The organism is Levilinea saccharolytica (genome assembly GCF_001306035.1).
Taxonomy (GTDB): domain Bacteria; phylum Chloroflexota; class Anaerolineae; order Anaerolineales; family Anaerolineaceae; genus Levilinea; species Levilinea saccharolytica.
Map to the genome: position 1 here is coordinate 1 of NZ_LGCM01000020.1, position 41,564 is coordinate 41,564.

General features: G+C 62.7%; 38 protein-coding genes. 12 read left to right on the forward strand and 26 right to left on the reverse strand.

Annotation, left to right across the window (positions count from 1 at the left end):
* Positions 1-1,574: hypothetical protein (locus ADN01_RS19605; RefSeq protein ID WP_075070980.1), on the forward strand; the 1,574-nt coding region annotated here is incomplete at its 5' end.
* Between the two features lie 102 nt (positions 1,575-1,676).
* Here ADN01_RS19605 and ADN01_RS05140 read toward each other — a convergent pair.
* From ADN01_RS05140 to ADN01_RS05190, 11 genes are all read right to left on the reverse strand, one after another.
* Complete coding sequence (locus ADN01_RS05140) at positions 1,677-3,482, reverse strand: heme o synthase (RefSeq protein ID WP_160318377.1); 1,806 nt, start codon at positions 3,480-3,482, stop codon at positions 1,677-1,679.
* Complete coding sequence (locus ADN01_RS05145; protein WP_062417933.1) at positions 3,479-4,297, reverse strand: SURF1 family protein; 819 nt, start codon at positions 4,295-4,297, stop codon at positions 3,479-3,481. The genes ADN01_RS05140 and ADN01_RS05145 overlap by 4 nt, the downstream gene beginning before the upstream one ends.
* On the reverse strand, positions 4,272-4,793 hold the full coding sequence (locus tag ADN01_RS05150; protein ID WP_062417932.1) for a cupredoxin domain-containing protein: 522 nt from the start codon (positions 4,791-4,793) through the stop codon (positions 4,272-4,274). The genes ADN01_RS05145 and ADN01_RS05150 overlap by 26 nt, the downstream gene beginning before the upstream one ends.
* Entirely contained in the window at positions 4,790-5,398 is a 609-nt protein-coding gene (locus ADN01_RS05155) for an SCO family protein (protein ID WP_062417931.1), read from the reverse strand. The genes ADN01_RS05150 and ADN01_RS05155 overlap by 4 nt, the downstream gene beginning before the upstream one ends.
* A gap of 6 nt (positions 5,399-5,404) precedes the next feature.
* Positions 5,405-5,986 carry a cytochrome c oxidase subunit 3 gene (locus ADN01_RS05160; RefSeq protein WP_062417930.1) on the reverse strand — a complete coding sequence of 194 codons (582 nt, stop codon included), beginning with the start codon at positions 5,984-5,986 and terminating at the stop codon, positions 5,405-5,407.
* Positions 5,983-6,192 carry a cytochrome C oxidase subunit IV family protein gene (locus ADN01_RS05165; RefSeq protein ID WP_160318378.1) on the reverse strand — a complete coding sequence of 70 codons (210 nt, stop codon included), beginning with the start codon at positions 6,190-6,192 and terminating at the stop codon, positions 5,983-5,985. Before ADN01_RS05165 ends, ADN01_RS05160 begins: the two co-directional genes overlap by 4 nt.
* Before the next feature lie 25 nt (positions 6,193-6,217).
* Positions 6,218-8,062 (reverse strand): cytochrome c oxidase subunit I, encoded by a 1,845-nt coding sequence (locus ADN01_RS05170; RefSeq protein ID WP_062417928.1) that lies wholly within the window; start codon positions 8,060-8,062, stop codon positions 6,218-6,220.
* A 16-nt stretch (positions 8,063-8,078) separates the two neighbouring features.
* Positions 8,079-9,500: a cytochrome c oxidase subunit II gene (gene coxB, locus ADN01_RS18725; protein WP_160318379.1), complete on the reverse strand. Its 1,422-nt coding sequence runs from the start codon at positions 9,498-9,500 to the stop codon at positions 8,079-8,081.
* A 286-nt stretch (positions 9,501-9,786) separates the two neighbouring features.
* On the reverse strand, positions 9,787-10,437 hold the full coding sequence (locus ADN01_RS05180; RefSeq protein WP_062417926.1) for a response regulator: 651 nt from the start codon (positions 10,435-10,437) through the stop codon (positions 9,787-9,789).
* Positions 10,434-12,224 carry a GAF domain-containing sensor histidine kinase gene (locus ADN01_RS05185; protein WP_147239018.1) on the reverse strand — a complete coding sequence of 597 codons (1,791 nt, stop codon included), beginning with the start codon at positions 12,222-12,224 and terminating at the stop codon, positions 10,434-10,436. Before ADN01_RS05185 ends, ADN01_RS05180 begins: the two co-directional genes overlap by 4 nt.
* 115 nt (positions 12,225-12,339) lie before the next feature.
* Complete coding sequence (locus tag ADN01_RS05190; protein ID WP_062417924.1) at positions 12,340-12,774, reverse strand: c-type cytochrome; 435 nt, start codon at positions 12,772-12,774, stop codon at positions 12,340-12,342.
* A 273-nt stretch (positions 12,775-13,047) separates the two neighbouring features.
* On the opposite strand from ADN01_RS05190, the gene ADN01_RS05195 reads away from it, so the two are divergent.
* Positions 13,048-13,491, forward strand: a complete 444-nt coding sequence (locus ADN01_RS05195) for an RrF2 family transcriptional regulator (RefSeq protein WP_075070981.1) — start codon at positions 13,048-13,050, stop codon at positions 13,489-13,491.
* A gap of 78 nt (positions 13,492-13,569) precedes the next feature.
* Here the strand turns inward: ADN01_RS05195 and ADN01_RS05200 are convergent, their stop codons facing one another.
* From ADN01_RS05200 to ADN01_RS05210, 3 genes are read right to left on the reverse strand one after another with little or no spacing between them, the layout of a single operon-like run.
* Entirely contained in the window at positions 13,570-14,049 is a 480-nt protein-coding gene (locus ADN01_RS05200) for a DUF3592 domain-containing protein (protein ID WP_075070982.1), read from the reverse strand.
* A 24-nt stretch (positions 14,050-14,073) separates the two neighbouring features.
* Positions 14,074-15,402, reverse strand: coding sequence for a hypothetical protein (locus tag ADN01_RS05205; RefSeq protein ID WP_147239017.1), 1,329 nt, complete (start codon positions 15,400-15,402; stop codon positions 14,074-14,076).
* A gap of 10 nt (positions 15,403-15,412) precedes the next feature.
* Positions 15,413-16,588 carry a hypothetical protein gene (locus tag ADN01_RS05210; protein ID WP_062417919.1) on the reverse strand — a complete coding sequence of 392 codons (1,176 nt, stop codon included), beginning with the start codon at positions 16,586-16,588 and terminating at the stop codon, positions 15,413-15,415.
* Between the two features lie 175 nt (positions 16,589-16,763).
* Between ADN01_RS05210 and ADN01_RS05215 the strand changes: the two genes are divergently transcribed.
* Together ADN01_RS05215 and ADN01_RS05220 are read left to right on the forward strand one after the other, a co-directional pair.
* Positions 16,764-18,260, forward strand: coding sequence for a hypothetical protein (locus ADN01_RS05215; RefSeq protein ID WP_062417918.1), 1,497 nt, complete (start codon positions 16,764-16,766; stop codon positions 18,258-18,260).
* Between the two features lie 49 nt (positions 18,261-18,309).
* Complete coding sequence (locus tag ADN01_RS05220; protein WP_062417917.1) at positions 18,310-19,245, forward strand: nucleoside hydrolase; 936 nt, start codon at positions 18,310-18,312, stop codon at positions 19,243-19,245.
* A gap of 89 nt (positions 19,246-19,334) precedes the next feature.
* Here the strand turns inward: ADN01_RS05220 and bcp are convergent, their stop codons facing one another.
* From bcp to ADN01_RS05260, 8 genes are read right to left on the reverse strand one after another with little or no spacing between them, the layout of a single operon-like run.
* On the reverse strand, positions 19,335-19,796 hold the full coding sequence (gene bcp / locus ADN01_RS05225; RefSeq protein ID WP_062417916.1) for a thioredoxin-dependent thiol peroxidase: 462 nt from the start codon (positions 19,794-19,796) through the stop codon (positions 19,335-19,337).
* Between the two features lie 44 nt (positions 19,797-19,840).
* Positions 19,841-21,841: a molybdopterin biosynthesis protein gene (locus tag ADN01_RS05230; protein ID WP_062417922.1), complete on the reverse strand. Its 2,001-nt coding sequence runs from the start codon at positions 21,839-21,841 to the stop codon at positions 19,841-19,843.
* Positions 21,842-21,858: 17 nt separating this feature from the next.
* The gene (locus ADN01_RS05235) at positions 21,859-22,797 is read right to left on the reverse strand and encodes a polysaccharide deacetylase family protein (RefSeq protein ID WP_147239016.1); all 939 of its coding nucleotides are present in this window, start codon (positions 22,795-22,797) and stop codon (positions 21,859-21,861) included.
* Between the two features lie 16 nt (positions 22,798-22,813).
* The gene (locus ADN01_RS05240) at positions 22,814-23,779 is read right to left on the reverse strand and encodes a polysaccharide deacetylase family protein (RefSeq protein WP_075070983.1); all 966 of its coding nucleotides are present in this window, start codon (positions 23,777-23,779) and stop codon (positions 22,814-22,816) included.
* The gene (locus ADN01_RS05245) at positions 23,776-25,011 is read right to left on the reverse strand and encodes a molybdopterin-binding protein (protein ID WP_062417913.1); all 1,236 of its coding nucleotides are present in this window, start codon (positions 25,009-25,011) and stop codon (positions 23,776-23,778) included. The genes ADN01_RS05240 and ADN01_RS05245 overlap by 4 nt, the downstream gene beginning before the upstream one ends.
* A 6-nt stretch (positions 25,012-25,017) precedes the next feature.
* Positions 25,018-25,920: a prenyltransferase gene (locus ADN01_RS05250; protein ID WP_062417912.1), complete on the reverse strand. Its 903-nt coding sequence runs from the start codon at positions 25,918-25,920 to the stop codon at positions 25,018-25,020.
* Between the two features lie 10 nt (positions 25,921-25,930).
* Positions 25,931-26,644, reverse strand: coding sequence for an SDR family NAD(P)-dependent oxidoreductase (locus ADN01_RS05255; RefSeq protein ID WP_160318380.1), 714 nt, complete (start codon positions 26,642-26,644; stop codon positions 25,931-25,933).
* Positions 26,645-26,673: 29 nt separating this feature from the next.
* Complete coding sequence (locus ADN01_RS05260; RefSeq protein WP_075070984.1) at positions 26,674-27,630, reverse strand: proline dehydrogenase family protein; 957 nt, start codon at positions 27,628-27,630, stop codon at positions 26,674-26,676.
* 298 nt (positions 27,631-27,928) lie between these two features.
* On the opposite strand from ADN01_RS05260, the gene ADN01_RS05265 reads away from it, so the two are divergent.
* The 4 genes from ADN01_RS05265 (at position 27,929) to ADN01_RS05280 (ending at position 31,387) form a co-directional block, all read left to right on the forward strand.
* Positions 27,929-28,675, forward strand: coding sequence for a basic amino acid ABC transporter substrate-binding protein (locus tag ADN01_RS05265; RefSeq protein WP_062417909.1), 747 nt, complete (start codon positions 27,929-27,931; stop codon positions 28,673-28,675).
* A 63-nt stretch (positions 28,676-28,738) separates the two neighbouring features.
* Complete coding sequence (locus ADN01_RS05270) at positions 28,739-29,560, forward strand: amino acid ABC transporter permease (protein ID WP_062417908.1); 822 nt, start codon at positions 28,739-28,741, stop codon at positions 29,558-29,560.
* Positions 29,561-29,564: 4 nt separating this feature from the next.
* Entirely contained in the window at positions 29,565-30,293 is a 729-nt protein-coding gene (locus ADN01_RS05275; protein WP_062417907.1) for an amino acid ABC transporter ATP-binding protein, read from the forward strand.
* A gap of 197 nt (positions 30,294-30,490) precedes the next feature.
* The gene (locus ADN01_RS05280; protein WP_062417906.1) at positions 30,491-31,387 is read left to right on the forward strand and encodes an MBL fold metallo-hydrolase; all 897 of its coding nucleotides are present in this window, start codon (positions 30,491-30,493) and stop codon (positions 31,385-31,387) included.
* A 96-nt stretch (positions 31,388-31,483) separates the two neighbouring features.
* On the opposite strand, the gene ADN01_RS05285 is transcribed toward ADN01_RS05280, so the two are convergent.
* The 3 genes from ADN01_RS05285 to ADN01_RS05295 are packed head-to-tail and all read right to left on the reverse strand — an operon-like array spanning position 31,484 to position 33,480.
* Positions 31,484-32,155 carry a glycerol-3-phosphate acyltransferase gene (locus ADN01_RS05285; RefSeq protein WP_062417905.1) on the reverse strand — a complete coding sequence of 224 codons (672 nt, stop codon included), beginning with the start codon at positions 32,153-32,155 and terminating at the stop codon, positions 31,484-31,486.
* 27 nt (positions 32,156-32,182) lie between these two features.
* Complete coding sequence (locus tag ADN01_RS05290) at positions 32,183-32,653, reverse strand: M67 family metallopeptidase (protein ID WP_147239014.1); 471 nt, start codon at positions 32,651-32,653, stop codon at positions 32,183-32,185.
* Positions 32,626-33,480 carry a DUF5656 family protein gene (locus ADN01_RS05295; protein WP_062417903.1) on the reverse strand — a complete coding sequence of 285 codons (855 nt, stop codon included), beginning with the start codon at positions 33,478-33,480 and terminating at the stop codon, positions 32,626-32,628. The genes ADN01_RS05290 and ADN01_RS05295 overlap by 28 nt, the downstream gene beginning before the upstream one ends.
* A gap of 102 nt (positions 33,481-33,582) precedes the next feature.
* On the opposite strand from ADN01_RS05295, the gene ADN01_RS05300 reads away from it, so the two are divergent.
* The 3 genes from ADN01_RS05300 to ADN01_RS05310 all read left to right on the forward strand — a co-directional run bounded on the left by ADN01_RS05300 (position 33,583) and on the right by ADN01_RS05310 (position 37,900).
* A complete protein-coding gene (locus ADN01_RS05300; RefSeq protein WP_062417902.1) occupies positions 33,583-34,587 on the forward strand; it encodes a hypothetical protein in 1,005 nt (334 codons plus the stop codon).
* A gap of 37 nt (positions 34,588-34,624) precedes the next feature.
* Entirely contained in the window at positions 34,625-36,550 is a 1,926-nt protein-coding gene (gene gyrB, locus ADN01_RS05305) for a DNA topoisomerase (ATP-hydrolyzing) subunit B (protein ID WP_062417901.1), read from the forward strand.
* 246 nt (positions 36,551-36,796) lie between these two features.
* Positions 36,797-37,900 carry an Ldh family oxidoreductase gene (locus tag ADN01_RS05310; RefSeq protein ID WP_062417900.1) on the forward strand — a complete coding sequence of 368 codons (1,104 nt, stop codon included), beginning with the start codon at positions 36,797-36,799 and terminating at the stop codon, positions 37,898-37,900.
* Here the strand turns inward: ADN01_RS05310 and ADN01_RS05315 are convergent.
* Positions 37,897-39,501 (reverse strand): glycoside hydrolase family 13 protein, encoded by a 1,605-nt coding sequence (locus tag ADN01_RS05315; RefSeq protein WP_062417899.1) that lies wholly within the window; start codon positions 39,499-39,501, stop codon positions 37,897-37,899. The genes ADN01_RS05310 and ADN01_RS05315 overlap by 4 nt on opposite strands.
* A 222-nt stretch (positions 39,502-39,723) precedes the next feature.
* Here ADN01_RS05315 and nusA point away from each other — a divergent pair.
* Positions 39,724-41,564 (forward strand): transcription termination factor NusA (nusA, locus tag ADN01_RS05320; RefSeq protein WP_075070985.1); only part of this gene is annotated, 1,841 nt, incomplete at its 3' end.

The following is a 41,564-nucleotide window of genomic DNA, read 5'->3' on the forward strand; positions in this document are numbered from 1 at the left end:
CCCCCACCCCTCCCCCCGCCGCCCGCCAGCTTCTGCTGGCCCGCGGGGATTTGTTTTCCGCCTCCGGCGAATGCGCCGGCTGCCACACCGGCCTCAAAGATGAATCCGGTGCGGATGTGTCCATTGACGCCCACTGGCGCGCCACCATGATGGCCAACGCCGCCCGCGACCCCTATTACCGCGCCTCCGTGCGCAGCGAGGTCGTGCGCCTGCCAGAGCTGCGCCCCGCCATCGAAAAGAAATGCGCCACCTGTCACCTGGGCATGGCCTACACCACCGCCCTGGCCGTGGAAGAAAGCACCGCCATGCTGGACGACGGTTTCCTCAGCCCCCAGCATCCCCTCTTCCCCCTGGCTCAAGACGGCGTCTCCTGCACCCTCTGTCACCAGGTTCAGCCGGACGGCCTGGGCACGCCCGCCTCCTTCAGCGGCGAATACATCATTGACAAGACCACCCCCCAGGGTCAGCGCGCCATCTTTGGCCGCTTCCCCGTCAACGAAGGCACCGCCGCCATCATGCGCGGCGCATCGGGCTTTGTCCCCAAGCAATCCGAACACCTCTCCGGCCCCAACCTGTGCGCCTCCTGCCACACCCTCTTCACCACCACCGTCCAGGCCGACGGCACGCTGGCAGCCGACCCCTTCCCAGAGCAGACCCCCTACCTGGAATGGGCGCAAAGCCAGTACGCTGGTCAAACCGTCTGCCAGGACTGCCACATGCCCACCGCTCAGGGGGCTGTGCGCATCGCCAACACCGGTTCGCAGCCGCAGTCTCCCTTCTTCCAACACAATTTCACCGGCGCCAACGCCTTCATGATCGGTCTGCTGCAGGCCAACGCTGAGGCCCTGCAGGCTACCGCCGAGGACGAGCATTTTAACACCCTTCAGCAGCGCACCCAGCAGCTCCTTCAGCAGCAGACTGCCCAGTTGGAGCTGAGCGCCCAGCGCAGCGGCAGCACCCTGAATGTAACCGTCAACATCACCAGTCAGGTGGGTCACAAGTTCCCCTCCGGCTTCCCCTCCCGCCGCGCCTGGCTGCACCTCACCGTGCGCGATGCCGCGGGGACCGTCCTGTTTGAATCCGGCCAGGTGCAGCCCAACGGCTCCATCCCCGCTAACGATAACGATCAGGACCCGACCCGTTTTGAGCCGCACTACGATCAGATCACTGCCCCCGATCAGGTGCAGATTTACGAAGCGATTATGGTAGACAGCCAGGGGGCCGTCACTACCACCTTGCTGCAGGCTGCCGCCTACCAAAAAGATAACCGCCTGCTGCCCCTCGGTTTTGACCCCGCCCAGGCCCCCCCAGAGATCGCCGTGCAAGGGCAGGCCGCCCAGGACGATAACTTCACCGGCGGCGGCGATCAGGTGCAGTATCAGATCACGCTTGCCGACTCCAATGCCCCCCTCACCGTAGAAGTGGAGCTGCTCTACCAACCCCTCAGCTACCGCTGGATTGAAAAAATCCGTGCCCAAGACACCCCCGAAAGCCAAAATTTCAGCGTGTACTTGCAAAATGCCCCCGCGCCGACTTTTTCAAAGGTGGCAGCCGCCCAATTGCAGGTTCCCTGACCGTCAATATCTCCTGTCCGCGGCGCACGCCGCGCCGGGACAGAATCAAAGACGCGCACGGCCTGGGATGGCCGTGCGCGTCCTGTTTGGCTGGTGTTCACCTTAGACCAAAACGTCTAACACCAGCGCCACAAAAATAAACATGAGATACATGCTGGAATAACGGTACATCTTCCAGGCCACCTTATTGCCGCCCACGCGCAGCACCCGCCAGGCCGCGCCAATCAGCCACAACCCCAGCACCGCCGCGGAGATCAGGAACACCGACCCCGTCAAATTGAGCAGCGGCATCAGCAGCGTCACCGCCACCAGTTCCAGAGTGTAGATAAAAATTTGGATACGCGTGCTTTTTTCGCCGCGGATCACCGGCATCATCGGCACGCCCGCTCGCGCATAGTCGTTGCGCCGCACCAGCGCCAGCGCCCAGAAATGCGGCGGGGTCCATAGGAAGATAATGGCAAACAGGAACAGCGCCGGAAAGGTCAGCGAACCCGTCACGGCCGCCCAGCCCACCAGCGGAGGGATGGCCCCGGCCCCGCCGCCGATGACGATATTCTGCACCGTCAGGCGCTTCAGCCACAGCGAATAAATCAGCACGTAATACACCATGCCTGCCAGCGAAAGCAGAGCCGCCGTCAGGTTCACGAAACCCGCCAGCAGGAAGAACGAGATCAGGTTGGCCGCCACACCGTAGGCCAGCCCCTCACCCGGGGTCAGCCGCTGCGCGGGCAAAGGCCGCTTGGCCGTGCGCTGCATGCTGCCGTCAATATCCCGGTCAATGTACTGGTTGATGGCGCTGGAACCAGCCGCTGCTAAAGCCCCGCCCAGCAAGGTCCACAAGGTCACTTCCCAGCCCGGGATAGCCCGCGCCCCCATGACCATGCCCGCGTAGGTGGTCACCAGCAGCAGCGCCACGATCAGGGGCTTGCTGAGGGTGAAGAAGTCGCGCAGCCGCGCGCGGAACTGCAGCGGTTCGCTGGCCTCGCTGCGCTCGTCCTCGCTGCGGCGGCCGGCCAAACCTGCCGCGGCCGCGGTCAACGCCAGGGCCGCCCACACCCCCGCCGCCGAAGCTGCATGCAGCCCCACCAGATCTGGCGAAAAGCCGCGGCTCACCTTCACCGCCCCAATCAGCACCTGCCCGGCAAAGAGGGTAAAAGCCGCCGTCGCCGCGGTCAGGGTCACCTGCTGGCTGCGCTGCCCGCGCCAGGCGCGCACCACCAGCGCCGACACGCCCACCCCACTCACCAGGGTCAGCGCGCGGTGCGCCAACGCCAGCCATCCTAACCCGTTCGTAGGCAGCCCGCCGGCGCACAGCGGCCAGCCTGTGCAGGAAGCGCCCGCGTCCAGGCTCACCACCCAGGCCCCGCTGACCATCAAAACCCCCACCAGCGCCAGAACCGCCAGCGTCAGCCGCGCAAACGGGGAGGCAAAGCGCAGGCCGTCGGCCTGCTGCGGGTCGTGATGAAAGCGGTACGCCGCCAGCGCCGCCGCGCTCAAAGCGCCCAACGCCGTCAGAGCCAGCCCCAGATGCACCCCGGCCAGAAACTCAGTTTCCGGGCGCAGGGCCACCCACGCGCCCCAGCCCGCCTGCACCAGCATCACCCCCGCGCCTGCCGCCGCCAACCCGCGCACCACGCGTGCCGCCCCGCGCCGCACGGCCAACACCGCCGCCGCCAGGGCCAGCAGCGCCCCCGCGCCGCTCACCAGGCGGTGTACCATGTGCAGCTGCGCCGCCGTATCCTGCGGCCAGGCGGCCTGCCCATAGCAAGTCGGCCAATCGGCACACACCGCCCCGCTGGCGCTCACCCGCACCACGTTGCCCATCACCACCGCGAAAAAGGTCACCAGGGCTGCCGCCAAAAGCCACCCGCGCAGACTGCCCGCTGCCGTTCGTTCATTTGCCATCATCCTATCCTCCCCGGTTCTTCCAACCATCTTTGCTCTACATCCGCTTGCACATCCGCGCCGCGATCTGGCTTCTGGCGCAGCTGCTGGCGCACAAAAAATGGATACCCCGCCAAGAGCAGCCCCGCAAAAGCAAACCACTGCATGGCATAGCTCTGATGCGACCCCTCGGTCAGCTCCACCTCGGCCAGCCCTCGGTAGGGCAAAGCTGTCCAGCCGGGGTCGGGAGCCTGCTGAATGTACACCGGCAGCAGTTCATACGGCACTTGCTGCTGAATACGCTCCAAATTGATAATATTCCAGGCCGCCAATCGCGTCTCCCCCGGCGCCAGGGTGGGGTCGGGCACACCCCCAAAATCGGGCCGGGTCTGCGGCCGCCGGATCTGCCCGCGCACCGTCACCACCCCCGGCTCATCGTACACGCTCAAATCCTGCGCCTCTTCCAAAGGGATCCAGCCGCGGTCCACCAGCACCGCCGCCTCACCGCCCGCCGTCCGCAGCGGGGTCAGCAAACGGTAGCCGCTGCGCTCCTCCCAGGCCTGATTGCGCAGCAGCACCTGCTGGGAAAAGTCATATTCTCCCTGCACTGTCACCGCGCGGTATTCCATATCGAATAAATCGTCTGCCTTCCAGCGGTGCTGGTTCAAATCCAGCTCCGGCGCGTTGATCTGCGCGCTCACCCTTGCGTTAAAGGCCCGCCGCCATTCCAGCCGGTCCAACTGCCAGATGCCCAGGCGGGCCATCACCCCGGCCGCCGCCAGCACCAGCAGGCTGGTCAGCAGCCAGCGCAAGCTAAGCAAGCGGCGCAGCGTACTCATCTTGCTCCTCCTCTTTGCGCGGCCCCACCGGCCGGATCACCAGGCTGTACAGCCAGAACAGCACCCCGCTGGGCAGTCCCACCGAGATAACCCCCTGCACGCGGATCCAGCTCGTCAGCCGCGGCTGCACATCCACCCCCAGCGTCTCCTGCGGCTGAAAACTGCAATCGTAACTGTAGGAGTTCGGCTCGCCCATCGTCAGGCTGCCGCTGCCCCCCGCTGGAACCCACACCGGCCCCAATTGGTGGCTGACATCATCCTGATTGACCACCACCAGCACATCTCCCTGAATGAAGGTCATGCTCTCCGGCAGGCGCGGGTCGCCTTCACCCTGCGCCACTCGCTGCGCCGTGCCCGCCGGGATGACCAGTTCCAGCCGCTGCGGGGTGTTGCGCACGTTGCGGTTCACCAGGCGAAAAGACACCTCGCTCACCAGCCACCCAAACAGCATGCTGGCCGCCATGACCCACAAGAAGCGTTTCAGGTGCGCATTCATGAGCTTTTCTCTTTCAGCAGATAGCGCACATCTTCCACGATGTCGTCCACCGCCGTGCCAAAGGGGTAGGTCAGGCGCAGCTTGCCCGCTCGATCCACCACATACACGCGCGAGCTGTGCGTCACCAAATACCCCGCGGCGGTCGTCTCGGTCTGAAACTCCACCGTGACCCCATAAGCGCGGTAGACCGCCTCCAGCGCTTCCGGCGAACCCGTCAGACCCAGAATGGCCGGGTCAAACAGGCTCACATACATGCCCATGCGTTCCAGGCTGTCCCGCGCCGGGTCCACGGTGATAAAGAGCATGTCCACGTCCGCCGCGCGCTCGCCCAGGGCCTTGCGCACCTCACGCATCTCGCTCAGCGTGGCCGGGCACACATCCGGGCAGCTGGTGTAGCCAAAGAAGATCAGCGCCACCCGCCCCTGTCGTTCGTGCAGGGAATAGGTGGAGCCGTCCGTGGCCGCAAGGACGATTTCTGGCGCCGGCGCGCTCGAATCGATCACCGAGCCGCGCAGTTGGTAGGGGCGCAGGCTGGCCAGGCCCATCATCACCACCCAGCCCAAAAGCGCGCCCACCGCCAGCCAGAAACCGTATTTGCGCACCATCTGTCCTTACCCTCCCACCGTGCCAATCAAATACAGCGCCGGGTAGAAGAAGATCCACACCAGATCCACAAAGTGCCAATAGTTGGCCGCCGCTTCCACCGCCCAATGGTTCTCCGCCGAGTAATGCCCGCGCATTCCGTTGCGCAGGATGAACCCCAGGAAGATCACCCCCGTCAGCACATGGAAAGCGTGCATGCCGGTCATCATGTAGAACACCGCGCCTTCCGTGCCGTCCGCCGGGCCAAAGGGGGCCAACTGCCATTCAAAGCCCACCACGCCCACCAGGAAGACGATCCCCAGCAGCATGGTGATGACCGTGTTGCGCACAAAGCTCTTGCGGTCGTTGTGGGCGATGCTGACCTCGGCACGGTTCATGAAGAAACTACTCACCAGCAGCACTGCCGTCACAATCAGCCCCAAAAACTGCTCCAGATGCGGGCGCGCCTGCCCCAGCAGGTAAAAGCGCGTCACCAGCAGCCCGCCAAACACAAACCCATCCGAGAGGAAGAACAGCCACAGCCCCAAACGGCGGGTGGTCATTTTCCGCGCCGCCTCTTTGGCCGTCAATACCGCGGTATGCGTGCTCATGCGTGTCCTCCTTCTTCCGGGTTGGTCAGGCGGCGGATGTGCATGAAGAACCACACCACCAGGGCCGCCTTCAAAATCGCGATCGCCCACAGCGTGAACGCCGGCCATTCACTCACCCCGGCCCAATATTCCAAACCCGTCAGCGCCGCCAGCCCCAAAAATACCTGCACACCGGTGCGCCACTCTTTCTTTTTTGAAGTTTCCATCGCATCCATTCTCGGCCTCTTTCCGTCAGTCGCCCGCGGGTTGGCGCACCGTTTCCACGTAGCGTGAATTCGGCAGGCCATAATCGTAGGGTTCGCCCACCACCCGGATTGGCTCCGCAAAGTTGTGCAGCGGCGCCGGCGAAGGGATCTGCCATTCCGGCGAGCGCGATTCCCACAAATTGCCTTCCACCACCTCACCCTTGCGCGCGCTGATCCACAAATTGATGAAGAAGATCAGCACAGAGAAGGCCACCAAAAAACCGGCGATGGTGATCAGTTGGTTGGAGAAGGTGAAGCCCATCTCCGGGTCGTAATCGGCGATGCGGCGGCGCATGCCCAGCAAGCCGATGCGCATTTGCCCAAAGGTTTGCAGCAGGAAAGCCGGCAGCAGCAGCCAGAAGTGCGCCTTGCCCAGTTTTTCGCTCATGCGCCGCCCCGTGATCTTGGGGAACCAGTAATAGATGGCGGCGAACAGCGGGAAGATATATCCGCCAAACATGGTGTTGTGAAAGTGCCCCACGATGTAATAGGTATCGTGCAGGTGCAGGTCGGTCGAAACCGTGCCGCTCGGCGGGCCGGTAAGACCCCCCATCAGGAATACAATCACGCCGCCCAGCACAAACAGCATCGGCGTCGGAAACCGCAGCCGCCCCTGCCACATGGTGGCCACCCAGCTGAAGAACTTGATCCCCGTGGGAACCGCCACCAGCAGGGTGCTGTACATGAAGGGAACCCGCAGGTATTCCTCCATGCCGGAGGTGAACATGTGGTGTCCCCACACCAAAAAGCCGGTCAACGCGATGCCCATCGAAGACAGCGCCACCCAGCGGTAGCCAAACAGCGGCTTGCGTGCAAACACCGGCAGCAGCTCGCTGATCACCCCCAGGCCGGGCAGCACGAAGATGTACACCGCCGGATGGGAATAGAACCAGAACAGGTGCTGGAACAAAATCGGGTTGCCGCCCGAAGCCGGGTCAAAGAAACCCATCCCCAGCAGGCGCTCAAACATCACCATCTGGAACGACAGACCGATCAGCTGTGTGGCCGTAGTGGAAATGATCGAGGTCGCCAGCATAGCCCAGGCGAAAATGGGCATACGGAAGAGGGTCATCCCAGGCGCGCGCATCATCAGGATGGTGGCGATCAGGTTCAGAGATCCCAGAATGGAAGACCAGCCCACGATGTACACACCCAGGAAGAACATCTGAATGCCCATCGGACCGCGCACGCTCAGCGGCGGGTAAGCCGTCCAGCCCGTCTCAAACCCGCCTACGAACATAGCGCTCACCAGCAGCACCGTTCCCGGAACCGCCATCCAGAACGAGAACGCGTTCAGGCGCGGAAAAGCCATGTCCTTGGCCCCGATCATCAGCGGGATGATGAAATTGGCCATCGCCGCGATGCCCATCAAAATCGAGGCGATCAGCACCATGCCGTGCATCCCAATCAGGGTGTTAAATTGCAGATAATTGAGAAAATCCAGCCCCGCCTGAGCCAGCTCGGTGCGGAAGATCAGGGCAAAGGTGCCGCCCAAGGCCAGGGTGATCATGGAAAGGAAGCCGTACTGCACCCCAATCACCTTATGATCCAGGCTCACGCCAAAATAGCGCGCCCCTCCCGGGGTCTCGTGCACTTCCTCAGCCTCCGGCACCGGTTTGCCCAGCGCCATATGCCACCAATCGCGCATCGTGCCGATGCCCGCCAGGAAGGTGATGGCCCCCACCACCCCGCCAAAAACCATGGCCGGCTCCGTCTTCCAGGGCAGGCCCATCAGCGCGCGGATGGCCCCCAACAGGCCCATGCCCGCGGCTGTGCCGATCGCCTGCCAAATTAGCCCGCGTACCAACCCAAGTGAAAAGAATTTTTTCATAGGGAGCGCTCCTGCCTTACTTCAAAGATTGCATGTAAGCCACCAGATCGGCGATTTGCTGCTCGCTGAACTGGTCTGCATAGGTGGCCGGCATGACCCCCGGCGGAAAGCCTTTTACCACCGCCGCGTTGGGTTCCAGAATGGCCTGGATCAGGTAAGCCTCGTCCACCGTCACGCTGCTGCCGTCCGCCAGCTCATGTGTGCTGCCCGCCATACCTTTCCAGGTCGGCCCCACCAGCGGGCTGCCGTCCAGCGAGTGACACCCCAGGCAGCCGTTGTTTTTGGCCAGCCGTTCGCCGCGCGCCGCCGGGTCGCTGCTCACCGCCGCCATCTCGCCCGCTTCCCAGGCAGCAAAGTCGGCCTTATCCATCACGATCACCGGAGCGTTCATGTTGGCGTGCGCCCCGCCGCACAGCTCCGCGCACAGCACCTTGTATTCACCCGTCAGCGTGGGCGTAAAGCGCAGTTCCTTCACCAGGTTCTCTCCCGGCAAAATGTCCTGCTTCACGCGAAATTCCGGCACCCAGAAGGAGTGGATCACATCCGCCGAGGTCATCTTCAACAGCACCTGCTCGCCCACCGGCAAAACCAGGCTGCCTGAGGTGATGCCCGTCTCTGGGTACTCAAAGCGCCAGTACCACTGCCCGGCGGTCACGTTCACCACCAGGGCCTGCGGTTCCACCCGCCGGATGTCGGCCAGGGAGAGCGACCCCAGGTAAGAGAAGTACAGCACCGTCCCCAGGGGGATAATCGTCCAGAAGATTTCCAGCTTGGTCGAGCCTTTAAAGAATTTGCCCTGCTGGGTATCGTTCTCCCCTCGCCGCCGGAAAACGACGATGCTGTACACCATGAACACCCCGATCAGGGAGAACAGGAAGGAGATCACCCAGTAATGCGCGTTAAACAATTGGTCAATGAGGGTCGCCTGCGCGCTGGCCTGCACAGGCAGCAATCCGGCGCTCTGCAAACCGAAATTGGTCAATACGGTAAAAATGACCACCAAGACACCGACAATCACAAAATGTTTCATACCATCCTGCCTCCTGGGTTGTTCTTGCGAAGGGGGTTGCGTGGGCCAGGGCTGCTCCAGCCAATCCCCTGCCCGTTCACCGCGAAAAGTTTGCCGGTCGTACACCACCACCTCACCGCTGTCGCGCAAAGAAACCATCACTACCTGTAAGGCGCGGCCGCCGCCCTGAATCAAATGATCCAGAAAACGCGCGCGTTCAATGGTTTCGTCGTCATAGTCCACCAGCACCAAATCCGGCTGCCATTGGTCCAGCGCATTTAAGGCCGCGTGCATCTCCCCCGCCAGCCGCACCTGCTCCGGCGCAATCTTCCAGCGCTGGCGCAGCAGTTTCTCCAAACCCTTGCCGAACAATGGGTTTGCGGAAGCAATCAACACTCTTTGTGGGGCCTGCTCTGCATGTCCTGCCATCGCCTCGCTCCGCGTCTGATTAAGACTTTTTTGATCCACATTCAATATACTGAATCCCCCTTCCCAATTCCATCCACCGTACAGCCCCCCAGGGGTGAAATGTGACACCCAAAAGGATGATCCACCCTCACCCCCGCACGGCATGTGCCTTTTTACCTGACAAGGGGCATGTTTTGCGTACAGGCGATTAGGTTTATGTACTTATTGGCTACACGCATTTTAGCTTCCCCTAGAATCAAAAAACGCGCCTGCGCGCGCTTTTTCCTGCTGCCCTTCCGCCTTATCCTCAGCGTTTCTGGCGCAATATCCCCAACTGCATGGCCTTGCTCACTGCCTCGGTGCGGTTGGCAGCCCCCAGTTTTTCCAAAATATGCCGCACGTGGGTCTTAATCGTGTTCTCCGATAAAAACAATCCGCTCGCGATCTGCTGCGTGGTTTGCCCCAGCGCCAGCAAATCCAAAATCTCCATCTCCCGCTCGCTCAGCATCGACTGCGGGGCTTCATTCCCGCTCTGTATCAGCGCCCGCAGCACCGGCGCGGTCACCTCCGGCGAAAGCACGCTTTGCCCTTGCGCCACGCGCAGCAGCGCCCGCCGCAAATCCTCTGGCTCGGTATTTTTCAGCAAATACCCGTCTGCCCCCGCGCGGATGGCCGCCAGCAGATCGGCGTCATTCTGCGAAATGGTCAGCATCAAAATACGCGGCTTGTCCCCTGCCCGCCGCACCGCCTCCACCACGCCCAGGCCGTCCATCACCGGCATGTTCAGGTCCAGCAAAATGATGTCTGCCTGCACCTGTGCCAAAACCGCCAGGGCCTGTTCGCCGTTGCTGGCCTCGGCCGCCACCTCAAATTCCGGCATATCCCGCAGCAGACCCACCAGCCCGCGCCGGAACAAAGCATGATCATCCACCACCACCAGCCGCACCCGTTCGCTCATCCGTTGTGCTCCAATTGTGTGCGCGGCAGCCGCAGGCGCACCCGCGTGCCCTGACCCATCTGACTGGTGATTTGGAAATCTGCGCCAATCACCTCCGCCCGTTCGCGCATCCCGCGCAGCCCAAAACGCATCACCTCCGGCACGTCCTCCGGAGCAAATCCGCGCCCGTCGTCGGCCACCTCCAGGATCAAGTCCCCTTCCCAGGCCCCCAGCCGCACCCAAACGCGCTGCGCCCCGGCGTGTTTGCGCACGTTGCTCAGCGCCTCCTGGTAAATGCGCACCAGCTGGGCGCGCACCTCCGGAAGCACTTCGGGAACCTGCGCATCCACCTGGGTTTCCACACGCAGCCCGCTGGCGCTTTCAAAGGCAGCCCCCGCCGTGTGCAGCCAATCACCCAGAGACATATCCGCGTCCAGGCGCAGGTTTTCAATCACCTGGCGCGTTTCCAGATAGGCGGCGTTCAGCGCGCCCAGATGATCCTGCACCACTTCGTTCAGGCGGCCCGTCTCGCCGCGCTCCAGCAGCTTCTGCATTTGCGAAGTCTGCATCTTTAAAAACGCCAGAGTCTGGGCCAGGCCGTCGTGAATCTCGCGCGCCAGACGCGAACGCTCCTGCATCACCGCCTGGTACTCCAGCTCGAAGAAATCACGTTGGGTTTCCACAAAATGGGCCGCCTGGGCTGCCAGAGTGTTCACCGTTTCCAACTGGCGTGCGTCAAACCCCGCCCCGTGCGCATCCACCCGGCCGATCAGCAGCCCGCCCACGGCCTGCCCCCCGGCTGTGGTCACCGGCGCACCGGCCCACAGCCCGCCCCCCAGACGAAAGAGAGTGTCTCCCTCCCGCTGCGCATCCGCAAAGGCTGCCCGCGCCGTTTCTGCGTCCACCCCCGCCAGCCAACCCTGCTCCGCCTGCACCCCCACCAGGCGCTCGCCGTAAGGCTGAATCCACAGCAGGGCGTAATCGCCTTCCAGCGCCTTACGCGCGCCCATCACTAGCCGGTCGGCCATGGTTTGCAGGTCGCTGTGTCCGCCGTGGCTCTGTTGGATCTGCTGAATGGTGTTGATTTCCTGGTTGCGCAAACGGATGGTTTGGATGGCGTAGGCAATTTCGTTCAGCAGCCCGTCCAAAAACACGCGCTCTTCCGCCCCCAGGCCGCGTCCCGCGGGCAGGTACAGGCTGAACAGGCCCAACATGCGTCCCTGCCGCCGCAGCGGCAGGCAGTACACCCCCAGCACTTGTGTAAAGGGCGGCTCCAGCAGCGGGCAGGGCGTGCCCGCCTCGGCCTGCAATTCCTGACAGACCGAACAGCGCTCCTGCACCGCGTGGGAGGCCAAGTGTTCGGCCCAACCCTTGATCAAACCTTCAGGGATGACGCCCTGGGTGTAAGCCGTCAACGGCTGACCCCATTCGTCCAGGGGCACAAACGTGCTGGCGCGCGCGTCGGTCAATTGGCGCAGGATCTCTAAAGCCTGCTGGATGAAACCGTGTTCATCCCCGGCGTTCACCAGGCTGTGGTTGAGGCGCAGCACGCTTTCCATGCGCGCCGTCAACTGCCGCTGCTGGGTCTGCATCTCGGCCAGCTTCCGCCGCTGCGCTGCCCCATACAGCCACCAGCCCACCGCCGCCGCCGCCATCCCCGCCGCGGCCAGCACCAGCAGTACATACCCGCCCAGGGGCAAAGCCGCCCCCAACCGCGGGCGCAGGGCCAGCCCGGCCGCCCCCACCGCAGCGGCAGCCAAAAGGCTCATCCCCATCCTCGTCGTCCAGTGCATCCAGCCGGGTCTCATGCTCAAATTGTACCTGAAAGCGCCGCATCCTTCCAATACAACATCCAATAAGAAAAGCCCTCCTCACCACGCCGAGGAGGGCTGTGACCAGCGCAACAGGTGAAAATCTTGCGGTTTACTTGAAGGTCTGAATGTGGGTGATGACCTGCCAGATTTCATCTTCCGACAGAATGTCTTTCCAAGCGGGCATCGAGGATTTGTACGGATCCATCATGCCGCCTTCGGCAATGCGGTAATAGATATAGGCTTCATCCGTCTCCGCGACGGCTTTGGCCAGATTGTACGGCTTGGGCGATAGGGAAGCGCCCGCCGGGCCGTCCCCCGCACCCTTCTCACCGTGGCAGGAGGCGCAGTTGACATCGTACAGGGCTTTGCCCGCCGCGGCAGCATCCGCCGAACCCGCTACCGGGTTTTTCTTCCCAGCATATTCAGCCGGGGTCGCCCCGCGCTCTTTGCCGCTGTCCGCAGCCGGGGCACCGCCGCCGCAAGCTGAGAGCATCAACGCGCTCAAAACCAAAATCACTGCCACTAGATAAAATGACCGCTTCATTCTTTCCTCCTGTGTTCGAGTAATGTGACTGTCTTCACGAGGACATTATAACTCTCATTTATCAAAAATAAAAGTCTGACCCCCGCTTGTCACACCTTTGGCGCAGCATGCTTCCCTTTGGGGTGAGTAAATTTCATCCAATTGGTATTAATGACTAACATTTATCACATTTATCTGCGAACTCGTGATATCTGTCACTTCCGTTGATTTAAATCATCAATTATCTTATATACGGTCATTTTGACCCCATCTTACCCGTACGAGGTGTAACACATGTTTCGTATTAGTCGGCGTTTAGATTACGGTTTGAACTTGATGCTTGCCTTAGCCTCTGAGAACAGTGAACTGCCCCAATCCACGGCATCCCTGGCCGAAAAGCTCAATATGCCCCTGCCCTTCATGCACCAGATTGCGCATTCGCTCATGCAGTCTGGTTTGATCAAAGCCACTCCCGGCCCGCGCGGCGGCCTGCGTCTCAACCGCCCCACCACCGAAATCAGTGTGCTGCAAATCATCGAAGCTCTCGAAGGCCCCATCAACCTCAATCCCGAAGGGACCGAGAGCAATTTGAAGAGCGCCCTGGCCAGCACCCTCATTTGGGATGATCTTCAGCAAAAACTCCTGCTCCAATTAGGCGGCTTATACCTAGAAGATATGGTCACTCAGGCTGACCAGCTGCAGTTGTACTCGCAGGCGCTGCTGCCCTCGAATAACTAATCGAAGCGCACATCCCATAAACCCGACGATCCTCCTTGCCGCTGCGGCAAAGGGGATCGTCGGTTAAGGGTGAGCGGTTCAGCCAATGGTCATGCCCATCCACACCGCCGCCCCCACCAGCCCCGCCCCCACCAACATGAAAATCAGCCAGCTCCAGCCCACCCCCACTTCCAGGGCGGTCTCCTCCCGGTTAGCCGGGTTGTAATACACGGTCACCTTTTGGCCCACCGGATAGCGCTTGACCACCTTCTCCGCCAGCGGACGGGCATAGGTGCGCTGAGACAACCCCAACTGCTTACGGGTCAGGGTTTCCTCCCCCAGGGTGAAGCGGTATTCCACCACCGGTTCATACGAAACCTCCGTGCGCACGGTTTCATCCCGCGCGGTCACCTGACGGCGCTCCACCACCTCGCTGTAGGTCACCTCCCCTTCCACGCTGGCCCAGCGGCGGCTTTTGATCCCCTGCCGCAGCACCATGCCGCCCATGCCCACCAGGAACAGGCCAAACAGGCCCAAAATGCCCGTCACACACAACACCACCACGCTGCTGCTCGTCATACGCGCCTCTTCTCCCCGCGGGCCTCACGGCTGCAAGACCCACAACCCTTCGTCTTCACCACCCAAGGCCGCCGCAAAGAGCCGCCCCTTGCCGTCCACCGCCAGGCGCACAAAACCCGCCCGCAGTTCGCCCACTTCGCTCAAGGTGCGCTGCTTCCACAGCAGCACTTTACCGCCCGCGCTCAAATACCCCGCATCATCCGGCAGAATAGCCCAGCTCGTCGGTTCGGCTCCCGTGGTTTCATACACGCGCATCCAGCCGTAATTGCGCTCCATGTGGAATATCACCGTGGAGCCTTCCAGGCTGGCCCCACCCCGCCGCCAGGCCGCCATCCAGGGCCGGTCCTGCGGATCCACGGCCACACGGTGCACCAAATAGGTACGGTTGATGCCGTCCGGGAAGTACTCCTTACCCCAGTTGCCGCTGTTCGGGTTATAGCGCAGCAGCACATCGTAGGTTCCGGCGTAGGCCGTGCCCTGCCGGTCCACCGCCATATCCAGCACGCAGGCCCCCTCCGCAGCCAGAATGGGGTTCCATTCGCCGTTGGAGTAGCGCGCAATCCCTGCGCCTTCCAGCGCCTCACCCTTGCCCACGCAGCCCCCCACCCACACTTTACCCGCGCTCGATACGCTGACATCCGTCAGGAAATAGCCCTGATACCCGTTGGTATCCTGTTCGGGGAAGTTCAGCGCGCGGTGATCCAGCCCCGTCCAGCGGTTGTTGGCCCGCGAAAAACGCCGCACCTCATCCATGCCCGTCGCCAGCCACAGATCCCCCTCCGGCCCTTCCACAATCTCATCCGCCAGGCCGGGGCTCAGGTACTCCGGTTCCGGCAGCGGCAGCCAGCCTTCCGCCTCGCCGTAGAAGATCCATTCGCCGGGGGCCAGTGCCCCCATCACCGCGCCCCCCTCCAACACCACCCACACCCAGCCGCGGCTGTCTGCGCCTAAGATCGCGTCCGCGGGGGTGTCCAACTGTTCCACCCATTCTTGCTCACCCGCCACAAACACCCCGCTGGCCGCGCTGACCCACACCTCCCCATCCGGCGACACCCACAAATCGGTAATGCCCTTGAGAGGCTGCCCATCTTTCAGCACCGCTGTAAACGGCCCGGCGCTTTCCGCCGCGGATGCGGTAGGTGTGCCTTCCACGGGTGTTTGGGTGGGTTTGGCCGCCGTGGACTTGGGCAGAGCCGTGGGTTCGGGCTTCTTTGCGGTGGGTTCAGGCAGGGCCGTGGCCTGCGCCTCCGGCGCAGGCGGCTGCTCCGTGGGGCTTTGGCCGCCCCCCAGGCTGCACGCCAGCATCAGCCCCATCAGACCCAATACAGCCGACCAGCGCATCCACCTATACATGGCTCCCTCCCTACGGCTTGATCGGAATCTGGTTAAACACGCCCGAAACTGTCAAAAAGCTCCCCGGCTTATCCTTGTTTTCAGCCTCAAAGCTGAAATATCCGCTCAGTTTACCGCCCTCCACTTCGGTCAACACCAAAGAGCCGCTGGTCATGTAATAGAACCATGCCCCGGCAAAGATGGCAAAGGTCGGCCCTTTGGCTGCCAATTTGGCGTCGTAAGGTTTCAAGGCCACTTCCCCGGCCTTCACGTCGTAGGGCAGGAACATCGAAAGCGAATAGCGCTCAGTTTTGTTGATCAGGCCGATCACGGCCCCGTTGTCTGTGTTCTGATACTGCACCTTGCCCCCATCAGCGCGGTCGTTTTCCGCCCCGCTGAGTTCATACACAAAGCTGCCGGGCTTCAGGCTGGCCGGGTCAATGCCCAGCACGTTGCCGCTGGCCGCGCCGGTGCTGCCGCCAGAGCTGCCCCCCGTACTGGGCTGGCTGCCTCCGCTGGAGGCCGTGTTCTCCCCGCTCGCACCCACCGTGATCCCCACCAATTCCACCGCGTCAATTTCGTTCCAACCCAACCCCAACACGCTCTGATCCACCACCAGACGCAGCCCCATGATAGGGAATTCCACACCCTCTACGGTGATGGTCATCAAATCCGGGCAGATATCCAGGTACTGCGGATCGCGCACCAGGATCAAATGCTGCTCGCCTTTGAGGTCAATCACATACACCTCAGCCACCTGGGTGGGATTGTAACTTTGATAAATGTTGATCTCGGTAGCCACCACCGGTGTATCAAAATACACTTCCAGCCATTCCACGCCGGTGGCACTGGACGAAGCCCAGGCCGTACCGTAATCACCGCACTGATCCGTGTTGGCCGGGCCGGTAGCCTGTTCTGCCGACCAATCCGCCGAGCCAAATTCTGAGCTGGCGTTGGCGCCGCTGGCCCACTGGCGGATCAGCTTGCCGCCCATATCCACGGGTTCAGCCGTCGGCTCCACCGCCGATGCTGCCGGCGGCGGCTCCTCCGCCATTGGCGTTTTGGCGTTGTGCTGCCCCGATGCGGACGGAGCCGCGGGGGTTTCTGGTTTCTCATCCGCGTCTTTGCCCATAAAGGGCAGTCCGCAGGCCATCGTCAACAAGCACAGTATCACCATCACCGCCAACCACCGCGCGCGCTTGTGCATTTCAGCCTCCTTATTTGCGCATGTTCTGTCGTGTAAGATTAAAAAGCCCGCCCTATCGTTGATTGCTTAAGTATATTATAGAGAAAATTCCCTTTTTCACAAGCACGCCCCCGTCTGGTTGCGCTTCCCCGCGGTCTGTGTCATAATCCTCTCGCCGTCATTTGCAGGAGAACCCATGACCACCTGGCTGCGCCGCCTTCGCCAAAATTTTGACTCCCTTTCCCCCGCCTCTCGTCTGGTCAGCGTGTTGGTGCTGCTGCTCATCTTCCTTATGGCCGCGCGCACGCCCCTCGACCCCGACATGTGGTGGCATTTGCGCGCCGGGCAGGAAACCTGGGAAAACGCCGCCCCCTACACGGTGGACACGCTCTCTTACACCCGCGCTGGGGCGGTGTGGGTCAACCATTCCTGGCTGGGCCAGCTCAGCCTGTACCTCTCGTACCGTTGGGGCGGTTTTTTCGGCGTCAGCCTGTGGGTAGCCGCCCTGGCCGTGCTCAGCATGGCGGTGCTGCTGATGCAAATGGACGGCCCCTTTGGTTTGCGCGCCGCCCTGCTGGTGCTGGGCAGCCTCGTGGCCGCCACCACCTGGGCGCCCCGCCCGCAGATGTTTACCCTGCTCTTTCTGCCCATTCTGCAGGCCCTCATCACCCATGCCAAAACCACCGGCCGCGACCGGTTCTGGCTGCTGCCGCCATTCTTCTTGTTCTGGTCCAACCTGCACGGCGGCTATTCCGCCGGAATCCTCTTCCTGGCGGCAATTTTGGCCGGGGAAGTCCTCAACCACCTGCTCGACCCGTCCTCTCCGCTCACCCTTTCCTGGCCGCGTCTGGGGCGTCTGGCAGGCTGGAGCGGACTGTCGCTGCTGGCCGTGCTGGTGAACCCCAACGGCCTGAACACCTGGCTCATCCCCTTCCAGACTCTGGATGTCAGCGTGGCGGAAATTGACGAGTGGTTTTCTCCCAATTTTCACAACCTCAATGAACAGCCCATGCTGTGGCTGCTCATGCTGACCCTCTTCGCCCTGGCCCTGGCCAACCGCCGTGCCGACGGCGGCGACCTGCTGGCCGTCATCGGTTTTGGCGCGCTGGCGCTGATGGCCAAGCGCGGTTTCGGCCCCTTTGCCGTGGTGGCTTTGCCGCCCCTCTCCCGCGCCCTGTGGTCTGCCTGGCGCGCTGCCCCCCGGCTGAAAAGCCTGCTGGCTCGTTTTCAATCCCCACCCACCCCCCAGGCCCCCTGGCAGAAAGCCGTCAACCTTACCCTGGTGGGCCTCATCGCCGCCGCGGCCTGGGCCAAAGCGGGCGTGGTCAGCCACCCCACCGCCGTGCAGATCTACACCGCCCAGCAGTACCCCACCCGCGCCGTGGCCTGGCTGGCCGCCCAACCGCACAGCGGCCATCTGCTCAATTCCTACAATTGGGGCGGTTACCTCACCTGGGCCTATCCCCAGCAGCCCGTGTTCATTGACGGCCGCGCGGATCTGTTCGGCAACCAGATCATGGGCGAATGGCTCACCCTGGTGCGCACCCAGCCCGGCTGGGAAGACCTCCTGAAAAAATGGGACATCCGCTGGGTCTTGCTGGAAAACGGCACCCCCCTGGTCAACGCGCTGCAAACCCGCGGCTGGCCGATTCGTTACCATGACGCGCAGGCGGTGATTTTAGAACACCCCTGACCCACAGCTGCACCCCCGTATTCACCCTTAGACTGGCGGTAGGAAACCTATGAAACCTGTGATCATTGACACCGATATGGCTTTAGACGATTGGATGGCCATCCTCTACCTGCTGCGGCATCCCCAGGTCGCGGTTCAGGCCGTCACCGTGGCCGCCACAGGCGAGGCCCACGCCCGCCCCGGCGCCGTCAACGCCCTGCGCCTGCTGGCCCTGGCCGAACACGCCCCCTGCCCGGTGGGCGCGGGCAGCCCCGTGCCCCTGCGCGGCAGCGCGGCCTTCCCCTGGCTGATCCGCTTTATCATGGATCACCACTTCTTCATCCCTCTGGTGCGCGTGCCCGCCCCTGCCGCGATCCCCGAGGCCGTGCCCCTGCTGGCCGAGCAGCTTTCCGCCGCGCCGCAGCCGGTCACCATCCTGGCCGTCGGCCCGCTCACCAACTTGGGCGCCCTCCTCCAGTCTTCTCCCCATCTGGCCGCCAAGATCGAACGCGTGGTCATCATGGGCGGCGCGCTGGATGTCCCCGGTAATATTCAGGATATCCTCCCACGCTCCCCCAACGCCCACGCTGAATGGAATATCTATATTGACCCCAGCGCCGCCAACCTGGTGTTTGCCTCCGGCGTGCCCGTCACCCTGGTGCCCCTGGACGCCACCAACCAGACCCCGCTCACGCCGGATTTCCTTCAGCGCCTGGGGCAGCGCGCATCTCACCCCGCCGCCCGCTTTATCCACCGCGGCCTGCAAAACATGAGCCGTCTGAACAAGGGCCGCGGTTTCTATTTCTGGGACCCACTGGCGGCCGTCCTCGCGGTTCGTCCCGATTTGGGCCGTTACCAAACCCGCCCGGTGCGTGTGATCGAAGAAGAAGGCAGCCAGTACGGCCGCACCCTCAGCGAAGAGGGCGCTTATCCCATCCAGGTGTGCCTGGGCGTGGATCAGCCCGCCTTCGAGCAGGAATTTTTGGATACGCTCTGCGCCCCGTAGCCTGGCCTGCACTTAAATCAAAACCCGCCAGGTTCGCTCAAGCGCATCTGGCGGGTCTTTTTTCTACCGCTTATCTCAACCGTGTCTGCTTACCCCTTCAGGGCCGCCAACACCTCGGCGCTGTGACCCGCGGGTTTGACGTTTTCAAACACCTTCTTGATCTCGCCGTCCGCGCCGATCACAACGGTGCTGCGCAGCACGCCATCATATTCCCGGCCCATGAATTTCTTACGTCCCCAGGCTCCGTACAATTCGCACACCTGATGATCCTCATCCGCCAGCAGCGCAAAGGGCAGCTGATATTTTTCCTTGAATTTCTTGTGCGATTTGGGGCTGTCGGGGCTGACCCCCAAAATCACCACCCCCGAGCCTTCGTAATCGCTGTAATCGTCGCGAAAGGCGCACGCCTCGGTGGTGCAGCCGGGAGTGTCATCTTTTGGGTAAAAATACAGCACCACCGGCTTGCCGCGGTAATCCGAAAGGCGGTGAAGGGTTCCGTTTTCATCTTGCAGGCTAAAATCCGGTGCGGTCTGGTTGGCAGCAATCGTCATGGTCGTCTCTCCTCGTTTCTTAGGCATTCATTTTTCTGTTCTGATTATGCCCGTTCCGCCGGTTCAATGCTACCCAGGTGTATAACCCTGCCCATCACGCTGACGTCGTACCCCGGCATGGCCGACACCTCACGGCGGAAGGCTGCATCCTGCATCAGGTCAAACACGGGTTTCAGCAGCTCGTTCTGGGCGTATTCTTCTGGGATCACCAGATCATAGCGTTCGTGGAACAGGGGGATGAAATCCAGCTCCAGGGCCTGCGCCGCCGCCGTCACCCCCAGCCCGCAGTCCGCCCGGCCCGAAGCCACCGCCGCCGCCACCGCCAGATGGGTGTATTCTTCCTGCTCATACCCCTGAACCTGCTCCGCGCGGATGCCCAGGCGCTGCAAATGGTAATCCAGCAGCACGCGTGTGCCCGCCCCGCGCTGGCGGTTGATAAAGCGCATATCCTCGCGGGCCAGATCCGCCAACCCTTGCACGCCCTTGGGGTTGCCTTTGGGAACCAGCAGCCCCTGTTCGCGGTTGACCCACGCCACCAGGCGCACCTCCCGTCCCGCCAGGTACTGTCCCAAGTAGCGCAGGTTATATTCGCCGCTGTCGGGGTCGAGCAAATGCGACCCAGCCAGGTGCGCCTCACCCCGCCGCAGCGCCACCAGCCCGCCCTGACTGCCCACGTTGGCGCTCACCAGCCGCCGGCCGCGTTCCGCCAAATGCTGCGCCAGCAGATCCAACGTCAGATCATGCGAGCCAATCGCAAACACCGTGCGTTCCAGTTCTTCCGGCGCACGGTACAGCCGCACGCGGACATTGGAGCCGGCCTCCAACCCCTGCACGCCGCGCGGCAGCACAGCGATGCCGTCTGCCCGCACCAGCGAGGTGATCACCCCCGCCCCACGCGACAGCGGCGCCGCCAGCAGCCGGGTTCCCACACGGCCCACCACCACGCGCATAAAGTCGTCATCCCCCGCCGGTGAGGTCACCTTGCGCGTCAGGGCCGCCTCCACCTCAATCGGTTGAAAAGCCCCGCGCCCCAGCCAGCGGGAGAGCAGCGGCTCCACGAAAATTTCACCCGTCAGCGCCGCCGAAACCGGGTAGCCCGGCACACCCACCACCGGCACGCGCCGTTCGGGCTGGGCCGCGCCCGCTGAGCGCCGCAGCATCCCCAAAATCACCGGGTGCCCGGGCCGCACGGCCACGCCGTGTACCAAAAGCTCGCCCAGGCGTTCCACCACCCGCGCCGAAAAATCCTCCGACCCCGCCGAAGAACCCGCGTTCAGCAGCACCAGGTCGTTTTCATCCGCCGCCTGCTGCACGCGCGCGCACAGCAGTTCAAAATCGTCCGGGGTAATGGGGAAACGCACTGCCTCGCCGCCCCAGGTGTTCACCTGCCCAGCCAGCACGATGGAATTGAACTCGATGATGTCCCCCCGGCGCACGTCCTGACCCACCGGGATCAGCTCCGTGCCCGAAGGCAGCACCGCCGCGCGCGGCTTGCGCGCCGCCCACAGGTGGGTGTGTCCGCTGGCCGCCGCCGCCCCCAAATCCACCGGCCGCACAGTGTGGCCCGCCGGAAGCACCAGCTGCGTGGCCACAATATCCTCGCCCATCGGGCGCACATGCGCCCAGGGCGGCAGGCCCGCCCGCAGCCGTATGGCCTGCGGTTTGCGCGGGTCCGCGGCGGGCTGATCGGCGCTGTCCAGCGCCTCCACCTGCTCAATCGGCACCACCGCGTCGGCCCAATCCGGCAGCGGGTCGCCCGTATCCACATACTGCGCCTGACTGCCTAAAAGCAGGCTCACCGGCGCGGTCGGCATGGCCTCGCGCGTGTCCGCGGAGCGCAGCGCAAAACCGTCCATGGCGGAGGCGTGGTAATGCGGCGAGGAAATCCGCGCCCAAACCGCCCGTGAAAGCACCCGCCCCACGGCGCGTTCATCCAGCGGGATATATTCTTCGGCCAGCACGCCCCCCAACCCGGCCTCTTCCAGGGCTTCCCGCAGCCGGGCTTGCGCCTGATCTAATGGGATATCATGCAGATATACAGCCATACCGCCGTCCTTGATCTTTAGGGGTTGGCCGGTTTCCACGGCAGCATCGCCAGGAAATTGGTCATATCTTGATTGTTGCGCACCGCAAAGCGGCCCAGATAAAACAGCGATCCGGCGTAGTGATCAAAGGTCGCCAGCAGGGTCGCCCCGGCATAATAGCCGTAGTTCGCCACCCGCGCCGCCACAAAATCGTTCACCGCCCCACCGGGGTAGGCAAATGACGTGATGGGGACGCCCAGCTTCTTTTGCAGCTCTTCCCGCGATCCGGCGATCTCCTGGCTGAGCAGTTCGGGCATACCGGTCAAATTGATGCGGCTCATGCCGCTGCTGCCGATCTCCCAGCCCGCCGCCGCCAGGTCTTTCAGCTGCTGCGTGGTCAGTTTGCCGTTGGTGTCAATTTCGTTCACCACCGTGAACACCGTGGCCACATAGCCGTACTTTTGCAGCCGCGGAAAGGCCTGGGTGTAAATGCCGGCCGAATTCTTATCAAAGGTGATCACCACCGGCCGCTGGGGCAGATTGGCGCCCTTATACACCGCCTCACTCAACTGTGCCAGGGTGATGGGGGTATAGCCCGCCTGCTGCAAGGTCAGCAAATGCTGGTCAAACACCTCCACCGGCGTGTCATCCTCCGCGCTGGAGCCTTCCCCCACTGTGCCGTACGCCAGAATGGGCGCAGTGGCCTTGCCCGCCGGATTCCAGATCCAGGTGGGGCTGGGGGTGGGCGAAGGCGCGGGGGTCTCCGTGGGCACCGGCGTCTCCGTCACCGTGGCGGTCGGCTCCGGGGTCAGCGAAGGCGTCACCGAAGGGGTCAGCGCAGAAACCGCCGTCAACTGCGCCACCACCGTGCCCGCCGCCTGGGTGTATACCAGGTTGGGGTCCTCGGCCGGGGTCTGCGGGCCGCAGGCCGCCAGCAAAAACATCAAAACCCATGCGAAAAGCAAAACTCTCTTCATACAGCCTCCCAAAGCATCAAGGAATGAGCGCCTTAAAATCAGCCAATGATGTGCTTCGCCGCACCTCTATGCGGCTCAAGTAAAACAAACTGTCCGGCGTGTGCAGGCTGGAAGTCCCCAGCCCCAACCCCGCCTCAAACGTTTCGCGCACCGAGCGCTGCACCACGGTATCCATCACCCCATAGGGGTAGGCGAAGGTGATCACATCCGTCCCCAAATACTCCTCCAACTCATAGCGGGAACGGCTGACCTCATACCACAGGTTGCTGTAATCGCGGGTCAGCTCGGTATGCGACATGCTGTGGCTGCCAAATTCCCAGCCCGCCGCCAGCAGTTCGTCAATCTGCTCGTGGCTGAGGATACTCTCGCCGCGGTCCAGATAATTGACCACCAGATACACCGAGGCGGTGAACCCAAATTCCTGCAAAATGGGGTACGCGCGCGTGTATACATCCCGGTTGCCGTCGTCAAAGGTGATCACCAGCGCTTTCGGCGGCAGCGGCGCCCCATCTCGCACCGCCCGCACCAGCAAAGAGATGGGGATGGTGGTGTAGCCGCGCTCAGCCAGCACCTTCATCTGATTGCGAAAATCCGTGGTCGTCACCGTGTACAGGTTGGATTCCTGGTCGTTAACGTGATGATACAGCAGCACCGGCGCAGTCAGCTCGCCCGCCGGGTGAAAATCCCACGCGGGGGTGGGGGTATTTTCGGGGGTAGGGCTGCTGCTGGGGGTGGGGCTGTGTCGCGGCGTGCGCGTCACCGTGGGGGTGCGCGAGGCCGTCGGCGTCAACGTCACCGGCTCCGGTAGGAAAGGCGTCACCGTTTCCGTTACCGCCGCGTTCACCGGCGGGGCGGCTGCCGCGCTGATTCCACCTGCCCCCCCAGGTAGAACACTCCAGCCGCCCAGCTCACAGGCCGCCAGTCCCAGGCTCACCAGCACAGCGGCCAGCCACAGGCCGCCGCGTTTGCATCGAACTGTCACAGCAGCACCACTTCCACCGCCGCGCCCACCTCCAAACCGGTGGCGTCCGGCGGGATGCACACCAGGCCGTCGGCGTGCGCCAGCGAAAAGATCAGATTGCTCTTGTAAAAGATCGGCTCAGCCGCCCAACCCTGCGCCTCGCGCCGCAGCCGCACGGGGACCCAATCTTCCCGCCCGGCCTGCGAAGCTAGATTCAAACTCAGCCGTGCCGGCACAGCCGCCTGCGGCTTGCCGGGTACAGCCCCCAACAGCCGCGCCACCAGCGGGCGCACGAACAGGCGTGCAATCACCAACGCGCTCACCGGGTTGCCCGGCAGCCCCACCACCGGCTTGCCGTCGCACACCCCCAGGATGGTGGGTTTCCCCGGGCGCACGTTGACCCCATGCACCAGCACCCCCGGCGCGCCGCTTTCGCGGATGACCGCGGCGGTCAGATCGCGCGCGCTGGCCGAAGACCCGGCCGTGATCACCACAAAATCCGCCTCATCCAGCGCCCGGCGCAGCGCCGCCCGCAGCGCCTCGGCCCGATCCGGCACAATGCCGTACAAGCGCGCCTCCCCGCCGCAGCTTTCCACCAGCGCCGCCAGGGCGTAACTGTTCACATCCCGCACCTGCCCCGGCCTCACCGCCCGATCCGGCGGGACGACTTCATCCCCGCTGGAGAGGACAGCTGCCAACGGCTTGCGCGCCGCCGCCACCTCGGTCAGTCCCAGGGCCATCAGCCCACCGATGGCCGCCGCGTCCAGCCGCACCCCCCGGCCCAGAACTTCTTCCCCGATGCCCACGTCCTCACCCGCCTTGAGCACATTTTCACCCGCGGCAACGGCCTTGAAAATCTCAATCTCCCCGGCCCGCGCGGTCTGGGTCAGCTCCAACATCACCACGCTGTCCGCCCCCTGCGGCAGCATCCCGCCGGTGTGAATCACCGCGGCCTGCCCCAACCCCACGGCAAAACCCGGGGCCGCCCCCATCGGCACTTCGCCCACCAGCTCCAGATAGGCCGGCAGGGTATCACTGGCCCCGTGGGTGCTGCGCGCCTGCACGGCGTAGCCATCCACGGTGGAACGCGCGAACCCCGGCAGAGCCTCCGGCGAGCGCACCGCCTCAGCCGTCACCCGGCCCAGAGCCTGCGCGCTGGGGATGCGCTCCACCCCAACCCGCGGTTCCGGCATGGCCCGCAGCCACACCGCCAAAGCCTCTTGAGGAGGCATCAATTCCAAGAATTCAGGCATTGTCTTTTATCCCAACCAAACTGATATCGCCAGCAAATAAGCGCTGATCCCCACCAGTCCGCGGGCCGTCAAATCCAAGAGCGGCCAGCGCGGCTTGGCGCCGTTATTAATCTGAACCACCTGCCAGATTTCAAATAAGCCCAGCGGCAGAGTCAACAGCACCGGCCAGGTCAGCCGCCAGGGCAGCCCCACCGCCGAAGCCGTCACCAGCAGCAGGTAGCCGCTCATGATGAGCACATTGTGCAGCACCATCCCGCGCTGCCAACCCAGGGTCAGCAGCAGGGTCTTGCGTCCCCATTTCAAATCGCGGGCGTAATCTTTCAGCCCCAGCGCCAAAAACGCCGCCAGCGTCCAGGCCGTCAGGCTGAAGGTCAGCATGGCGATCAGGCGGTGAATTTCACCCACCTGCAGCACAAAGGCCAGCGCCGGGATGAGGTTGGCCGCCAACAGGGCCTGCGCCATCTCGCCCCAGGCCGTCTCCGACAGGCGCAGCGGCGGCACCGCGTAGAAAAAGGCCAGTGCAAACGCCATGCCCAAAACCAACCATCCCGTCAGGCTCAAGGCCCCCTGAAAAATCAGCGCCACAGTCAAAGCCGCCCCCGCGGCCAGCGCCGTCACCGCCATTTGCAGCCACAGCCCCGGTTCCAGGCGCTGCTCTGGGCTGCCCTCCCCGCTGCGCTTGCCGCGCGGGTCCGCCAGCCGGTCAAAGTAGGCCTTCAGCCAAAAGCTGCTCACCATCAAAAACAGGGCCGCGCCCCACCCCGTTGCAGCGATCTGCCAGCGGATCAGCTCGCCCAAATACACCGCCGTCCCCAACCCCAGCAGATAAAAGAGGCTCACCGCCGCCAACATCCAAGGGCGGGCCGCTCGTGCAAAGATCCGAAAAATGGAGAGTTTGGGTGTCTGCATATCCCTTCACCTAGATCAAACGATAACCGCCGTCCACCACCAACGTTTCGCCCGTAATATACGGGTTTTCAATCAAGAATACCACCGCCCGCACCACATCCTGCGGGCCGCCGCCCTGGCGCATCGGCAGCCGCCCCGTCAGGGCCTGCCACTCCTCCGCCGTAGTCATCTCACCGCGCAGGATCAGCCCCGGCGCAACCGCGTTCACGCGCACCCGCGGCCCCCAGCGCCGCGCCAGCACTCGCGTCAGCGCCTCCACGCCCGCCTTGCTGACGGTGTAAGCCGGGAAACCGCTCCAGGCCTTCACCGCTCCCGAATCCGACAGGTTAATGATCACCCCGCCGCTGTCCATGCGCCGCGCGGCCTGCTGCGCACACAAAAACGGCGCGCGCAGATTTAAATCCATCACCGCGTCCCACTCTTCGGCCGCCATCGTGTCCGCGTCCTGCGCGGGCATGACCGCCGCCGAATTGACCCACACACGCAGCGGGTGATCCCAGCCGTCCACCTGCGCAAACAACCGCGCAATCTGCCCCTCGTCGCGCAGGTCGGCCTGGGCCAGAAATGACCGTCCGCCCTGGGCGCGGATCTCTGCCGCGGTTTCCTCCGCCGCCTGGGCCGAGGCGTGATAATGCAGCCCCACGGCGTAGCCGCGCGCTGCCAGCCCCAGGGCAATCGCCCGCCCCAGGCGCTGACCGGCGCCGGTCACCACTGCCAAAGGCATACGTTCATCCAAAGCAAGCGGTTCTGGGTTCATTTTCGGAACAGGTTCGAAAGGAAAAAGCGCACGTTTTCCGGCCGTTCGGCCAGCCGCCGCATGAAATAGGGGTACCAATGCGTCCCATAGGGCACATACACGCGCACCGCGTGCCCCTGACGCACCAGGGTTTCCTGCAAATCCCGCCGGATGCCGTACAGCATCTGAAATTCCACCGAGCCTTTGGGCAGCCCCTGGCGTGCCATCTCCGCTTCGGCAAAGGCGATGCGCGCCGGGTCATGCGTGGCCACCGCCGCCAGCGGCGGGGTGCGTCCGTCCGCGCTCAACAGCGGCGTGCCCGCCGCTCGCGCGCTCTCCAACAGCACCTTTACCAGATGGTCGTAGTTGCGGTTCACCGCCGATTTCTGCGGAAAAGCCACGTCCGCCCCTTCGCGGTAAGCCCCCTTACACAACCGCACTTTTCCCTGCACCTCGCGCAGGCGCATCAAATCCGCCTCGCTGCGGTACAGATAGGCCTGAATCACCACCCCCACGCCCTCGCTCTGCTGGCGTGCCCAGTGAAACATCTCCAGCGTGCGCTCTGTCAGGCTGGCGTCTTCCATATCAATGCGGATGAAAACGCCCCGCTCCCCGGCCCGAGCCAGGATTTTTCCCAAAAGCTGACGGCACAGATTCTCATCCAGCGCCAGACCCAGTTGGGATAGTTTAATGGAAACGTTAGCGCGCAGTTCGTGAGCGTGCAGGCTGTCCAATAGGGTCAGAATCTCTTGTGCCGCCGCCTCGGCCCCCTCGGCGTGGGTCGTGTTTTCACCCAAGGGGTCCAGGCTCACCTGCATGCCCGCCTGATTCAAGGCCAAGGCTGCCTGCAGTGCGTCTGCAATCGTGTCTCCGGCCACGAATCGCCGCGCCGCCCGCCGCGCCACCCCCCAACGCGTGATCACCCGCTGCGCCCACGGGACTTTGGATAGCAGAATGAAGAACCCTCGCAGCATGACCTCCTCCTGGACGCCGGACGGGCTGAACCCTCACCGCCGGGCAAGTGGATTCTAACATGAAACCCACCAGAGCATCACAGCCCAGCCCCACTCGCCCCGGTGAAAGGGTGACGTTTGTACCTAAAATGTCCTTTTCTGTGCCCAAGGGGCAAAAACCCGTATATAATACAATTAAAGTTATCAATTGGTATCCATGCCGGTTGGCGTCCTGTCGCCCCGTCATCGCCGCTTCACACCTGCACATATTCACGCATCAAACCGGCAACACCCAAATATCATAATGAGGAGAAAAGAAGTGAAACGCACGAGCCTGATCATTGTATCTGTCTTGGTATTGCTTAGCATCGCGTTGACCGCCTGCCAGCCCGCCAGCACCAAGGTGCGCGTGGCCACGGATGCAACCTTCCCCCCCTTCGAAACCGTGGACGAAGCTACCAAAGAGCTGACCGGTTTCGATGTCGAATTGATGAACGCCCTGGCCGCCAAGGCCGGCATCGAAATCGAGTGGGTCAACATCGGTTTTGATCCTATGCTCGCGGGCCTCAGCCAGTGCCAGTATGACGTCGCCATCGCCGCCATCACCATCACCGAAGACCGCAAGAAAGATATGCTCTTCTCGGAGCCCTACATCAACGCCGGTCAAATCATCTCCGTGCAGAAATCCAACACCGAAATCACCGGCCCCGAAAGCCTGGCTGGCAAGAAGGTCGGCGCTCAGTTGGGCACCACCGGCGCCATTGAGGCCCAAAAGATCGAGGGCGTGGAACTGAAAACCTACGATTCCTATGACCTGGCCTTCTTAGACCTGGCCAACGGCCAGATTGACGCTGTCATCGCCGACTACCCCACCGCTTTGGGTTTCATCGGCCAGAATTCTGAAAAGCTCACCACGGTGGGCGAGGTCTTCACGGACGAATCCTACGGCATCGCCGTGTGCAATAAAAACGCCGACCTGCTCAAAAAGATCAACGACGGGTTGGCCGCCATCAAAGCCGACGGCACTGTCCAGAAGCTCGAAATGAAGTGGCTCGCGGGCCAATAATCCACCCTCTATGCGCCTGCGGGGCTGTGTGCCCCGCAGGCGTTTTCTCACACCTATTCCATCATGGACCTTCAAGAGAAGAAAAAGACCGAAACCGCCCCAGCCTCTGCTGGAGCCGATAGTAAGGGTTATTTCGATCCCTGGTGGTGGCTTGTATTCGCCGTCATCGGCATGATCATCCTGCTCATCACCACCCGCCCCGATCCCTTCATGCGCATTCTGCTTTTCGTCCGCGACGGCATTGGGGTCACCATCCAAACCACCATCATCTCTTTCTTCCTGGTGCTCATCGTCGGTCTGATCGCCGCCCTGGGGCGCATCTCCCGCAGCCGCATCCTCAGCGGCATCGCCACCGTCTATGTCGAGATCGTTCGCGGCATCCCGCTGCTGGTACAGCTGCTCTTCTGGTACTTTGCCTTCCCCTCTGTCATCCAGGGCATCGGCAGCGCGCTAAACATTGAAGCCCTCAAGAATTACCTCGCCAACCCGGTCGGCATGGCCATTCTCGGCATCACCTTCTGTTATGCCGCCTACATGAGCGAAATTTACCGCGCCGGCATTCAGTCCATCTCCAAAGGCCAAATGGAAGCGGCCCGCAGCCTGGGCATGTCCTACGTCCAGGCCATGCGCTACGTCATCCTGCCGCAGGCCGTGCGCGTCATCCTCCCCCCGGTGGGCAACGAATTCATCTCCATCCTCAAAGATTCGTCCCTGGTCAGCGTGGTTGCCGTGGCCGATATGACCCGCCGCGGGCGCGAATTCATGGCCGCCAACTTCATTCCGGTGGAAACCTGGAGCATGATCGCCCTGCTCTATCTGGTCATGACTCTGCTCGCCGCCCGCCTTGTCACCTTCATCGAGCGCAAGTCCCGCCTGGAGAGGTAACCCTATGGCTCCCATCATTCAAATCAAAAACGTTCACAAGCGCTTTGGCTCCGTCCACGCCCTGCGCGGCGTCAGCCTGGATGTGGAACGCGGCGAGGTGGTAGTCATCATCGGCCCCTCCGGCTCCGGAAAATCCACCCTGCTGCGCTGCATCAACCGCCTGGAAGAGTTCAACGAAGGCAGCATCGTGGTGGACGGCATTCCCCTCGACACCGCCGAAAACATCAACGCCGTGCGCACCGAGGTGGGCATGGTCTTCCAGCAGTTCAACCTCTTCCCCCACCTGTCGGTGATGGATAACATCACCCTGGCCCAGCGCATCATCCGCAAACGGGACAAAGCCGAAGCGGATGAGATCGCCATACAGCTGCTCAACAAGGTGGGCATCCCCGAAAAAGCCAAAGCCCTCCCCGGCCAGCTCTCCGGCGGACAGCAGCAGCGCGTGGCCATCGCCCGCGCCCTGGCCATGAACCCCAAGATCATGCTCTTCGATGAGCCTACCAGCGCCCTCGACCCCGAAATGATCCAGGAAGTGCTGGATGTGATGATGAATCTGGCCCAGGAAGGCATGACCATGGTGGTGGTGTCGCACGAAATGGGATTTGCCCGCGCCGCCGCCAACCGCGCCATCCTCATGGACAGCGGCCAAATCGTCGAAGAAGCCCCGCCCAACGTGCTCTTTACCAACCCCACCCAGGAGCGCACCAAAGAATTCCTCTCCCGGGTGCTTTAACCTTCGCAATTTCTCCGTTCCTCCCCAACCGCGCCCCGCATTTGTATGCGGGGCGCACTTTTTGCCCGCCCCCACCTTCTACATTTGCAGCGGCCCTTTTTTTGACATTTGCCTTCAATTGTGCTATTAATACTCTTCGAATTACTTCGCATACCGCCGGTTGACCAAATCGGTTTGTCCAAGAACAGGAAGGGTCCATGCAGCGCGAACGCGTCTCCGAAAATGTGTACTGGTTTCAAAGTGATGTCTATGCACAGGTGACCGCCGGGGTCATCACAGGCCCCCAGTGGGCGGTGGTCATCGACACTCTGGCCCTACCCGATGAAACCCTGGCCATGCGCTCCTTCATCGAGGAAGAACTCAGCGTTCCTGTTCGTTACATCATCAACACCCACAACCACGCTGACCACACCTGGGGCAACTGCTTCTTCCCCGGCGCCACCATCATCGCCCACAGCCTCACCGGCCAGATCATGGCCGAGCGCGGCCAAACCGCCCTGGAAGCCGCCCGCAAGCAGAACCCGGCCTTCAAGAACGTCAAGATCGTCCTGCCCCATCTCACCTTTGACGAAGGTCAGATCACCCTCCGCGTGGGCAAGAAAAACCTGGTGCTGTTCTCCACCCCCGGCCACAGCCGCGACGGCATCTCCATTCTGGTGGAAGAAGACCGCGTGCTCTTCGCCGGTGACGCCTTCATGCCCATCCCTTACGTGGTGGACGGCAGTCTGGATCAGCTCTCCGAAACCATGAAATCTATGGGCAAAATGGGCCTGGAAAATATCATTCAGGGCCACGGGGATATCATCCTGCGCGGCGAGATTGACAACGCCGTCAAAGAGAACGTCGCCTACCTCAGCGCTGTGCGTAAATCGGTCAAAGCTGCCCTCAAGCGCCGCAACCCCCTGGAAGCCCTCTCTCAGGTGGACATCGCCGCCTGCGGCAAGAGCCGCGTCTATCTCGGCGGGCTGGCCGAAGACCTCCACCGCCGCAATCTACGCGCGGTGCTCAAGCAAATCGCCGAGGCCGAAGGCATCGACCTGGCTGCCATCATCGCCATCGCCCAGCAGGAACAGGAATACGAAGAGGACGTCTAACCCCTCTCCCCTTGATCCCTCTCCCTTTGAAATAGAAAAGATCACCCCACGCACCGGTCGGGGTGATCTTATTTTTCGTCTCAGAAATGGGTCAGACTACGGCTTGCGTCCAGCTTTCTTCAGCAGGTAAGCCCGCAGCCCCACCATGCGCTCCGTGCCCCGCTTGAGTCGTTCCAGATTGGGCCGCAGCGCAATCACCACAATCGCCAACGCCAACGCACCGTAGAGCACATACACCCAGGGAGATGTGCCCACCGCGGCGCGGTAGATAAACACCAGCAAAGCCGAGGCAGCGATGCTGATGGTGGTCACCGAGGCATACCCCACCAGCAGGAACACCAGCACCGCCAGCGGCAAGATCACCATCCAGGCTTGCGGCCATAAGGCAATCGCCCCGCCCAGGGCGGTGGCTCCGCCGGCCCCGCCGCGGAAGCGCAGCCTGCCGTTTTCATCCAGCTTCAGCAAAAATACCGAATAGTTGTGGCCGATAATGGCCAAGACCGCCGCCAGCACTTGCAGCCACACATCCCCCGGCATCAGCCAGCTCACAATCCAGCCGGTGGAAACGCCTTTCAACACGTCCAAAATGGCCGTCACCAGCCCGGCAAAAAAGCCCGCTGCGCGCATGGCGTTGGTGCCGCCTGTGCGGCCGCTCTCCACCTTGAGCACGTCTTTACCTGTCGCAATTTTGACCACAATCCAGCCGCTTGGGATTGAACCTACCAGGTAGGCCAACAGCAGAACCGATAAAATCCGTAGAATCTCCATCTTCACATACCTCCGCCTGTCGAAATGTTAAACCCCAATCTTCCCGCCGGGTTGCGTTTCCGGCAAAACTTCCCAGTCCAATTCCAAAAAACCCTGCCCCTCCACCGCCGCAAAAGCCCGCATACGCCAACCCTCCGCCGCCGGTGAAAAGATCAGCACCGCCGAATCCGGATAGGCGAACTCGCGCTCATCCGTCTCCGACGGATGGTCGGGGCCGCTGGGATGCGAATGGAAAATGGCCAAAATCTCCTGCCCGGCCGCCTCCAACTGCATCATAGCGTCATACTGCGCCTGCGGCTCCATCCGAAAACGCACCGGGCTGTGCGCCGCGTTTTCCACCGGCAGAACCACCTGGGCTGTTCCATCTGTCCCCCCCACCAGACCGCAGCCCTCCTCCGGCAAACAGCTTTCCACGTGCCGGATCATGGCATCCCACAGCGCCGGGGGAAACCGCAGCCGCCCCACGCGCCCTAACTCCACCAAAACGCCAGTGCCCACAGCACCGTCAGCATCAGCGCCGGTTCAATCCACAAAATCGCCTTGGGGCGCCCCTCTTCCCAGGCCCCCGCCGCGCTGGTCAGCGCATAGGCCGTCCCCAGCAGGATCAGACCGTAGGCGATCGGCCGCAGAGGCAGGTAATGCAGCCCCATCGCCATCTGGCCGGTGAACAATGCGATGCCCGCCGCCCAACCCCAGGCCCAGCGCCCCCCCAACCGCAGGTACAGCGCGCGCAGCACCACCAGAAACAGCGCCAGCACCATCGCCGGAAGCTGAAGGTACAGCCGCAGTTCCGCTGCCCGCATGGCGATGGAAAGGATCAAAAACAAAGCAAAGGCCACCGCCGTCAACCCCACCATGGCCGGGGCAAACAGCGCGCCGGATAAATCCACCACCACGTATTCCGCGATGAACACCAGAAGCAGCAGCAGCGCACCCAGCGCCAGCATAGCCCACCATTCCACCCCCACTTCCAGGGTGTTCAGCGTCACCCCAATGGCCCAGGCCGTCATCATCGGCACCAGCCAATGCGGCAGCGTGCTGCCCTCCCCCAGGCGCGGATGCCCGCGCAGCAGCCATTCGCACCCCACCGCCGCCAGCCCCGCCACCGCAAAAGCCACCAGGGTGGCCAGATCAAAGCTGAAGGAAAATACCGCCCCCGGCAGGGTCAAGTTCCACACCCGTTCCTGCGTGTCCACCAGCGGAGTCAGGGCATAGGCCAGCAGAATGGTAGAAGTCAGCACGCTCAGCCGGTTCACGTCCGGAAAAACGGGGTGCTCCTCACTGCTCAAAGCCGCTGGGGCGGGCGTTTCAATCATAGCTTTCATTTTAACCTCCCCCTGGCGTGCTGCCAAGTCACCAAAGTCACACCGCGGTCATGGTTTTCGCCTCGCCCGGCGTGCGCCCGCCTGTGGTAAAATTGAGGCCATATGGACGCGAATTCCGAAACCACCCAGGCCGCCCCGCCCCGCCTCATTCCGGCCGTCACCGCGGGCTTCAACCTCATCGCTGCCAACGTCTGGATCATCCTGCTGCCTCTGGCGCTGGATCTTTGGCTGTGGTTCGGCCCCAAACTGCGTCTGAAAGCCTTGCTGCTGCCCTGGGTCACCGATTTTTTCAGCCAGCTGCCCCCCACCACTGCGCCCGAATCGGCCTTGCTGATCCAGCGCATCACCGAAACCTGGCAAAAAACCCTTGAATCTTTCAACTTGCTGGGCGTGCTGCGCACCTATCCCATCGGCGTCCCCAGCCTGCTGTCGGTGAACGGCGTGGCCCAAACCCCGCTGGGGCCTTCGCAGGAATATGAAATGATCACCGCCGCCGGCGCTTTGGGCCTTTGGCTGCTGCTCCTGTTGGCGGGCCTCTTCATCGGCAGCCTGTTCTTCGGCCGCATCGCCCGTCTGGCCTTCCCCACCCAGCGTCAAGACACCCTGCGCGCCCTTTTCTGGCAGTTCATGCAGATTCTGATCTTCAATCTGGCCCTCATCTTCCTGCTGATGGTGCTGCTCTTCCCCATCGCCCTGGCCACCACCCTGCTGGCCGCCATCAACCCGGATCTGGCCCAGATCGCCCTCTTCCTCATGGGCCTGGTGCTCATCTGGCTGCTTTTCCCCCTGGTGTTCGCCCCGCACGGCGTCTTTGCCCTGCGTCAAAACGTGGTCTCCGCCACCCTCACCAGCCTGCGCCTGGTGCGCTTCTTCCTCCCCGGTGCAAGCCTCTTTCTGGTGGTGCTCTTCGTCATCAGCCAGGGCCTCGACATCATCTGGCGCATCCCCCCCAGCAATTCGTGGATGCTCCTGCTGGGTCTGGGCGGGCACGCCTTCATCTCCAGCAGTCTCATCGCCGCCAGCTTCGTCTATTACCGCGGCGGCATCGAATGGATGCAGGCCAATCTGAAAAAAATCATGCAACCTTCCTCCCCCACCCGCGCCTAGCGCAGGGAGAGGCTCTTAACCGTCCAAGGACCGCGCTGTGGAATCCACCAAACCGACTGCCACCTCGTATAACGCCAGCAATATTCAGATTTTGGAAGGGCTCGAAGCCGTGCGCCGCCGTCCCGGCATGTATGTGGGCGGCACCGATCAAAAGGCCCTCCATCATCTGGTCTATGAGGTGGTGGATAACTCCATTGACGAAGCCCTGGCCGGCACCTGCGACCATATCCTCATCGTGCTGCGCGAAGACGGCGCCGTCATGGTGGAAGACAACGGCCGCGGCATCCCCGTGGACCCCCACCCCGAAAAGAAAATCTCCGCCCTCGAAGTGGTTATGACCGTGCTGCACGCTGGCGGCAAATTTGGCGGCGGCGGCTACAAGGTCTCCGGCGGTCTGCACGGCGTGGGCGTCTCGGCGGTCAACGCCCTTTCGGCCTGGTGTGAGGTGGAAGTGCGCCGCGACGGCAAGGTGTATTTGCAGCGCTATGAGCGCGGCATCCCCCAATTCCCCGTGCGCACCGTGGGTGAATGCCCCCCCGAAGTCACCGGAACCCGCACCACCTTCCGCTACGACCCTGAAATTTTCAAAGAAGAGGTCGAATTCCGCTTCGACACCCTGGCCACGCGCTTCCGCGAAATGGCCTTCGTCACCCGCAAGGTGCGCATCCAACTGGTGGATGAGCTGAACCACCGCGAGGCATCCTTCTACTTTGACGGCGGCATCGTCTCCTTTGTGCGCTATCTCAACCGCTCACGCGAGACCCTGCACCCCGTGGTCTACGCCGAAAAAGAGCTGGAGGGCATGAGCATTGAAGCCGCCATCCAGTTCACCGACGCCTACACCGAAACGGTGTATTCCTTCGCCAACACCATCAACACCGTGGACGGCGGCACCCACCTCACCGGCCTGCGCGCCGCCATCACCCGCGTGATCAACGATTACGCCCGCCGCTACAACCTCATCAAGGAATCCGACCCTAACTTCTCCGGCGACGACACCCGCGAAGGCCTGACCGCCATCGTCAGCATCAAGCACCCCGACCCGCAGTTCGAAAGCCAGACCAAGGTCAAGCTGATGAACCCCGAAGCCCAGACCGGCGTGCAGCAGGCCGTGGGCGAAGCCTTTACCGCTTTCCTGGAAGAAAACCCCAACGCCGGGCGCGCCATCGTGCAGAAGTGCCTCACCTCAGCCCGCGCCCGCGACGCCGCCCGCAAGGCCCGCGATCTGGTCATCCGCAAATCCGCCCTGGAGAGCATGACCCTCCCCGGCAAGCTGGCCGATTGCTCCGAACGCGACCCCAAGAAGACCGAACTTTACATCGTCGAAGGTGATTCCGCCGGCGGCTCGGCCAAACAAGGCCGCGACCGCCATTTCCAGGCCATTTTGCCCCTGCGCGGCAAAATCCTCAACACCGAACGCGCCCGCCTGGATAAAATCCTCTCCAATAACGAAGTCAAAGCCCTCATCTCGGCCATCGGCGCCAATATCGGCGATTCCTTCGACCTGACCAACCTGCGCTACCACCGCATCATCATCATGACGGATGCCGACGTGGACGGCAGCCACATCCGCACCCTGCTGCTGACCTTCTTCTTCCGCTACATGCCCGCCCTCATCGAGCAGGGGCATCTCTATATCGCCCAGCCGCCCCTCTACCGCATCGCCTACCGCAATCAGGTGCAGTATGCCTACAGCGACCCGCAAAAAGACGCCATCCTGAGCGAACTGGGCATCAGCGCCGACAAAGCCAGCATCTCGCGCTACAAAGGTCTGGGCGAAATGAACCCCGAACAGTTGTGGGACACCACCATGAACCCCGAAAACCGCACCTTGCTGCGCGTCACCATTGAAGACGCCGCCGCCGCCGACCGCACCTTTGACATGCTCATGGGCGAAGAAGTCCCTCCGCGCACGCGCTTCATCCAGACCCACGCCAAAGAAGTGGCTAATCTGGATATTTAGCGCAGCCTCAAGAGCATCCCTTAAGCTGTCATTGCTTGCCCCCGCTTTTTGGGGGCGAGCCCCCGCACTTGGGGGGCGAAGCAATCTCTTCCCCGAACAAGCAAACCCCTGCTTAGCCCCCGTGTGTCCCGCTCTTTGGGGGCGCGCCCCCGCTCTTTGGGTGGGCGAAGCAATCTCTTCCCCCTCTCCCCCTCTTGCCCTTTGCGCTACAATTAACCTAAACACCCATCACAAACGAGGTGAGCCATGCCCGCTACCCTGCTCTTCCGCGCCGAAGACCTGCGCGATTTCATGATCCGCTACTTCACCGCCCTGAATGTGCCCGCCGCCGACGCCGCCGTCACCGCGGATGTGCTCCTCTCCGCCGACCTGCGCGGGGTCGATTCGCACGGCATCATCCGCCTGTACACCTATTACGGCTCGCGCCTGCGCAGCGGCAAGATGGACCCCCTCACCCCCTACCGCCTGACCCACGAAACCCCCACCACCCTCAACTTTGACGGCGGCAACGGCCTGGGCCAGGTGGTCAGCTACCACGCCATGCAGCGCTGCATCGAAAAGGCCCGCGACATGGGCATCGCCATGGTCAGCGTGCACAACTCCAACCATTACGGCATCGCCGGCTACTACGCCATGATGGCCCTGCCCCACGACATGATCGGCATCAGCTTCACCAATTCGCAGCCCCTGGTAGCCCCCACCTACGGCCGCACCGCCGTGCTGGGCACCAACCCCATCGCCGTGGCCGTGCCCGCCGGGCAGCAGCGCCCCTACGTGCTGGATATGGCCACCAGCATCGTGCCCATCGGGCGCGTCACCGTCTACGACAAAGCTGGGAAAAGCATGCCCCCAGGCTGGGGCATCAACCCGCGCGGCGAAGTCACCACCACCCCCGCCGAAGTGCTGCAAGGCGGCGCGCTCATGCCCCTGGGCGGCGTGGATATCATGCGCGGCTATAAAGGCTACGGCCTGTCGCTGTGGGTGGATATCTTCTCCGGCGTGCTTTCCGGCGCGGCCTTCCTGGCGCATGTCGGCCACCCCTCCAGCGCTCGCCCCAACGCCGACGTGGGCCACTTCTTTGCCGCCATGCGCGTGGACGCCTTCCGCCCCCTGGACGAATTTAAAGCCGACATGGACGCCATGCTGAGCGAATTGAAAGACGCCCCCAAAGCCGCCGGGCAGGAACGCATCTACATTCACGGCGAAAAAGAGTTCGAGCGCGCCGAGCGCTATCAAAATGAGGGCGTGCCCCTGCTGGCCAACGTGGCCGAAGGGCTGCGCACTTCCGCGGCCGAGATCGGCGTATCCTTCCCCGACCCCATCGGCCAGGCCGCCGAAGAAGACGACTAAAGCATCTTCAGGATCAGCGCCTCTTCGCCTGCCAGAGCGATGACCCCATCCTGCGGCACGGGGGCTTCACTGCGCTTGTTGGAAAGCAGCAGCCGCCAGCGTTTCCCGGCCAAGCGCCCGCCCAACACCAGGCGCGCCGGCCAGCGCCGGAAATTCAGCGCCACCAGCAGGGTTTCGGTCTGAGTCTGCCTTAAATACCCCAGAACCGCGCGCGGCTCGTAGCTGAGCGGCTGAAACAGCCCCTGGCGCAGGGCGGCGTGCTCGCGCCGCAGGGCCAGCAGCCGCTTGTAGAAGTTCAGCAGCGAATCGGGGTCCTCGGCCTGGGCCGCGGCGTTGCGAAACGTGTAGTCTGGGTGCGGCGGCAGCCAGGGCTGACCCGCCCCAAAACCGGCGTTCTCGCTCGCGTCCCACTGCATGGGCGCGCGGCAGCCGTCGCGGCCCTTATGGAAGGGCCAGTAGCGCTTGCCAATCGGGTCCAAAATCTCACTGCGCCGCAGCGAAATATCGCGCATGCCGATTTCCTCGCCGTAATACAGGAAAGGCGTGCCGCGCAAACTGAGCAGCATGGCCGCCGCCACCTTCAGGCGCTCATCGTTCTCCCCGCGCCCAAAACGGCTGGCCGAGCGGCGCACATCGTGATTGTTCAGCACATAATTGGGCCAGCTTTCCGGCGACAGCACATGCTCCCATTCCTGCACCGCGCGCAGATAGCCGCCCGGCCGCCAGCCCTGGGTCAGCATTTTGAAGTTAAAGGCCGCGTGCAGCCGCCCCGGCGCGCAGTACTGCGCCGCCATCTCCGCGGGCGAATCAAAGGTCTCGCCCACCACGTAGCGCTCCGGGTATTGGTCCAGCAGTGCGCGGATCTCTTCCAGCAGCCCCATCATCTCCGGCTGGTTGTTGTCGTAGAGATGCTGTTGGCGGTCGTAACCGCGCAGCCCCAGCTTGGGCGGGTTATCGGGCAGGTCGGCGTGCTTAAAGTACAGGTTAAACACATCCAGCCGGAAGCCGTCCACCCCGCGCTCCAGCCAAAAGCGGAACACATCCAGCATGGCCTGGCGCACCGCCGGGTTGCGCCAGTTCACATCCGGCTGCTGCTTGTAAAACATGTGGTAATAGTACTGCCCGCTGGCCTCATCCCATTCCCAGGCGCTGCCGCCAAACACCGCCTGCCAGTTGTTGGGCGGCCCGCCGCCGGGGCGCGGATCGCGCCACAGGTAATAATCGCGGTAGGGGTTGTCGCGCCCCTGGCGCGCCTGCTGAAACCAGGGGTGCTGGTCGCTGGTGTGGTTCAGCACCAGGTCCAGCACAATGCGGATGCCGCGTGCGTGGGCGTCGGCGGTCAGCGCGTCAAAATCCGCCAGGCTGCCAAAATCGGGGTGAATATCCACATAGTTGCTCACGTCATAGCCAAAATCCACGTTGGGCGACGGGTAGATGGGCGACAACCAGATGGCGTCCACCCCCAGATCCTGCAAATAGGGCAGTTTGCTGCGGATGCCCTGCAAATCTCCCACCCCGCTGCCGCTGCTGCTGGCAAACGACCGCGGGTAAATTTGATAAATCACGCCATCCCGCCACCACAAGAAGGATTCTGCTGTCATGTCGGCTCCGTCCAAGCGAAAATGAGTACGTGCTGGGGTTGATTATATCAAAGCTGCCCCGCCCAGGCCGTTCGAAGGCTGACGATCACTTGCTATCTCTTGAAAGGTATGTTAAAATAAGGTCACTGAGTAGTTAACGTCATAGAGCGCAACGAAAAGTGGGCGACCCCCACTTTTCTTTGTATGTCAGACAAGGTTCGGAAAAGGCTGGAGTAAGGTAGGATGAAGAACGAATTTATCCTGGCGTTCAATGAAGTGTTGGAAGAAAAGCAGCTGCCGAAGGAAATCATCCTTCAGGCTATTGAGTCTGCGATGGTCTCTGCGTACCGGCGGGCGGTCAACGCTTCCAGCGCGCAGCATGTCGAGGCCAAAATCAACCCGGATACGGGCAAAGTCACCATCATGGCCGAAAAAGAGGTTGTCGAAACGGTGGAGGACGCCCGCACCGAAGTGACCCTCTCCGAAGCTCGCCAGGTCAACCCCGAAGCGGAACTGGGCGAAATGGTCATCGTCGAAAGCACCCCGCGCGACTTTGGCCGCGTGGCGGCTCAGACCGCCCGGCAGGTCATCCAACAGCGCATCCGCGACGCCGAGCGCCAGATGCAGTTCGATTACTTCCAAAAGCAATTGGGAGAAATCGTCTCCGGCGTGGTGCAGGCCGTCAATGCCCAGGGGCTCACCATTGGTATGGATATGCGCGCCGAAGGCATGATGTCGCGCAAAGACCTCATCAACGGCGAGCGCTTCCGCATTCACGACCGCGTGCGCGCCCTCATCGCCGAGGTGAAAGACAACCCCCGCGGCCCGCAAATCATCCTCTCCCGCACCCACCGCGATTTCCTGCGCCGGCTGCTGGAAAATGAAGTCCCCGAAATCTACCACGGCATCGTGGAAATTCGCTCCATCGCCCGCGAACCCGGCGAGCGCGCCAAAGTGGCCGTCTCTGCCACCCAATCGGGCATAGACCCGGTAGGCGCCTGCGTGGGCATCCGCGGCGTGCGCATTCAAGCCATCGTGCGCGAGCTGCACGACGAAAAAATTGACGTGATCGAATGGAACCCCGACGCCGCGGTCTTCATCGCCAAGGCCATCTCCCCCGCGCGCGTGGTGGGCGTGTACCTGAACGAACGCTCGGCCAACGGCAAAACCGCCACCGTGGTGGTTCCCGAAGATCAGCTCAGCCTGGCCATCGGCCGCGACGGTCAAAACGCGCGTCTGGCTGCCAAGCTCACCGGCTGGCGCATTGACATCAAGTCCCTCAGCGAAGCCGCCGGCGACACGCTCTACCGTCTGCAGAACGAAGCCGAGCTGGCTGAAATCGCCCTGGCCGAACAATCCATCCTGGATGACATCTCGGCCTCCTTGGCCAAGAAGGCCGAAGGCCGCCCGCTGACCCCCGAAGAATACGACCAGATGGCCGCCTTCGTGGACCGCGTGGAAAAGCGCTCCATCCAGGCGCGTCAGCCGGTCAAACCCGCGGTGGAACCCGCCGTATTGGACGAAGCCCGCGCTGCCATCCCCGAAGAAGCCTTCCAGCAGAACCTGCTGGACAGCGGTCTGGCCGAACACCTGGTCAATTTGCTCCAGGAAGCCGGTTACACCACCGTGGGCGATCTGGCCCTGGAACTGAAAGTCAACCCCGATAACGTCCTGCGTATGCCGGGTGTGGGCGCCAAGTCCATCGCGCAGCTCAACGCCCTGATGGACTCGCTGACGGCTGCCCCCGCTGTGGAAGAACAGCCCGCCGCGCCGGTGGTGGAAATGGAGGCCCCGGCCCCGGTTTCTGCCCCCATTGAAGCGGAGATCGAAGGGGTTGTCGAAACGGTAGAAGAAGAAGCTGCCGCGCCCGAAGTGGAAGTCACCGCGCCCGCGGCGGCTGAACCCGAAGGGGAAGAAGAAGCGGAAGTATCCTTCAACGAACTCTTTGCCCTCAAACCTTTGGTCGAACCGGCCATCCTCGAAGAAGAAGAAGAGGACGACGCGAGCGGCGACAAAAAGGATAAGAAGGGTTCTAAGAAGAAAAAGAAGAAACAGGTGGTCATTTCCTATGACCCCGACCGCGA

Bases quoted from the DNA above. Each gene is read 5' to 3' on its own strand.
- coxB (WP_160318379.1), bottom strand. From the start codon at position 9,500: ATGGCAGGACATGCAGAGCAGGCCCCACAAAGAGTGTTGATTGCTTCC.
- ADN01_RS05155 (WP_062417931.1), bottom strand. From the start codon at position 5,398: ATGGTGCGCAAATACGGTTTCTGGCTGGCGGTGGGCGCGCTTTTGGGC.
- ADN01_RS05270 (WP_062417908.1), top strand. From the start codon at position 28,739: ATGGACCTTCAAGAGAAGAAAAAGACCGAAACCGCCCCAGCCTCTGCT.
- ADN01_RS05215 (WP_062417918.1), top strand. From the start codon at position 16,764: ATGACCACCTGGCTGCGCCGCCTTCGCCAAAATTTTGACTCCCTTTCC.
- ADN01_RS05165 (WP_160318378.1), bottom strand. From the start codon at position 6,192: ATGGAAACTTCAAAAAAGAAAGAGTGGCGCACCGGTGTGCAGGTATTT.
- ADN01_RS05145 (WP_062417933.1), bottom strand. From the start codon at position 4,297: ATGAGTACGCTGCGCCGCTTGCTTAGCTTGCGCTGGCTGCTGACCAGC.
- ADN01_RS05245 (WP_062417913.1), bottom strand. From the start codon at position 25,011: ATGCCTGAATTCTTGGAATTGATGCCTCCTCAAGAGGCTTTGGCGGTG.
- ADN01_RS05220 (WP_062417917.1), top strand. From the start codon at position 18,310: ATGAAACCTGTGATCATTGACACCGATATGGCTTTAGACGATTGGATG.
- ADN01_RS05205 (WP_147239017.1), bottom strand. From the start codon at position 15,402: ATGTATAGGTGGATGCGCTGGTCGGCTGTATTGGGTCTGATGGGGCTG.
- ADN01_RS05235 (WP_147239016.1), bottom strand. From the start codon at position 22,797: ATGAAGAGAGTTTTGCTTTTCGCATGGGTTTTGATGTTTTTGCTGGCG.
- ADN01_RS05140 (WP_160318377.1), bottom strand. From the start codon at position 3,482: ATGATGGCAAATGAACGAACGGCAGCGGGCAGTCTGCGCGGGTGGCTT.
- ADN01_RS05275 (WP_062417907.1), top strand. From the start codon at position 29,565: ATGGCTCCCATCATTCAAATCAAAAACGTTCACAAGCGCTTTGGCTCC.
- ADN01_RS05200 (WP_075070982.1), bottom strand. From the start codon at position 14,049: ATGACGAGCAGCAGCGTGGTGGTGTTGTGTGTGACGGGCATTTTGGGC.
- ADN01_RS05260 (WP_075070984.1), bottom strand. From the start codon at position 27,630: ATGCTGCGAGGGTTCTTCATTCTGCTATCCAAAGTCCCGTGGGCGCAG.
- ADN01_RS05190 (WP_062417924.1), bottom strand. From the start codon at position 12,774: ATGAAGCGGTCATTTTATCTAGTGGCAGTGATTTTGGTTTTGAGCGCG.
- ADN01_RS05250 (WP_062417912.1), bottom strand. From the start codon at position 25,920: ATGCAGACACCCAAACTCTCCATTTTTCGGATCTTTGCACGAGCGGCC.
- ADN01_RS05295 (WP_062417903.1), bottom strand. From the start codon at position 33,480: ATGAAAGCTATGATTGAAACGCCCGCCCCAGCGGCTTTGAGCAGTGAG.
- ADN01_RS05150 (WP_062417932.1), bottom strand. From the start codon at position 4,793: ATGAATGCGCACCTGAAACGCTTCTTGTGGGTCATGGCGGCCAGCATG.
- ADN01_RS05195 (WP_075070981.1), top strand. From the start codon at position 13,048: ATGTTTCGTATTAGTCGGCGTTTAGATTACGGTTTGAACTTGATGCTT.
- ADN01_RS05300 (WP_062417902.1), top strand. From the start codon at position 33,583: ATGGACGCGAATTCCGAAACCACCCAGGCCGCCCCGCCCCGCCTCATT.
- ADN01_RS05160 (WP_062417930.1), bottom strand. From the start codon at position 5,986: ATGAGCACGCATACCGCGGTATTGACGGCCAAAGAGGCGGCGCGGAAA.
- ADN01_RS05280 (WP_062417906.1), top strand. From the start codon at position 30,491: ATGCAGCGCGAACGCGTCTCCGAAAATGTGTACTGGTTTCAAAGTGAT.
- ADN01_RS05285 (WP_062417905.1), bottom strand. From the start codon at position 32,155: ATGGAGATTCTACGGATTTTATCGGTTCTGCTGTTGGCCTACCTGGTA.
- ADN01_RS05315 (WP_062417899.1), bottom strand. From the start codon at position 39,501: ATGACAGCAGAATCCTTCTTGTGGTGGCGGGATGGCGTGATTTATCAA.
- ADN01_RS05180 (WP_062417926.1), bottom strand. From the start codon at position 10,437: ATGAGCGAACGGGTGCGGCTGGTGGTGGTGGATGATCATGCTTTGTTC.
- ADN01_RS05170 (WP_062417928.1), bottom strand. From the start codon at position 8,062: ATGAAAAAATTCTTTTCACTTGGGTTGGTACGCGGGCTAATTTGGCAG.
- ADN01_RS05255 (WP_160318380.1), bottom strand. From the start codon at position 26,644: ATGCCTTTGGCAGTGGTGACCGGCGCCGGTCAGCGCCTGGGGCGGGCG.
- ADN01_RS05230 (WP_062417922.1), bottom strand. From the start codon at position 21,841: ATGGCTGTATATCTGCATGATATCCCATTAGATCAGGCGCAAGCCCGG.
- bcp (WP_062417916.1), bottom strand. From the start codon at position 19,796: ATGACGATTGCTGCCAACCAGACCGCACCGGATTTTAGCCTGCAAGAT.
- ADN01_RS05185 (WP_147239018.1), bottom strand. From the start codon at position 12,224: ATGAGACCCGGCTGGATGCACTGGACGACGAGGATGGGGATGAGCCTT.
- ADN01_RS05210 (WP_062417919.1), bottom strand. From the start codon at position 16,588: ATGCACAAGCGCGCGCGGTGGTTGGCGGTGATGGTGATACTGTGCTTG.
- ADN01_RS05310 (WP_062417900.1), top strand. From the start codon at position 36,797: ATGCCCGCTACCCTGCTCTTCCGCGCCGAAGACCTGCGCGATTTCATG.